The sequence below is a fragment of the Pseudomonas sp. p106 genome (genome assembly GCF_003936645.1).
Classification (GTDB): domain Bacteria; phylum Pseudomonadota; class Gammaproteobacteria; order Pseudomonadales; family Pseudomonadaceae; genus Aquipseudomonas; species Aquipseudomonas putida_E.
On sequence record NZ_RHQR01000005.1, the window covers coordinates 111,292 to 167,636 of the forward strand.

Sequence of the window (56,345 nt, forward strand, 5' to 3'; positions counted from 1 at the left end):
GCTTGCGCATCACCGATGCCGCAACCCTGGACTGCGTGATCGACGCCGTGGGTGCCTTGCGCCTGGCCATCGAAGCGCGCCTGTCGATGGACATCGCTGCCTCGCCGATGCAGGGCTCACGCCTGCGCGTGGCCTGCGGCAACCTGGTGACTGCCCGCCCTATCGGCGTGCTCGAAGGGGTGGACTACCACCACACCGGTGAAGTACGGCGCATCGACCGCAAAGGCATCAGCCGCCTGCTTGACGAGCGCTCGATTGTGCTGCTTTCGCCGCTGGGCTATTCGCCGACCGGTGAGATCTTCAACCTGGCTTGCGAAGACGTGGCCACCCGCGCCGCCATCGAATTGGGTGCCGACAAGCTGTTGCTGTTCGGCGCCGAACCCGGGCTGCTGGATGAGAGCGGCAAGCTGGTGCGTGAGTTGCGCCCGCAGCAGGTTGCACCGCACCTGGCGCGGCTGGGCAGTGATTACCAAGGCGAGTTGCTCGATGCTGCCGCCGAGGCCTGCAAGGGCGGCGTGGCGCGTAGCCACATCGTCAGCTATGCCGAGGACGGCGCACTGCTCACCGAGCTGTTCACCCGCGGCGGTGGCGGCACGCTGGTGTCGCAGGAGCAGTTCGAAGTGGTGCGCGAGGCGACCATCGAGGATGTGGGTGGTTTGCTGGAGCTGATCAGCCCGCTGGAAGAGCAGGGCATTCTGGTGCGACGCTCACGTGAAGTGCTGGAGCGTGAGATCGAGCAGTTCAGCGTGGTCGAGCGCGAGGGCATGATCATCGCGTGCGCGGCGCTGTATCCGATTGCCGATTCCCAGGCTGGTGAGCTGGCGTGCCTGGCAGTGAACCCGGAGTACCGCCATGGCGGGCGCGGTGATGAGCTGCTGGAGCGGATCGAGAGCCGGGCGCGGGCGTTGGGGTTGAATACCCTGTTCGTGCTTACCACCCGGACCGCGCACTGGTTCCGCGAGCGAGGCTTTGCCCCCAGTGGGGTAGAGCGGCTGCCGTCGGCGCGAGCATCGCTGTACAACTACCAGCGCAATTCGAAGATTTTCGAAAAGTCTCTGTAAGCCAGGGAATCGAGTGCCCTGCCAACCCATGAAAAACGCCGCCCCAGAGGGCGGCGTTTTCATTTACACGGTATGCAGGTACCAGTTGTACTCGAGGTCGGAGATCGAATGCTCGAACTCCTCCAGCTCGCTCTCCTTGCACGCGACGAAGATGTCGATGTACTTCGGATCGATGTACTTGTTCAGGATCTCGCTGTCGTCCAGCTCGCGCAGGGCATCGCGCAGGTTGTTCGGCAGGCTCTGCTCCAGCTGCTCGTACGAGTTGCCTTCGATCGGCTCACCCGGCTCGACCTTGTTGGTCAGGCCATGGTGCACACCAGCCAGTACGGCGGCCATCATCAGGTACGGGTTGGCGTCGGCGCCGGCCACGCGGTGTTCCAGGCGTACGGCGTCGGGCGAACCGGTCGGCACGCGCAGGGCCACGGTGCGGTTGTCCAGGCCCCAGCTCGGCGCGTTCGGCACGTAGAACTGGGCGCCAAAGCGGCGGTACGAGTTGACGTTCGGGCAAAGGAACGCCATCGACGCAGGCAGGGTCTCGAGCACACCGCCGACAGCATGACGTAGCGCGGCGTTCTGCTCGGGATCCTCGCTGGTGAAGATGTTGTTGCCATCCTTGTCCAGCACGGAAATGTGTACATGCAGGCCGTTGCCTGCCTGGCCCGGGTAGGGCTTGGCCATGAACGTGGTGTCCATTTCATGGTCGTAGGCGATGTTCTTGATCAGGCGCTTGAGCAGCACTGCATAATCACAGGCCTTGAGCGGGTCGGGGACGTGGTGCAGGTTGACTTCGAACTGTGCCGGGGCGCTTTCCTTGACGATGGCGTCGGCCGGAATGCCTTGTTCCTTGGCGCCTTCGAGGATGTCCTGCAGGCAATCGGCGTATTCGTCGAGGTCGTCGATCAGGTATACCTGGGTCGACTGCGGGCGCTTGCCCGAGATCGGCGAGCGTGGTGGCTGCGGGCGGCCGTTCACGTTCTCCTGGTCGATCAGGTAGAACTCCAGTTCGAACGCGGCGCAGATGGTCAGGCCCAGGTCGTCGAACTTGCTCACCACCTGACGCAACACTTCACGAGGGTCGGCGAAGAACGGCTCGCCTTCAAGCTCGTGCATGGTCATCAGCAACTGGGCGGTCGGGCGTTTCTGCCACGGCTCGTTGCAGAGCGTGTCCGGGATCGGATAGCAGATGCGGTCAGCATCGCCGATGTCCAGGCCAAGCCCGGTGCTTTCGACGGTGGACCCGTTGATATCGAGGGCGAAGAGGGAGGCCGGCAGGTTGATGCCTTTCTCGTAAACCTTGTGGAGGCTGGTGCGCTCTATGCGCTTACCGCGCACCACACCATTCATATCTGCAATCAGAAGGTCAACGTAGAGAACCTCAGGATGTTCCTTAAGGAACGCGTTCGCTTCGTTAAGCTGAACGGCACGCGGGGGTACCGACATGATGCAACACCTTTGTTGTTAAAAATATCAATCAAGGGGGGCTTGCAGGACCAGTCAATCGAAAAGCCTTACTGATGTCAAGCCAACCCCATGATGCCCTGAAATGGCACATCGACGGCAGATTTGCTGCATATCGGGGCGTGCCATTATCCGCTATTTCCCTGACAAAGGGCTATCTCCGACAAGCCGTGTTTTATTTTTTACGGAGGTGTTGTGTAAAAAAATGAACAAGGCTAAGCTCGGTCTCAACCCAAAACACAATAATACGAGGGTCACATGGTCCGCTTGTCGCGACCTGAAAGCGCTGCCTGTGCAGTGCGCTCGGGTATCCCTGCCGTTCCGGCACGCATCAATTGCGCTGTGGTCGCACTGGCCGCAATAATTGACGCTTTGCGCTTCTGGACTACCCCTCGTAGCGCCGTTTCGCTTCCTTTCTTGTATTCCTGCCCTTCGAACTCATTACGGACACGCTTGTTTCCAGTGTATCCACTGTGCTCCTGCGTGGGGGTTTTTGCTTTAGCAACCCACTCCATCCAGAATCAATGCGCGGACCACATTACCTCCTGAGGTATCTATGAGTAACAACCTCGACCAGCTCACCGATTGGTTGAAAGAGCACAAGATCACCGAAGTCGAATGCCTGATCAGTGACCTGACCGGCATCACCCGCGGCAAGATCTCGCCGACCAACAAGTTCATCGCCGAGAAAGGCATGCGCCTGCCCGAGAGCGTGTTGCTGCAGACCGTGACCGGCGATTACGTCGATGACGACATCTATTACGAACTGCTCGACCCGGCCGACATCGACATGATCTGCCGGCCCGATGAGAACGCTGTGTTCCTCGTGCCGTGGGCCATCGAGCCTACCGCCCAGGTCATTCACGACACCTACGACAAGAAGGGCAACCCGGTCGAGCTGTCGCCGCGCAACGTACTGAAGAAAGTCCTGCAGCTTTACGCCGACAAGGGTTGGCAACCGATCGTCGCGCCAGAGATGGAGTTCTACCTGACCAAGCGCAGCGAGGACCCGGACTTCCCGCTGCAGCCGCCGGTAGGTCGTTCAGGCCGCCCGGAAACCGGCCGCCAGTCGTTCTCCATCGAAGCGGCCAACGAATTCGACCCGCTGTTCGAGGACGTCTACGACTGGTGCGAGCTGCAGCAACTGGACCTCGACACCCTGATTCACGAAGACGGCACGGCGCAGATGGAGATCAACTTCCGTCACGGCAACGCCCTGCACCTGGCCGACCAGATCCTGGTGTTCAAGCGCACCATGCGCGAAGCGGCGCTCAAGCACAATGTAGCCGCCACCTTCATGGCCAAGCCCATGACCGGCGAGCCGGGCAGCGCCATGCACCTGCACCAGAGCGTGGTCGATTCGGTCACCGGCAAGAACATCTTCAGCAATGAAGACGGCAGCATGAGCGAGCTGTTCCTGCACCACATCGGTGGCCTGCAGAAGTTCATCCCCGAGGCGCTGCCGCTGTTTGCCCCGAACGTCAACTCGTTCCGCCGCTTCCTGCCAGACACTTCGGCCCCGGTAAACGTCGAGTGGGGCGAGGAAAACCGCACCGTCGGCCTGCGCGTACCGGATGCCGGCCCACAGAACCGTCGCGTCGAGAACCGCCTGCCAGGCGCCGATGCCAACCCTTACCTGGCCATCGCTGCGAGCTTGCTGTGCGGCTACATCGGTATGGTCGAAGGCATTGCCGCCAGCGCGCCGGTGCAGGGGCGCGGCTACGAGCGGCGCAACCTGCGCCTGCCGCTGACCATCGAGGACGCCTTGGAACGCATGGAAGTCAGCCGCGCGCTGACCCAGTACCTGGGCAAGAAATTCATCACCGGCTACGTTGCCACCAAGCGCGCCGAGCATGAGAACTTCAAGCGCGTCATCAGCTCTTGGGAGCGTGAGTTCCTGCTGTTTGCTGTGTGATCAACCCCTGAGGCCGCCCGCCGGCGGCCTGTGGACCCTGGAGAAGCACATGAGCGTCAAAAACCCGCAAACCCGTGACTGGCAAACCCTGAGCGGCGAGCACCACCTTGCACCCTTCAGTGACTACAAGCAGCTGAAGGAAAAGGGGCCGCGCATCATTACCAAGGCGCAGGGTGTGCATTTGTGGGACAGCGAGGGGCACAAGATCCTCGACGGCATGGCCGGCCTGTGGTGCGTCGCGGTGGGTTATGGCCGTGAAGAGCTGGTACAGGCTGCCGAAAAGCAGATGCGCGAACTGCCGTACTACAACCTGTTCTTCCAGACGGCCCACCCGCCTGCGCTGGAGCTGGCCAAGGCCATCACCGACGTAGCGCCCGAAGGCATGACCCATGTGTTCTTCACAGGCTCCGGCTCTGAAGGCAATGACACCGTGCTGCGCATGGTCCGCCACTACTGGGCGCTCAAGGGTAAGCCGCAGAAGCAGACCATCATCGGCCGTATCAACGGCTACCACGGCTCGACCGTCGCCGGTGCAAGCCTGGGCGGCATGAGCGGCATGCACGAACAGGGCGGGCTGCCGATCCCGGGCATCGTGCATATCCCGCAACCGTACTGGTTCGGTGAAGGCGGCGACATGAGCCCGGACGACTTCGGGGTGTGGGCGGCCGAGCAGCTGGAGAAAAAGATTCTGGAAGTGGGCGAGGACAACGTCGCAGCTTTCATCGCCGAGCCGATCCAGGGCGCCGGCGGCGTGATCATCCCGCCAGAAACCTACTGGCCGAAGGTCAAGGAGATCCTCGCCAAGTACGACATCCTGTTCGTCGCTGACGAAGTGATCTGCGGTTTTGGCCGTACCGGCGAGTGGTTCGGCTCAGACTACTACGACCTCAAGCCCGACCTGATGACCATCGCCAAGGGCCTTACTTCCGGTTACATCCCCATGGGCGGTGTGATCGTGCGTGACAAGGTGGCCAAGGTGCTCAGCGAAGGCGGAGACTTCAACCACGGCTTCACCTATTCCGGTCACCCGGTGGCGGCTGCGGTAGGCCTGGAAAACCTGCGCATCCTGCGCGACGAGAAGATCGTCGAGAAGGTCCGTACGCAAGTGGCACCCTACTTGCAGAAACGTCTGCGTGAGCTGCAGGACCACCCGCTGGTGGGCGAGGTACGCGGCCTGGGCCTGCTCGGCGCGATCGAGCTGGTCAAGGACAAGGCCTCCCGCAGCCGTTACGAAGGCAAGGGTGTGGGCATGGTCTGCCGCAATTTCTGCTTCGACAACGGCCTGATCATGCGCGCGGTGGGTGACACCATGATCATCGCTCCACCCTTGGTGATCAGCCATGCAGAGGTGGACGAGCTGGTGGAAAAGGCGCGCAAGTGCCTGGACCTGACCCTCGAAGCGATCCGTTGAGCGCCTGCTAGGCTAGCGATGTGACATTAAGTCGTTACAAGGGGATGGTTTCCTTGAAACAGCGCCTTGTAACTTGCCAGACTAGCGGCTGTTTCAGTCGCCCGGCGCTCTGCACGGTAGGTTCTGGCTGCTGAACAGATGGCTAAATAAAAAATTCTGGAGCATGACGCATGAAGAAAATGGGCAAGACGTTGCTGGCCGCCGCCCTGATGGGTGCCATGGCCACCGCTGTACAGGCTGAAGACAAGGTGCTGAACGTCTACAACTGGTCGGACTACATCGCTCCGGACACCATCGCGAAGTTCGAAAAACAGACAGGCATCAAGGTCAAGTACGACGTCTTCGACAGCAACGAAACCCTGGAAGCCAAGCTGCTGGCGGGCAAGTCCGGCTATGACGTGGTCGTGCCGTCCAACAACTTCCTGGCCAAGCAGATCAAGGCGGGGGTCTACGAAGAGCTCGACCGCTCCAAGCTGCCGAACTGGAAGAACCTCGACGAAGACCTGCTCAAGGCCGTCGGTGACGCCAGCGACAAAGGCAACAAGCACGCTTTCCCTTACATGTGGGGCTCGATCGGCATCGGCTACAACCCGGAGAAGGTCAAGGCCGCGCTGGGCGTCGACAAGATCGATTCGTGGGACGTCGTGTTCAAGCCTGAGAACATCGAGAAGCTCAAGAGCTGTGGCGTGAGCTTCCTCGACGCCCCGACCGAAATGCTGCCAGCCGCGCTGCACTATCTGGGCCTGCCTAGCGACAGCACCAAGAAAGAAGACCTGAAGAAGGCCGAGGACCTGTTCCTGAAGATTCGTCCTTCGATCACCTACTTCCACTCGTCCAAATACATCGGCGACATGGCCAACGGCAACATCTGCGTGGCCGTCGGGTACTCGGGTGACCTGGAGCAATCCAAAGCCCGCGCACACGAAGCCGGCGACAAGGTCAAGGTCGACTACATCATCCCGAAAGAAGGCGCTGGCACCTTCTACGACATGGTCGCCATCCCCAAGGATGCCGAGCACAAGGACGCCGCCTACAAGTTCATGGACTTCCTGATGCAGCCGGAAATCATGGCCGAGATCACCAACGCCGTACGTTTCCCGAACGGTAACGCTGCTGCGACCCCGTTGGTGGACAAGGACATCACCAGCGACCCGAGCATCTATCCACCTGCCGACGTGAAAAAGCACCTGTACGCGATCGCCGCGCCAGAAGCTGCTGCCCAGCGTCTGATCACCCGCAGCTGGACCAGGATCAAGTCGGGCAAGTAAGCCCGATGCAAGACCTCTGGGCCGGGGTTTTCCGGCCCAGAGCCGGTGAATGGCAATTGATGATTGCGGCATCGTGGCTGCGAGGGTAAGTTGCGCGCCGGTTTTGCGTGCGCGGCAGCGCTGCGCCGTTACCAAGGCACTGATTGTGAGGACCACCCACTTGTCTATTTCTGTATTACGCAAAGCCTTCATGGCTGGAGCGGGCCTGACGCTGGCATGCAGCGTCCAAGCGGCGCCTACGGTGCACTTCTACAACTGGTCCGACTACATTGGCCCGACCACGCTCGAAGACTTCGAGAAAGCCACGGGTATCAAACCTGTGCAGGACGTGTTCGACTCCAACGAAACCTTGGAAGGCAAGCTGCTGGCCGGCAACACCGGTTATGACGTGGTAGTGCCGTCCAACCATTTCCTCGGCAAGCAGATCAAGGCGGGCGCGTTCCAGAAGCTCGACAAGAACCTGCTGCCCAATTATTCCAACCTGGACCCGGCGTTGATGAAGCGCCTGGAAAAGAACGACCCAGGCAACCAGTACGCCGTGCCTTACCTGTGGGGCACCAATGGCATCGGCTACAACGTCGACAAGGTCAAGGCGGCACTGGGCGTGGACACCATCGATTCCTGGGCCGTGCTGTTCGAGCCCGAGAACATGAAGAAGCTCTCCCAATGCGGCGTGGCGTTCCTGGATTCGGCGGATGAAATGCTGCCGGCGGTGCTCAACTACATGGGGCTGGACCCCAACAGCACCAACCCCAAGGACTACGAGAAGGCCGAGCAGAAGCTGCTGGCGGTACGCCCGTACGTAACCTACTTCCACTCGTCCAAGTACATCACGGACCTGGCCAACGGCGACATCTGCGTCGCGGCAGGTTTTTCCGGCGATGTGTTCCAGGCCAAGGCCCGCGCTGAAGAAGCGAAGAAGGGCGTGAACCTGGCCTACGCGATTCCCAAGGAAGGCGGCAACCTCTGGTTCGACGTGCTGGCGGTCCCCAAGGACGCCAGGAACGTCAAAGAGGCTCACGCCTTCATCAACTATTTGCTGAAACCTGAGGTTATCGCCCAGGTCAGTGATTACGTCGGTTACGCCAACCCGAACCCCAAGGCTGGCGACCTGATGGACCAGGCCGTGAGGACTGACGCCGCGGTTTACCCACCGCAGGAAGTGCTGGACAAGATGTTCGTCAACAGTGAGTTGCCACCGAAGGTGCAACGTTTGATGACCCGCAGCTGGACCAAGGTCAAGTCGGGCAAGTAACAATCCAGGCCCGCCGCCAAAGCAGGGGCGGGCACACAAATCTTGTTGGGAGTTTCACTCATGGCAGTTGCCTCCGGTGCCTATAAGAAAGCCCTCGAGGGTGGCCAGCAACCCAAGCAGGTGTTGGTCAAGATCGACCGGGTCACAAAAAAATTCGACGAAACGGTAGCGGTGGACGATGTGTCGCTGGAGATCCGCAAGGGCGAAATTTTCGCCCTGCTCGGTGGCTCCGGTTCGGGCAAGTCGACCTTGCTGCGTATGCTGGCCGGTTTCGAGCGCCCGACTGAAGGGCGTATTTTCCTCGATGGCGTAGACATCACCGACATGCCGCCCTACGAGCGGCCGATCAACATGATGTTCCAGTCCTACGCGCTGTTCCCGCACATGACCGTGGCGCAGAACATCGCCTTCGGCTTGCAGCAGGACCGGATGCCCAAGGCCGAGATCGACGCCCGCGTGGCCGAGATGCTCAAGCTGGTGCACATGACCCAGTACGCCAAGCGCAAGCCGCACCAGCTCTCCGGTGGTCAGCGTCAGCGTGTGGCCTTGGCCCGTTCGCTGGCCAAGCGCCCCAAGCTGTTGCTGCTCGACGAGCCAATGGGCGCGCTGGACAAGAAGCTGCGCTCGCAGATGCAGCTGGAACTGGTCGAGATCATCGAGCGCGTGGGCGTGACCTGCGTGATGGTGACCCACGATCAGGAAGAGGCCATGACCATGGCCCAGCGCATTGCCATCATGCACCTGGGCTGGATTGCCCAGATCGGTTCGCCTGTGGATATCTATGAGACGCCCACCAGCCGCCTGGTGTGCGAGTTCATCGGTAACGTCAACCTGTTCGAGGCCGAAGTGATCGACGATGCCGAAGGCCATGCGCTGATCGCCTCGCCGGAACTCGAGCGCAAGATCTACGTTGGCCACGGTGTGTCCACTTCGGTTGAAGACAAGCACATCACCTACGCCCTGCGCCCGGAAAAAATGCTGGTGACTACCGAGCAGCCGGATTTCGAGCACAACTGGTCGCGCGGCAAGGTCCATGACATCGCCTACCTGGGCGGCCACTCGGTGTTCTACGTCGAGCTGCCCAGCGGCAAAGTGGTCCAGTCTTTCGTCGCCAACGCCGAGCGCCAGGGCACCCGCCCGACCTGGGGCGATGAAGTGTACGTCTGGTGGGAAGACGACAGCGGCGTGGTACTGCGGTCATGAAACTGCGCAAGCTCAAGCGAGCCTTCCAGCGCCTTATCCCCGAGGGGCGGCACCTGGTGATCGGTGTGCCGTTCATCTGGCTGTTCCTGTTCTTCATGCTGCCGTTCTTCATCGTGTTGAAGATCAGCTTTGCCGAAGCCGACGTGGCGATCCCGCCGTATACCGAGATCTACAGCTACGTCGAAGACAAGGTGCAGCTGGTAATCAACCTGGCCAACTATGGCCTGTTGACCGAGGATGAGCTGTACATCTCGGCCTATCTGGGCTCGCTGAAGATGGCCTTCATCAGCACCGTGCTGTGTTTGCTGATCGGCTACCCGATGGCCTATTCGATTGCCAACGCACGCAAGGAAACCCAGACCGTGCTGTTGCTGCTGATCATGATGCCGACCTGGACCGCGATCCTGATCCGCGTCTATGCCTGGATGGGCATCCTCAGCAACAACGGCCTGCTCAACGGGTTCCTGATGTGGACCGGGCTGATCGACCAGCCGTTGCAGATCCTCAACACCAACCTGGCGGTGTACATCGGCGTGGTCTATTCGTACCTGCCGTTCATGATCCTGCCGCTGTTCGCCAACCTGGTAAAGCACGACCAGAGCCTGCTCGAAGCCGCATCGGACCTGGGCTCGAGCACCTTCAACAGCTTCTGGAAGATCACCGTGCCGCTGTCGAAAAACGGCATTATCGCCGGCTGCATGCTGGTGTTCATCCCGGTGGTGGGCGAGTTCGTCATTCCGGAACTGCTGGGCGGCCCGGAAACCCTGATGATCGGTAAGGTGCTGTGGCAAGAGTTCTTCAACAACCGTGACTGGCCGGTGGCCTCTGCCCTGGCGGTGGTGATGCTGGCGATCCTGATCGTACCGATCCTGCTGTTCAACCGTAGCCAGGCCAAAGAAATGGAGGGCAGGGCATGAAGCGCTTCAGTTTCTCCAAGCTGATGCTGGTGCTCGGCTTGCTGTTCATCTACCTGCCGATGCTGATCCTGGTGATCTATTCGTTCAACGCCTCCAAGCTGGTAACGGTGTGGGGCGGCTGGTCGATCAAGTGGTACGTCGGCCTGCTCGACAACACCCAGCTCATGGGGTCGGTGATGCGCTCGCTGGAGATCGCCTGCTACACGGCGGTGGCGGCGGTGGCTTTGGGTACCCTGGCAGCCTTCGTGCTGACCCGGGTCACCCGCTTCAAGGGCCGCACGCTGTTCGGTGGCCTGGTCACTGCACCGCTGGTGATGCCTGAAGTGATCACCGGTCTGTCGCTGTTGCTGCTGTTCGTGGCCATGGCGCAGACGATCGGCTGGCCGCAGGAACGGGGCGTGGTCACCATCTGGATCGCCCACACCACGTTCTGCGCGGCTTATGTGGCGGTAGTGGTGTCGGCGCGCCTGCGCGAGCTGGACCTGTCGATCGAAGAAGCGGCCATGGACCTGGGTGCCAAGCCGTGGAAGGTGTTCTTCCTGATCACCATCCCGATGATTGCGCCGTCGCTGGCGGCGGGCGGCATGATGTCGTTCGCCCTGTCGCTGGATGACCTGGTACTGGCCAGCTTCGTGTCCGGGCCTGGTTCGACCACCTTGCCGATGGAAGTGTTCTCCGCTGTGCGCCTGGGCGTGAAGCCGGAGATCAACGCCGTGGCCAGCCTGATCCTGCTGTCGGTGTCATTGGTGACCTTCATGGTCTGGTACTTCAGCCGCCGCGCCGAAGAGCATCGCCGCAAGGCGATCCAGCAGGCGATCGAGGAGGGTGCTGCGGCCAGCGTGTCGCAGCCGCAGATCAAACGCACGACGGCAGCCGCAGCGTCGGCCTGAGCGCGGTAGTCGCGGGCAAGCCCGCTTCCACAGGTAGGTTGCACGCCGCGAGGGCTGCATCGATCCAGTGGAAGCGGGCTTGCTTGTTTCAGGGCCCGCATTGTCGCCATGACCGCCCAACTGACTTTGATCAGTGTTTTTTCTGAACCCTGATCTACGCTAACAGTCGCATCCCACGAATCATTTGCGCGCAAGCCAGGAGCCTGCATGAGGGTGACGCGTTCACTGTTGGTCGTAGGCTTGGGGCTGCTTGGCCTGCTCACAGGTTGCAGCAAGGAAGAGGCTCCCGAGGTTTTGCCACGGGTCGGTGTATTGCAAGTCCAACCCACTGACTTCGCCGCCAGGGTCACCCTGACCGGTGATGTGCAGGCGCGTGTGCAGACTGATCTCTCGTTTCGCGTGGGTGGCAAGATCATCTCGCGCAGCGTTGACGTGGGCGATCATGTGAAGGCCAATCAGGTGCTGGCCCGGCTGGACCCCAAAGACCTGCAGAACAATGTCGATTCGGCCAAGGCCGAGGTGTTCGCCGCTCAGGCGCGCGTCACCCAGACCAGCGCGGCCTTCGTCCGCCAGCAAAAGCTCTTGCCCAAGGGGTACACCAGCCAGAGCGAATACGACTCGGCCGAAGCATCGCTGCGCAGCAACCAGAGCGCGCTCAAGGCAGCCCAGGCGCAACTGGCCAATGCCCAAGAGCAACTGGGCTACACCGCATTGGTGTCGGAGGCTGATGGGGTGATCACCGAGCGCCAGGCCGAGGTCGGTCAAGTGGTCCAGGCGACCATGCCGATCTTCAGCCTGGCCACCGATGGCGACCGCGATGCAGTGTTCAACGTCTACGAATCGCTGCTGGTGGCACCGCCCAGCGATGCAGGGGTGATCGTCAGCCTGCTGGACGACCCCAAGGTCCAGGCGCATGGCTTCGTGCGCGAAATCACCCCCACGGTATCGGCGCAAAGCGGCACGGTGCAGGTCAAGGTAGGCCTGAAAGACGTGCCAGCAGGTATGCAACTGGGCGCCCCGGTGACCGCCACCACCAATGCTCAGGGCCGGCCCAGCGTTGAACTGCCTTGGTCGGCGCTGACCAAGGCCCTGCATGACCCCGCCGTGTGGGTGGTGGGCGAGGGTGACAAGGTGGAATTGCGCAAAGTCGAAGTCAGCCGTTACCTCACCGGCAAGATCGTGGTCGCCAGTGGCCTGAAGGGTGGCGAAACCGTGGTGGTCAAAGGCGGGCAACTGCTGCACCCCGGCATGCAGGTGCTGAAGGTCGACGCCAAGGCCCAAGGGGGCGAGCTATGAAGCGCCTGCTGCTGATGCTGTCGGCCGGCATACTGCTGGCCGGCTGCAGTAACGAGGAAGAGGCATCAGTGCCGATTCGGCCCGTGCTGTCGGTCAAGGTCGAACCCCAGGTGCAATCGCAGTTGGGCCGTTTCGCTGGCAGTATCCAGGCGCGTTTCGAAAGCACCTTGGGTTTCCGGATTTCCGGGCGCATTGCCCGGCGCTGGTTGGACGTGGGCGCCCAGGTGAAGGCGGGTGACACCCTGGCCACGCTCGACCCGACCGACCAGCAGAACCAGCTGCGCGCCGCCGAAGGCGACTTGGCCAAGGTGCAGGCGCAATGGATCAACGCCCAGGCCGATGCCCGTCGCCAACAGCAGTTGTACGACCGCGGCGTTGGCGCCCAGGCCCAGCTGGATATCGCCCAGACTAACCTGAAAACCACCAGCGCAGCGCTCGAGCAGGCGCGCTCTGCGCTCAGCCAGGCTCGTGACCAACTCGACTACAGCACCCTGCGCACCGATCACGCCGCGGTGATCACCGCGTGGCAGGCCGAAGCCGGGCAAACCGTTACCGCAGGGCAAGCCGTGGTGACCCTGGCCCGGCCGGATGTGAAGGAAGCGGTGATCGACCTGCCGATCGGCCTGGCCGAGCAGTTGAGCAAAGGCCTGACTTTTACCGTTGCCTCGCAACTCGACCCGACCATCAATACCACAGCCAGCCTGCGCGAGCTGGAGCCCCAGGCCGACGCCACCACCCGTACCCGGCGGGCCCGCCTGACCCTGGCCAGCACGCCGCCGGCGTTCCACCTTGGCACCGCCATCAGCGTGACCCTGAGCTCGGAGGTGAGGCCGCGTAGCGAGCTGCCCTTGAGTGCTTTGCTGGAGCGTGACGGCAAGACCCAGGTATGGGTGATCGACACGCAGCAGAAGACTGTTGCCACCCGTGACGTGGTGTTGATCGACCGCACCGCCGACAGCATCGTCCTGACGTCGGGCTTACAGCCCGGTGAGCGCGTCGTTACCGCAGGTGTGAACAGCCTCAAGCCTGGCCAGAAGGTCACCTTCGACGAGGATGCGCAATGAAAGGAAGCTTCAACCTCTCCGAATGGGCGCTCAAGCACCAGTCATTCGTGTGGTATCTGATGTTCGTTGGCCTGCTGATGGGGATATTTTCGTACTTCAACCTCGGGCGTGAGGAAGACCCGTCATTCACCATCAAAACCATGGTCATCCAGACCCGCTGGCCAGGTGCGACCCAGGACGAAACCCTCTACCAGGTCACCGACCGCATCGAGAAAAAGCTCGAAGAGCTGGATTCCCTCGACTACACCAAAAGCTACACCCGTCCGGGTGAGTCCACCGTTTACGTGTACCTGCGCGACACCACCAAAGCCAAGGACATCCCGGAAATCTGGTACCAGGTGCGCAAGAAGATCCAGGACATCCGCGGCCAGTTCCCGCAGGGTATTCAGGGGCCTGCCTTCAACGACGAGTTCGGTGACGTATTCGGCTCGGTCTACGCCTTTACCTCTGATGGGCTGACACTGCGCCAGCTGCGCGACTACGTTGAACAGGCCCGCGCTGAAGTGCGCGAAGTGCCCAACATCGGCAAGATCGAACTGATCGGTACCCAGGACGAAGTGCTGTACCTGAACTTCTCGACCCGCAAACTGGCGGCGCTGGGCATCGACCAGCGCCAGGTCATGCAGGCCCTGCAATCACAGAACGCGGTAACGCCTGCCGGGGTGATCGAGGCGGGGCCAGAGCGCATTTCGGTGCGTACCACCGGGCAGTTCGCTTCCGAGAAAGACCTGCAAACCGTCAACCTCAGGATCAACGACCGCTTCTTCCGCCTGGCCGATATCGCTGATATCGAGCGCGGCTACGTCGACCCGCCGACGCCAATGTTCCGCTTCAACGGCCAGACCGCAATCGGCCTGGCCATCGGCATGAAAGCCGGTGGCAACATGCAGGTATTCGGTGCGGCGCTGAAGAAAAAAATGGACAGCGTGATCACCGACTTGCCGGTCGGGGTAGGTGTGCACACCGTGTCAGACCAGGCGGTGGTGGTAAAGCAGGCAGTCGGCGGCTTCACTAGCGCGCTGTTCGAAGCGGTGGTGATCGTATTGGCGGTGAGCTTTATCAGCCTCGGTGTGCGTGCTGGGTTGGTGGTGGCGTGCTCGATCCCGTTGGTGCTGGCGATGGTGTTCGTGTTCATGGAGTACAGCGGTATCACCATGCAGCGGATCTCGCTGGGCGCGCTGATCATCGCCCTCGGCCTGCTGGTGGATGATGCGATGATCACCGTGGAGGTCATGGTCACGCGGCTGGAGATGGGCGAGACCAAGGAGCAGGCAGCTACGTTCGCCTATACCTCTACCGCATTCCCCATGCTCACCGGCACCTTGGTGACCGTTGCCGGCTTCGTGCCCATTGGGCTCAATGCCAGCTCGGCGGGTGAGTACACCTACACACTGTTCGCGGTAATCGCCGTGGCGTTGATCGTGTCGTGGGTGGTGGCCGTGTTCTTCGCGCCGGTACTGGGCGTGCATATCCTGAGCAGCAAGCTCAAGGCTCACAAGGAGCAGACCGGGCGAGTAGGACGAGCGTTCGAGGGTGGCCTGCTGTGGTGCATGCGCAACCGCTGGCTGACCATCATCGGCACGGTACTGTTGTTTGCTTTGGCGATCTTCTGCGAGCGTTTCGTGCAGAACCAGTTCTTCCCGTCCTCGGACCGCCCGGAAATCCTCGTCGACCTCAACTTGCCGCAAAACGCTTCGATCGAGCAGACGCGCAAGGTGGTGGACCGTTTCGAGGCGCGGATCAAGGACGACCCGGACCTGGTGCACTGGAGCACTTACATTGGCCAGGGCGCTATCCGTTTCTACCTGCCCCTCGACCAGCAGTTGCAGAACCCCTACTACGCACAGTTGGTCATTGTCAGCAAGGGTTTCGAAGAGCGCCAGGGCATGATGAAGCGCTTGCAGAAGATACTGCACGAAGAGTTCGTGGGCATTGGCAGCAACGTCCAGTCGCTGGAGATGGGCCCGCCAGTGGGCCGGCCAATCCAGTATCGGATCAGCGGCGCCGACATCGATCAGGTGCGCCGGCATGCCATCGACCTGGCTACCCTGCTGGACCAGAACGAGCACATCGGCGAGATGATCTACGACTGGAACGAGCCGGGTAAAGTGTTGCGCGTGGAAATCGCCCAGGACAAGGCGCGTCAGCTGGGGCTGTCGTCCGAAGATGTGGCCAATGTGATGAACAGCATCGTCAGCGGTGTGCAGATCACCCAGGTCAATGACAGCATTTACCTGGTCAATGTGGTTGCGCGGGCTGAGGACAGCGAGCGGGGTTCGCCTGATACCCTGCAGAACCTGCAGATACTCACCCCTGGCGGCACCTCGATTCCGCTGCTTTCGTTCGCCACCGTGCGCTACGAGCTGGAGCAGCCGCTGGTATGGCGCCGCGACCGCAAGCCGACCATCACCATCAAGGCCTCGGTCAACGGCGACATCCAACCCACCGATCTGGTGGCCCAGCTGAAGCCGGAGATTGACGAGTTCGCCAGCAAGCTGCCGGTGGGCTTCGAAGTGGCCACTGGCGGTACGGTGGAGGAGAGCGCCAAGGCGCAAGGGCCTATCCGCAAGGTGATCCCACTGATGCTGTTCCTGATGGCAACGTTCCTGATGATCCAACTGCACAGCGTGCAGAAGTTGTTCCTGGTGGTCAGCGTGGCGCCGCTTGGGCTGATCGGCGTGGTGCTGGCGCTGGTGCCCACGGGGACGCCAATGGGCTTTGTGGCGATCCTCGGCATCCTGGCGCTGGCAGGTATCATCATCCGTAACTCGGTGATCCTGGTAACGCAGATCGATGAGTTCGTGGCGCAAGGCTTTTCGCACTGGGACGCGGTGGTGGAAGCCACCAACCATCGGCGCCGGCCGATCCTGCTGACCGCTGCGGCGGCGAGCCTGGGCATGATCCCGATTGCCCGCGAGGTGTTCTGGGGGCCGATGGCCTACGCCATGATTGGTGGGATCATCGTTGCGACGCTGCTGACGCTGCTGTTCCTGCCGGCGCTGTATGTGGCCTGGTACAAGATCCGCGAGCCTCAGAAGCAATCCAGTTAGTCCTGCAGAAAGCTGGGGCCGCAGTGCGGCCCTTTAGCGAACTCAGCGAATAATAATTCTGGTTATATAAAAATTCTTAAACAGTATTTTTAAGAATATCAGCGCCTCTCTACTATTGCTCTCAAGCCAGGCGCATACCCCCTTCAAAAACCTCTGCCCGGCACCTCACTCACAGGAGAGCGAGCATGAGTGCATCTGTGCGCAGCATTGACGGTCAGGACGAAGCCACCATTGTGCGTGAGATCCAGAGCGCTCTGCGCGATCTGCGTTTCGGTGCGGTGGAGATTACCGTGCACAACGGTCAGGTCGTGCAGATCGAGCGTAAAGAGAAGTTCCGCCTGCAACAGCCCGGCAACAAACCCAGCTGATCACGCACCACACACAAAACTAGAAAAATGCCAATCGGGAGCTTCACCATGTCCATCCGCCGTTATGCGCTCGCCGCCTTGGCCAGTGCCGTTTTTGCCGGTTCCGCCATCGCCAAGGACTACGAACTGCTGAACGTGTCCTACGACCCGACCCGTGAGCTGTATCAGCAATACAATGCTGAATTCATCAAGCACTGGCAGCAGTCTCACCCGGACGACAAGGTGAAGATCCAGCAGTCCCATGGCGGCTCGGGCAAGCAGGGCCGCGCGGTAATCGACGGCTTGCGCGCCGACGTGGTGACCCTGGCCCTGGCGGGTGACATCGACGAGATCGCCAAGCTGGGCAAGACCCTGCCGCAGGACTGGCAGAAGCGCCTGCCGGACGCCAGCACCCCGTACACCTCGACCATCGTGTTCCTGGTGCGCAAGGGCAACCCGAAAGGCATCAAGGACTGGGGTGACCTGATCAAGAAGGACGTTGCGGTCATTACCCCCAACCCTAAAACCTCCGGTGGCGCGCGCTGGAACTTCCTCGCCGCCTGGGCCTACGGCCTGAAGCAAGGTGGTAGCGAAGCCAAAGCCAAGGAATACGTGCAGGAGCTGTTCAAGCACGTGCCGGTTCTGGATACCGGTGCCCGTGGCTCGACCATCACGTTCGTCAACAACGGCCAGGGTGATGTTCTGCTGGCCTGGGAAAACGAAGCTTTCCTGGCGCTGAAGGAGGACGGCGGTGGCGACAAATTCGAGATCGTCGTGCCTTCGCTGTCGATCCTGGCCGAACCGCCTGTGGCGGTGGTCGACAAGAACGCTCAGAAGAAGGGTAATGAACAGATCGCCGAGGAGTACCTCAAGCACCTGTACAGCGCGGCTGGCCAGAGAATCGCTGCCGAAAACTTTTACCGCCCACGTGACGCGAAGGTCGCTGCCGAGTTCGGCAAGCAATTCCCGAAACTGGATCTGGTGACTATCGACAAGGACTTCGGTGGCTGGAAGACAGCACAGCCCAAATTCTTCAATGATGGCGGGGTGTTCGACCAGATCTATCAGGCGCAGTAAACAGCCATGGAGAAGCGGGGCCGCCTTGCGGCCCTTTCGCGACACAAGGCCGCTCCTACAGGTAGAGCGTGGCCTGCGTCGCGTAAGGGCTGCGCAGCAGCCCCAGGATTCACAAGCCTGCACCCGCCTAGCACATCCGCCGGGCTTCGTGCGTTAAACCAGGGATCTTTATGTCACGTCGTATTTCCCCCGTCATACCCGGCTTCGGGCTGACCCTGGGCTACACCTTGGTGTATATCAGCCTGATCGTGCTGATACCGCTGGCCGCCATGTTCGTGCATGCCGCGCAGCTTACCTGGGAGCAGTTCTGGAACATCATCAGTGCGCCGCGTGTGATCGCCGCGCTCAAGCTGAGTTTCGGCACCGCCCTGTTCGCCGCCATCATAAACGGTGTCATCGGTACCCTGCTGGCTTGGGTGCTGGTGCGCTATACCTTCCCTGGGCGCAAGATCATCGATGCGATGATCGACCTGCCATTTGCTCTACCCACTGCCGTTGCGGGTATCGCCCTGACTGCGCTGTATGCCCCGGCAGGCTGGGTCGGTCAGTTCGCCACCGACCTGGGCTTCAAGATCGCCTACACCCCTCTGGGCATCACCCTGGCGCTGACCTTCGTCACCCTGCCGTTCGTGGTGCGTACCGTGCAACCGGTGCTGGCGGACATCCCGCGGGAAGTCGAAGAGGCTGCTGCCTGCCTGGGCGCGAAACCACTGCAGGTGTTCCGGCACGTGCTTGCACCGGCCCTGTTGCCTGCCTGGCTCACCGGATTTGCCCTGGCCTTTGCCCGTGGCGTGGGCGAGTACGGTTCGGTGATCTTCATTGCCGGCAATATGCCGATGAAGACCGAGATCCTGCCGCTGCTGATCATGGTCAAGCTCGACCAATACGACTACACCGGCGCGACTGCCATCGGCGTGCTGATGCTGGTGGTTTCCTTCATCCTGCTGCTGCTGATCAACCTGCTGCAGCGCCGCATCGAAACCCCTTGAAGGAGGCCGGCATGTCCAGTTCATCCCTGAGCACTAACGCCGCCGCCAATGCCGCACGTCGCGGCAGCGCCACGTCGCGGCGCATCCTGATCGGCCTTGGCTGGCTGGTGTTCGCACTGTTTCTGCTGCTGCCGCTGGTGATCGTGGTATCGCAGGCGCTGAAGAACGGTTTCGGTACCTTCTTCGAGGCGATCTTCGAGCCTGATGCCTTGTCGGCGCTGAAGCTGACGCTGCTCGCCGTCGTCATCTCGGTGCCGCTGAACCTGGTATTCGGCGTCAGCGCCGCCTGGTGCGTGAGCAAGTACACCTTCCGTGGCAAGAGCATCCTGGTCACCCTGATCGACCTGCCGTTCTCGGTATCGCCGGTGATCGCCGGCCTGGTCTACGTGCTGATGTTCGGCGCCCAAGGCTTTTTCGGGCCTTGGCTGCAGGACCACGATATCCAGATCGTCTTCGCTTTGCCGGGCATCGTGCTGGCGACCATCTTCGTCACCGTGCCCTTCGTTGCCCGTGAGCTGATCCCGCTGATGCAGGAGCAGGGTACCCAGGAAGAAGAGGCTGCGCGCCTGCTCGGTGCCAACGGCTGGCAGATGTTCTGGCACGTGACCCTGCCGAACATCAAGTGGGGCCTGATCTACGGTGTGGTGCTGTGTACTGCGCGGGCCATGGGCGAGTTCGGTGCGGTATCGGTGGTCTCGGGCCATATCCGTGGCGTCACCAATACTTTGCCGCTGCACGTGGAGATCCTCTACAACGAGTACAACCACGTCGCGGCCTTCAGTGTGGCCAGCCTGTTGCTGATCCTGGCGCTCTTCATCCTGCTGCTCAAGCAGTGGAGCGAGAACCGTATTAACCGCCTGCGCCATAGCGCAGCGGAGGAATAAGTCATGTCGATCGAAGTTCGTAACGTCAGCAAGCGCTTCAACAGCTTCCAGGCCCTGGACAACATCAACCTGGATATCCACAGCGGTGAGCTGGTGGCCCTGCTCGGCCCTTCTGGCTGCGGCAAGACCACCCTGCTGCGCATCATCGCCGGCCTGGAAACGCCGGATGACGGCAACATCGTGTTCCACGGCGAAGACGTCTCCGGCCACGATGTACGTGATCGCAACGTTGGTTTCGTGTTCCAGCACTACGCGCTGTTCCGCCACATGAGCGTGTTCGACAACGTTGCCTTCGGCCTGCGCATGAAGCCCAAGGGCGAGCGCCCGAGCGAGAGCAAGATTGCCGAGAAGGTTCATGAACTGCTGAACATGGTGCAGCTGGACTGGCTGGCGGACCGCTACCCTGAACAGCTTTCCGGTGGCCAGCGCCAGCGTATCGCCCTGGCCCGCGCTTTGGCGGTGGAGCCCAAGGTGCTGCTGCTCGATGAGCCGTTCGGTGCCCTCGATGCCAAGGTGCGCAAGGAGTTGCGCCGCTGGCTGGCGCGTTTGCACGAGGACATCAACCTGACTTCGGTGTTCGTCACCCACGACCAGGAGGAGGCCATGGAAGTGGCCGATCGCATCGTGGTGATGAACAAGGGGGTGATCGAGCAGATCGGCTCCCCGGGGGAAGTGTATGAGAAGCCTGCCAACGACTTCGTGTACCACTTCCTCGGCGACTCCAACCGGCTGGCGTTGAGCGAGGGTCATCATGTGCTGTTCCGCCCCCACGAGGTGTCGCTGTCACGCCATGAAACGGAAGGGCACCATGCCGCCGAGGTACGTGATATCCGCCCATTGGGCGCGACTACCCGGGTGACCTTGAAGGTGCAAGGGCAGAGCGAGCTGATCGAGGCCGAGGTGGTCAAGGATCACGACAGCCTGACCGGGCTGGCGCGAGGTGAGACGCTGTTCTTCAGGCCAAAGGTCTGGCAGAAGGTGGCGGATATCTGAGTTGCTTTAGCGGGTGAAAAACCCGGACAAGGTCCTGATGCCTGTCAGTTAAGCGATTCGGGGCCGCTTTGCGGCCCATCGCCGGCAAGCCAGCTCCCACTGGTACAGCGCAGACTCAAGAACTGCGCTGTACCAGTGGGAGCTGGCTTGCCGGCGATGGGCTGCGGAGCAGCCCCAATAGAGCTAAACCGCTGGCAGATTGATTCTTTTTTTGGTTATTAATAAATATCTTCTTATTCCTTTACGAATATAACCCCCTCCCTATACTTGCCTCCAAGTACGCAAATTCACAGGAGGCGTCCCCATGCCCAATGAGTCGATTCGCTACCTGATTGTGCCGGGTTGGCAAGGTTCGCCAAACAACCATTGGCAGAGTCACTGGCAGCGCACTTTGCCCAACAGCGCGCGGGTAGAGCAGCACGACTGGCTCACCCCGCAGCGCCAGGACTGGGTGCAGGCGTTGGAGCAGGCAATCGCTGCTGAACGCTCGCCGGTGATTCTCATTGCCCACAGCCTGGGCTGCATCACGGTCGCCCATTGGGCTGCCCAGGCCAACCCGGCCTTGCTGCGGCGCGTACGCGGCGCGCTGTTGGTTGCCCCGGCAGATGTCGAGCGGCCGACCTGCTCGCCCGCCCTGCGCAACTTTGCGCCGATGCCGCTGCAGGCCCTGCCGTTTCCCAGCCAGGTGGTCAGCTCCGACAACGACCCTGCCGTGAGCGTGCCGCGCGCGCTGTACCTGGCTCAGGCTTGGGGCGCAGAAGCGGGGTTGCTGACCAATGCAGGGCATATCAACGTCAAATCCGGGCATGAACGCTGGGAGCAGGGGTTTGCCTTCCTGTATCGCCTGCAAAGCCGTGTCGAACAGCGCGCGCTGCGTCGCGCCTGATCGCCACCACTGTTTATCGTTTGCCTGACGCCCGGCCCGCAGAGGTTTGGGCGGGAGTTAGTCATGACTTTTCAAAACCCGTTTGGCCAGCCGCTGCTGACCTTCCCTGAACTGGACAAGAGCCCACTTAGCATTCGTGCCAAGGCGCTGGTGTTCATCGACCCACGCTCGCAGCAGTTGCGCCAGGCGCTGGACCGCCTGGCACCACAAGCGCTGCCGGTGCTGATCCGCGGTGAGACTGGTACCGGCAAGGAGTTGCTGGCACGGCAAATCCATCGGGCCAGTGACCGTGGTGGGCTGTTCGTCTCGGTAAACTGCGCGGCCATCAGCCATACCTACGCCGATGCTGAGCTGTTCGGCTACAGCGCCGGCACCCATGGGGGGACCGCCAGCAGCCGGGCGGGCTGGTTCGGCTCGGCCAACGGCGGCACGCTGTACCTGGATGAAATCGCCGACTTGCCGTTGGCGATTCAGGGCAAGCTGCTGGCCGCGCTGGAAAACCGCGAAGTCATCCGCGTCGGCGCGCAGCAGCCACACACGGTGGACGTGCGCCTGGTGGCTGCGACCAGCATTGACCTGGCCCGGGTGGTCAAAGCTGGCAGGTTCAATGAACGCTTGTACCAGTACTTGCGTGAGGGCTCGCTGGAGCTGCCTCCGTTGCGTGAGCGCTGCGGCGATATCCTGCCGTTGGCTGAGTATTTCGTAGGTATCTACTGCGCACGCCTGCAGCGCCCTGTGCCGTTGATCAGCGAAGCGGCCCAGCAGGTGCTCGAAGCCCACACGTGGCCCGGCAATACCCGCGAACTGGAGAACATCATCCACTTCGCCCTGCTGGTGAATGACAGTGAAGAGATCCAGCCAGAGGACCTCGACCTGCCGAACACCGCACGCTAGACGTCGCTCATAAGCAAAATGGGTAATGGCAATTTGTTTTTGGAATAAGCAGCTAATTAAAAGATATTGTTGCGGAATAAAAAATCTCGGTATCTTGCGCCTCACGCCCGCTGATGAAACGGTTGGGCATCTGACTTTGCCATCAACGATGGCCCAGAAACAAAACAAGGACCACCATGAAGAAGACCCTGCTGACCACTGCCCTGGCCGCTGCCCTGTCGTTCTCCGGCCTGGCTGCCGCCGCCGAGAAACTGGTGGTCGCCGCTACCCCGGTACCGCACGCCGAAATTCTGGAGCTGATCAAGCCGACCTTGGCCAAGGAAGGCGTGGACCTGCAGATCAAGGTCTTCACTGACTACGTACAGCCCAACGTACAGGTAGACCAGAAGCGCCTGGACGCTAACTACTTCCAGACGCTGCCTTACCTGAAGAGCTTCAACGAAGGTAAAGGCACCCATTTGGAAACCGTGATCGGCGTGCACGTCGAACCGTTCGGTGGCTACTCGAAGAAGATCAAGAACCTGTCCGAACTGAAGGACGGCGCCACCGTTGCCATTCCTAACGAAGGCAGCAACAGTGGCCGCGCCCTGATCTTGCTGCAGAAGGCTGGCCTGATCACCCTGAAAGATCCAAAAAACGCCCTGGCCACTCCGAAAGACATTGCCGAGAACCCGAAGAACCTGAAGTTCAAGGAGCTTGAGTCGGCCATGCTGGCGCGTGTACTGGACCAGGTCGACCTGGACATGATCAACACCAACTACGCGCTGGAAGCTGGCCTGAACCCGGCCAAGGATGCGTTGGTGATCGAGGGTAGCGACTCGCCGTACGTGAACTTCCTGGTGGCCCGCCCGGACAACAAGAACAGCGAGGCTATGCAGAAGCTGGCCAAGGCCCTGACCAGCCCTGAGGTCAAGGAATTCATCGCCAAGAAGTACAGCGGTGCGGTGCTGCCGGCGTTCTGATTCGCCTGCTTAACCCTTGCATGAAAAACGCCGACGCATTCGCGTCGGCGTTTTTTTTGGGGGGGCACAACGCTCAGCGTTGGCTACCCAATGCCTGGCTCAATGCCAGCAGCCACAGCAGTTGTTCGTTGGAGTCAGTCGGGCAGAGGCTTTTCATCGTTATCGTCCTTGTAGTGTGATGGCCGTGCGGATCGCAGTCTGAAGCTGTTGGAGAAGCCGACCCGAAGAAAAGTTTCCATCACTCTGTGGGTACCAGACGCAAGGTAGTGTGGGCCGGTATCACCCCCATCTGGGCGCGCTGATACTGCCCCTCGATATAGCCTTCAGCCTGATCCGAATAGTGCCGATCGAACGGCACACCACTCTGCCCGACCGGGTTGCTGGTCAACGCCTGCCCAGCGTCGGCGAAGTCGATCAACCGCCGCGTCGAAGGTCCATACGTCACCGGCCACGGCGCAGGCCCGATTTTCGCCGACAGGTTGTTGGGCACCTCATGGGTACCCGGGGCGGCAAACGGGCCGACGTTGAACAGCAGGTTCAACGGCTTTTTAACACCCAGTGGATGGTTGTGCGTCAGGGTATGCGCCTTGCCCCATTGCCAGCTGGCCGGGTCTTTGCCAAAGGTTGCGCGCAGGTGCCCGAGGGTTTGCTGCCAGGCGATGCGCACGATGGCGGTGCGGTCGGTACGTTGGTTGGCGCCGCGCGTGTTCCACCACGGTGATTGCGCGTCCGCCACCAAGCGGGGCAGGGCAGAGTCGATGGTGCGGGTACTGATGAGCACCGGGAACCAGGTATCGCCCAGCTCGTCATGCAGCGCGGCATGTGCCAACTGGTAGAGAAACTGGTTGAACAGTGTGGCGCTGGTCGAGTCCAGCGGGTGATCTCCGCGCCAGGCGGCCAGTTGCTCGACCAGCTCCTTTTCCTCATCGCCCTGGGCGATGTCGCGCAGGGTCGCAAGCAGGGGCGCCAGGGAGCGTGGGCCATAGTCGTTGGCGGTGTCCAGTTGCAGCGCCTGGCTGTTCTCGGTATCCCATTTCATTTGCGGGTTTGCCAGGTGGCGGTCCAGCTGGCGGCCCCGGTCCGGCAAGTTGTAGTAGCCCGGTATCGGTACCGCCGCTGGCGGCTGGTAGTTCGCTGAAACGATGTAACCGCTGGCCGGGTTTTCCTGCTGTGGGTTGACGCTGAAAGGGTAGAAACCCAGCTTGTCGGCCTGGTGGCTCGCGCCATCGAGGATGAACGACGGGTTGACGCCATCCGGGCGGATCGGCAGTTGCGCCGCAGCCCACCAACCAATATCGCCACCTGCACTGGCCCAGACGAAGTTGAGCCCTGGCGCCTGAACCTTGGCCGCCGCCTCGCGCATCTTGGCAAGGGAGTCGGCACGGTTGAGCTGATAGAAGCCTTCGAGGATCGGATTCTCGGTTTCCAGGAAGGCCCACCACATCGCGATTGGCGTCGTGCCGGCGGTCGCGCCCAGCACGTCGTTGACGATCGGCCCGTGGGGTGAGCGGCGCAGGCTGATGCTGACGGGCTGCTCGCCTTTGACGGCGATTTTCTGCTCAGTCTTTTCCAGTGTTCGCCACTGGCCCTCGACCATCACCTGATCGCTGTTGGCCGGGTTGGTCTTTTCCGCAATCAGGTCGACATCGTCGTTCTGGAACATGGTCAGGCTCCAGCCGAAGTCGCGATTGTGACCGAGCAGCGCGAACGGGTTCAGCGCCTGGAAGTAGCCGTACAGATTGAACCCTGGCGCCGACAGCTCGGCCTCGTACCAGACGGCCGGCACCGCGAAGCTGATGTGCGGGTCGCCGGCCAGCAGCGGCTTGCCGCTGCGGGTACGGCCGCCGGCCACTGCCCAGGCATTGCTGCCTTCGAATTGGGGAATGCCGGCATCGCCAAGGGCTTGGTGGCTGAGGCGGGCGAGGGTTTCAAGGCCCTGCCAGTCCTGCGCCGCCAGCGGGGTCCCCAGCGCGCCTTCAGGTTGCCAGTCGAGGTCGAAAATCTTCAGGTACTGCGGCCCGAGCTGGTCGCGGATGTAGGTCAAGGCAGGCTCGGTGCGGAACGCGGCGGCAAAACTGTAGGCCAGGTAGCCGGCAATGCTCAGGGTATCTTCAGCGGTGAACGGCCTTGGCGTTATGCCTATAAGGTCAAACTCCATGGGTTTGGGGTGGCTCGCCTGCCAGGCGTTGATGCCATCGAGGTAGGCTTGCAAGGCCTTCCACGCGGGGGATTGATGGTCCAGGCGCTGAACCATCAGCGCCGCCTGATCACGGATGCGCAGGCTGCGGAACAGGGTATCGGTGGGCAGCAGCTTGTCGCCCAGCACCTCGGCCAGTTCACCGCGGGCCAGGCGGCGCATGATTTCCATCTGGAACAATCGGTCCTGGGCATGCACGTAGCCGAGGGCGCGGTACAAGTCTGCTTCGTTCTGCGCCTGCAGGTGCGGCACGCCGCGGGTGTCATAGCGCACACTGACCGGGGCCTGCAGGCCGGCTACCGCTACCTCGCCGTCACGCTGCGGCAGTTTGCCGTGCACGTACCAGTAACCGGCACCGGCGGCCACGGCCACTACCACGGCCAAAAGGGTCAGGCTGCGCTTCATTGAAGCTCCTTGTGCATTCGAGCGGGAATTGTGGTCCGATCTTCGGCGGATTCGCGCAAAGAGCATAGCCCTCGACAGGAGTTTCCATGTCCCTCAGCGAAAAACAGAAAATGCTCAGCGGCCAGCCCTACCACGCCGGCTGCCCCGAACTACAGGCTGAGCAAATCGCCAGCAAGCACTGGATGCAGCGCTACAACACCAGCTTCGAGTTGCTTAACGAAGCCCGCAACGGCCTGCTTGCCGAGCACTTCGGCCATGTGGGCGAAGGCACGGTCATCCGCCCGCCGTTCTATTGCGACTACGGCTACAACATCAGTGTCGGCCGCAATACCTTCATGAATTTCAACTGCGTGATCCTGGACGTGCTGCCGGTACGTATCGGCGATGATTGCCAGGTTGGCCCGGCGGTGCAGATCTACACCGCCGATCACCCGCTCGACCCTGAACTGCGGCGTACCGGGCTGGAGAGCGGACGGCCGGTGACCATCGGCAACAATGTGTGGATCGGTGGCGCGGCAATCATCCTGCCCGGGGTGACCATTGGCGATAACGCAGTGGTTGGTGCGGGCAGTGTGGTGACCCGCGATGTGCCGGCAGGCGCGGTGGTGGTCGGTAACCCGGCGCGCGTGCGTCAGCCGGCCCAAGGGCAATAGCAGCCGACGGCCAGTGTGTTCGATGCGGTGACGTGGCGGCCATCGAGCAGGGCCTTGAGGATCGGCTCGATGAAGCTGTTGCTGGCGTTGCACACCGCGCCTTCGCTGTAGGGGCCGAAGTACGCGAGGTTGCCTTGGCGGTCCCAGATCGCTACGGCCGGAGAGGCGGGCAGGTTTTCGCTGCCCGGCAGGTGGGTGATGGGTTGCAGGCGGGTGAGGCTTGCCGGCAGCTGGCCATGGCTGCCCGGCTTTTGCACGACGTGGAAGGCCACGCCCTTGTCTGCGAAATGGCTGACCAGGTCACCCAGGTGCTGCTGGTTGCCGACATTGCACGGGCAGGTCGGGTCCCAGAAGTGCACTACGCGAACCAGGCCGGGGCCGGCGAGCTCTGCGGGCAGGCGCAGCTGGCTGCCGTCGAACAGCGTGGTCTGGCTTTCGAACGGGCGCAGGTAGCGGGCCTGGAAACTGTCGTATGCCCACCAGAGCACGGCGGCGCATGACAGTAATGCAATGGCTGAAAATATCGGCTTGATCGTTCGAGTTTTCATGGCACATCCGCAGCCTTTGGAGGAGCGGTCTTGTTGATTGAAAAAGTGGCCAAGCTTGCCACGGCGCAGCCAAGAGCTGAATATCCCGGATCAATACTCGCTTCGCTGTGGATGTACCCGATGCCTGCCGCTTTTCACCCCGACCGCCTGCGCGTCAGCCTCGCGCCCCTGGGCAAACGCCAACCCTTGTCCGTTCAGGCGCAGGATTATCAGCGTTTCTACGGCCTGAACCTGCCGGCGCAGAGCTGGCTGGGCGGTTTTCAGGCAGCGGGTTTCGAGCTGGTGGGGCAGGTCTGGCTACCTTCGCAGCCCGTGGCGACAGTGTTTGTGCTGCATGGCTATTACGACCACATGGGCCTCTACCGCCACGTGATCGAATGGGCACTGAAACAGGGTTATGCAGTGATCAGCTGCGACCTGCCTGGCCATGGCCTGTCCAGTGGCGAGCGCGCCAGCATCACTGATTTCGCACTCTATCAGCAGGTGCTCGATGCCCTGTTCGAGCAGGCGCGCGGCCTTGCTTTGCCGCACCCGTGGCACCTGTTCGGGCAAAGCACTGGCGGTGCCATCGCCGTCGATCATCTGTTGCATCAGGGGGTACAGAGCCCCGTTGATGGCCAAGTGATCCTGCTTGCGCCGCTCGTGCGCCCGCGCGCCTGGCTGTGGTCGAAACTCAGTTATCGGGTGTTGCGTCACTTCGTCAATGGCATTGAGCGGCGTTTCAGCGAAAACAGCAACGACCCGACGTTCTTGCCGTTCCTGGAGGCCGACCCGCTGCAGCCTCGGCGCCTGCCGACAGCCTGGGTCGGCGCGCTGATGGCCTGGGTCAAGCGGATCGAGGCCGCGCCGTGCAGCCCGCGGCGGCCGTTGATCGTCCAGGGGCAGGCCGATGGCACAGTGGACTGGCCCTACAACCTCGAAGTGCTCAAGGCCAAGTTTGCTGAGCCACAGATCCTGCTGCTGCCCGAAGCCCGTCACCACTTGGCCAATGAACTGCCGGGAATCCGCCAGCGCTATTTCGACTTCATCGACCAGCGCTTGGGCTGACTACTTGAGGTTCGCGCCGTTCTGGCCGACTGCCAGGCCGGCGCGCACCGCTGCCACTGCGGCCTGGTAGTACGCTTTGCCTTCAGGTGACTCGGCGAAGGTGGCGAACTCTTCCAGCTCGGCGTCGGACAGGTCGCGGTAGACGTACAGCAACGTGTTGTTGAGGTCTTCGCCAATCTGGTTCATCAGCCGCTGGCGCTGGCCATCGAGCAGGCCTTGGGCCTGGCCACCGCCGAACAGGCCGGGGATCATCGAGCTGAGGCTGTCGGCCGCCACGCCGGCGATAGCCAAGCTAACCTCGGCACCGGCTTCGCGGGCCGGGAGGGCCTGAGCCAGGTGCCCGATGATCAGCAGACGGTTATCGCTGGCCTGAATTTTCGGCAAGCCCTTGGCGTGCTTGGCCAGCTGGTCCTTGCGCGTGGCCAGCAGTTCGGCGGCGACGATCTTGCGCCCCAGCGGTGACTGGAAAAAGGCCAGCGCTGGCGCAGGGTCGGGCAGGGCGCTGCGCAATTGCGCCTGGGCACGGCGGTCCATGGCCTCGGCCTGGAAGCGCTGGTTACTGTTACTGACCAGCGCCTGGTAAACCGCAGGCGGCAGGCTGTTGCGGTAGCGCTGCTGGGCGGCGCTCACGGCATCATTGAAATGGGCGCGCTGGTCGGGCCAGCCGGCGACCTTGTACAGCTGATCGAGGCTGTCTGCCCAGACAGGCATGGTGCAGATCATCAGCAGAATCAGGGAAAACAGACGGCGCATTCAGGACTCCTGTCGGCAGGTGGCTATTGTCCTTGGCTCGGCGCCGGTTTGTCGAGATAGGGGCGTAATTCTCGGCCAAGTGGCGCTGTGCGAGTGCATGGCTAATGGATATGATGCGCGCCATGCATATCTCCCCTGAACACCCGATGCTTGCGGCCGTCGTTGACGATCTGGCCTCCCATGGCTGGTCGCAGCAGGCCCTTTTCCTGCCGGCTGAGCTGGTGCGTGCGCTTGCGGCCGAGTGTCGGCGCCGTGATGCCGAAGGCCAGCTCAACCCTGCCGGGGTGGGGCGCGGTGTGGCCCAGGAAGTGCGCGAGGCGATCCGTGGGGACCAGATACAGTGGATCGACCCGGGGCAGGCCGAGGCTTGCGACAAATACCTGGAAGCCATGGACCAGCTGCGCCTGGCCATCAACCAGGGCCTGTTCCTGGGCCTTGAAGACTTCGAGTGTCACTTCGCCCTGTACCCGGCAGGTGCGTTCTACCGTCGCCACCTGGACCGTTTTCGCGACGACGACCGGCGCATGGTCTCGGCTGTGCTCTACCTCAACGAAGACTGGCAGCCGCAGGATGGTGGCCAGTTGCGCATGTTCCTGGCTGACGCTGTCGAGCATGACGTGCAGCCCGTGGCCGGCTGCCTGGTGGTGTTTCTGTCGGGTGAAGTACCTCACGAAGTCTTGCCAGCGGGGCGTGAGCGGCTTTCGTTGACGGGTTGGTTCCGGCGCCGTGGCAATGACCCGTTCTGACCCGCCCAAGGTACTGGTCAGCGCCTGCCTGCTGGGGCAGCCGGTGCGTTATGACGGGCGGGCCAGCGGCCATCCTGATCTGTTGCAGCGCTGGCAGGCTGAAGGGCGTGTGGTGCCGTTGTGCCCGGAGGTGGCCGGTGGCCTGCCCACACCGCGCCCGCCCGCGGAGATCCCGGGCGGGCAGGGTGGCGATGTGCTCGATGGGGCAGCGCAGGTGCTGACGGTGAAGGGCGAGGACGTAAGCGCGGCATTTCTTGCCGGTGCGCACCAGGCGCTGGCACTGGTGCGTCGGCATGGCATTCGGGTCGCGGTGCTCAAGGCGGGCAGCCCTTCGTGTGGCAACCGCTTGACCTACGATGGCACGTTCGCAGGGGTGAAGGTGCCGGGGCAAGGGGTTACCACTGCACTGCTGCAGCGGGAGGGGGTGCTGGTGTTCAGTGAGCTGGAGCTGGAAGAGGCCCAGCGAGCGCTGGCTGGGCTGTCAGCGTAGTCTGGTGCTGGCCTTTCGCGGGGTTACCCGCGTAAAGGCTGGTGCAGGCAATAAATGACTCACTGCCCGGTAGCCGTCTCCGGCACACCCTTGAACCACTTCTGCTCAAGCTCCGCTGTACGGCCGCTGTCCTTGAGGCGCTGCAGCGCGTTGTTCACCGCGCTCTCGAACGCCGGATTGTCTTTCTGGAACGGGATGACCAGTTTCCTCTCGCCAAAAGGCTGGCTCAGATCAAACGGCGTATCGGCCTTGGGAGCATTGTCCGATGGGGTCAGGGTGATGTCGTATTTGCCACTTTCAACACCCGGCAGTATCTCGGCCACAGGCGTTTCAATGAACTCGACACGCAGGTCCAGTTGTTTGGCCAGCTCTTGGCCGAATTCGATTTCAAAGCCCGTCAGATGCTCGTTTTCCTTGAAGGCATACGGCGAGTTGTCGGCCTGTACGGCAATGCGCAGTTCGCCCCGGTCGGCGATTTCGTCTATCAGCTCGGCTTGAGCCAATGGCGTGATCAGTACTGCCAGCAGTACACCCATGGTCGAACGCATCTAATGCCCCTTTTCTTTGGCAAATGAATAACTGTCGCCACGACTTTCTTCCTCGTCGTGGTCGAGCGCAGCCTATGACCTTGAAGCCTTGGCGATGTTTAACCCTAACTGAATTTTTTCTCTTTGTGGGCTATGGTGAGCTTCCGCTGCCGTTCGTTTGCAGGTGGCGGTCAATGAGTGAATCACAGGAGAAGTGAATGAACAGCCTATTTTCGCGTGCTGCCGTAGCCGGTCTGCTGATGGGGGCCTCGGTACTGGCCAGCGCTGCGGATGCGCTGAAGAGCCAGGAGCCGCCCAAGGATGCCAAGGTCTTCATCGTTTCCCCCGCCGATGGCGCAACGGTCGACAAGACCTTTACCGTCAAGTTTGGCATCGAAGGCATGGGGCTCAAGCCTGCGGGTGACCAGACCCCGCACACGGGCCACCACCACCTGCTGGTGGATGTGGACAAGGAGCCTGCAGCCGATCAGCCACTGCCGACCAGCCTGATGCCGGAAGGCGGCGCGGCGTTGCCAGCCGGCCCGCAGGTGCTGCACTTCGGCAAGGCCCAGACCGAAACCACTCTTACCCTGACGCCGGGCAAGCATACCCTGCAGCTGGTACTGGGTGACCAGTATCACGTGCCGTTCAAGCCAAGCGTTGAGTCGAAGAAGATCACGGTTGAAGTGAAGTAAGCCGAGCCATCACGCAGCCCTTAAGCTGGCAAGTCGATCCCCACTCGCATCGTTGTGTGAGCTGGCTTGTTGGCGAAACAAAAAAGGGAGGCCACCAAGGCCTCCCTTTTTTCATACCGCAATCAAGCTCAGAACAGTACGCGCGAGCGGATGGTGCCCTTGACGTGCTGCAGCTTCTCTTGCGCAAGGTCCGAGTACTCGGCGTCAACGTCGATTACCACGTAACCCACTTTCTCGTTGGTCTGCAGGAACTGACCGGAGATGTTGATACCGTTCTCGGCGAAGACTTTGTTGATCTCGCTGAGCACGCCCGGAATGTTTTCGTGGATGTGCAGCAGGCGGTGCTTGCCCGGGTGTGCCGGCAGGGCGACTTCAGGGAAGTTGACCGACGATACCGAGGTGCCGTTGTCGCTGTACTTGACCAGTTTCTCGGCCACTTCCAGGCCGATGTTGGCCTGGGCCTCGGCGGTGGAGCCGCCGATGTGCGGGGTCAGGATCACGTTGTCCAGGCCGCGCAGCGGGCTTTCGAACTCTTCGTCGTTGGAGCGTGGCTCGACCGGGAACACGTCGATGGCGGCGCCGATCAGGTGCTTGTCCTTGATGGCTGCGGCCAGGTGGTCCAGTTCTACCACGGTGCCACGGGCGGCGTTGATCAGGATCGAGCCCTTCTTCATCGCGCGGATTTCTTTCTCACCGATCATCCACTGGGTGGATGGCAGCTCAGGCACGTGCAGCGAGACGATGTCGGCCAGGCCCAGCAGTTCGTGCAGGCTGGTGACTTGTACGGCGTTGCCCAGCGGCAGCTTGGTCAGCGGGTCGTAGAAGTAGACCTGCATGCCCAGGCTCTCGGCCAGTACCGACAGCTGGGTACCGATCGAGCCATAGCCGACGATGCCCAGCTTCTTGCCGCGGATTTCGAACGAGTTGGCCGCGCTCTTGATCCAGCCGCCACGGTGGCAGGAGGCGTTTTTCTCGGGGATGCCGCGCAACAGCAGGATGGCTTCGGCCAGTACCAGTTCCGCCACCGAACGGGTGTTGGAGTATGGCGCGTTGAACACGGCAATGCCGCGCTCGCGTGCAGCGTCCAGGTCGACCTGGTTGGTGCCGATGCAGAAGCAACCGACGGCGACCAGTTTCTTGGCACAGTCGAAGATCTCTTCGGTCAGCTGGGTACGCGAACGGATGCCGATGAAGTGGGCATCAGCGATCTTTTCCTTGAGTTCTGCTTCCGGCAGCGAGCCAGTGAGGTACTCGATGTTGGTGTACCCGGCGGCCTTGAGGGTATCCACCGCGTTCTGGTGCACACCTTCAAGAAGAAGGAACCTGATCTTGCTCTTGTCGAGAGAAGTCTTGCTCATCTGCGTAAACCTGTATCCCGGAGAAAAAATGGCGAGAAGTGATGCTAGGCGCAGCGCGGGCCTTAGCACGAACAGCGGGGGCGCTATGCTAGCATACGCGACACAATCTGAGCTTATCCCGACAGGTGAAGAGTACTCAGGGTGACTATGAATAAGTCGAGAGTTCCGGCGATGACGCACCCCGCGGTAATTGATGAACTGATGACCTTGGTAGACCCTGGCAAGGTCCTGACCGATGCCGCTTCCCTGGAAGCGTACGGCAAGGATTGGACCAAGCATTTTCCGCCCGCGCCCACTGCCATCGTGTTCCCCAAAAGCGTGGAACAGGTTCAGGCCATCGTTGGCTGGGCCAATCGCCATCAGGTGGCGCTGGTGCCTTCCGGCGGTCGGACCGGGCTCTCCGCCGGTGCGGTGGCAGCCAATGGTGAAGTGGTAGTCGCCTTCGACTACATGAACCAGATTCTCGATTTCAATGCCTTCGACCGCACGGCGGTCTGCCAGCCAGGGGTCATCACTCGCCAGCTGCAGGCATTCGCCGAAGAACAGGGGCTTTATTACCCGGTGGATTTCGCCTCGAGTGGCTCCAGCCAGATCGGCGGCAACATCGGCACAAACGCCGGCGGCATCAAGGTCATTCGCTACGGCATGACCCGTAACTGGGTTGCCGGCCTGAAAGTTGTCACTGGCAAGGGCGAGCTGCTCGAGCTGAACAAGAACCTCATCAAGAACGCCACGGGCTATGACCTGCGCCAGTTGTTCATCGGCGCCGAAGGTACCCTGGGCTTCGTGGTCGAGGCCACCATGCGCCTGGACCGCGCCCCACGCAACCTCACCGCCATGGTGCTGGGCACGCCGGACTTCGATTCGATCATGCCGGTGTTGCATGCCTTCCAGGGCAAGCTTGACCTCACGGCATTCGAGTTCTTTTCCGACAAGGGTCTGGCCAAGATCATGGCACGTGGCGATGTGCCTGCGCCGTTCGCCACCGACTGCCCGTTCTATGCCCTGCTGGAGTTCGAGGCCAGTACCGAGGAGGTGGCCAACGATGCGCTGGCCACCTTCGAGCACTGCCTCGAGCAAGGCTGGGTACTGGACGGGGTGATGAGCCAGAGCGAAGCTCAGTTGAGAAACCTCTGGAAGCTGCGCGAGTACCTGTCCGAAACCATCTCCCACTGGACGCCGTACAAGAACGATATCTCTGTCACGGTTTCCAAGGTGCCGGCGTTCCTGCGCGACATCGATGCCATCGTCAGCGAGCACTATCCCGACTATGAGGTGGTCTGGTACGGGCACATCGGCGACGGCAACCTGCACCTGAACATCCTCAAGCCCGAGTCCATGAGCAAAGACGATTTCTTCGCTTCATGCACCAAGGTCAACAAGTGGGTGTTCGAGATCGTCCAGCGCTATAACGGCTCGATCTCCGCCGAGCACGGTGTGGGCATGACCAAGCGCGATTACCTTGGCTATAGCCGCTCACCACAGGAAATCGCCTGCATGAAGGCGATAAAGGCCGTCTTCGACCCTAACGGCATCATGAATCCGGGTAAGATCTTCGCTCCTGAATAAAAGCAGTAATCAAAGGAGTCGGCCATGAGTTACCAGCACCAGTACGTAGACGGCACCCGTATCCACTTCCCGCTGGGCAAGGTGGTGTGCGTTGGCCGCAACTATGCCGAGCACGCCAAGGAACTGGGCAATCCCATTCCGACCGAGCCGTTGCTGTTCATCAAGCCGGGCAGTTGCGTGGTGCCGCTGGAGGGTGGTTTCAAGATTCCTACCGACCGTGGTTCGGTGCATTACGAAGCCGAAATCGCGGTGTTGCTGGGCAAGCCGCTGTCGGCACATCCATCTGAAGAGGAAGTGCTGGATGCCATCTCCGGCTTTGCCCCGGCGCTGGACCTGACCCTGCGTGACGTGCAGGCCAAGCTCAAGGAAAAGGGCATGCCGTGGGAGACCTGCAAGAGCTTCGACGGTGCCTGCGTACTGCCGCCTTTCGTCGCTGCCGGCACGTTCGAAGACCTGGCCGACATCCCGGTGCGCCTGACCATCAATGGTGACGTTCGCCAGGACGGTAACAGCGCGATGATGCTCAACCCGATCGTGCCGATCATCCAGCACATGGCCTCGCACTTTTCGCTGCTGCCGGGGGATGTGATCCTGACCGGTACCCCGGCTGGCGTCGGCCCCTTCGAAGTGGGTGATGAGCTGGTGCTGGAGTTGCCGGGCGTGAGCCGCTTCGAAAGCCGGGTACTCTGAGCAGAGACTGTGTCGCCCGCGAAGCGGGCGACGCGATTTACCGTTTTTTTCACAACCTATCTGGATAATGCGCGAATCTCCGCCTATTTACCCAGGAATACTCTGTATGGCCCTGTCTTCCAGCGCTCCCGTATCCACCAAGCGTCGCTTCTACCTGCGCTGGCCGTTCGGCCTGGCTGTGGCTGCGGTGATCGGCTATGGCGTGGCCGTGGCGATGCACTGGGATGACCGTGGCCGACTGTGGGTCCAGGAAGGCTTCGAGAGCAGCGCCGAGCGCAGCGAAAGCGTCTGGTTGCCGGACTATAAGGTCGATATCGATGCCAAGCCTATGCCGGGCATGGAAGATGATGAAGCCTCGGACGTAGCGTTCAATCCGCATACCCGCACGTTGTTTGTGGTCATGGGCAAGAACCCGTTCCTGGTCGAGCTGAGCCTGGATGGTGATGTGCTGAGGCAGATCCCCTTGCAGGGGTGGAACAACCCCGAAGGGGTTGCCGTGCTGGAAGATGGCCGCTTGGCCATTACCGATGAACGTCTGCACGACCTGACCGTGGTCAAGGTGGACGCACAAACCAAGTCGCTGAACCATGCAGATTTTCAGAGCCACGACCTGGGCGAGTCGGTGAAAAGCAACAAGGGCTTCGAGGCCGTGGCATGGGACCCGATGCGCCAGCGTCTGGTGATCGGCGAGGAGCGGCCGCCAAAGCTGTATACCTGGAGCACCGATGGGCGCAGCCCGCTCAAAGGTGACAAGCAGCCGCTGGCCAGCAACGAACTCGACCTGCGCAACCTCTCAGGCTTGGGTGTCGACCCGCGTACGGGCCATCTGTTGGTGCTGTCGGCGGACTCCAACATGCTGCTGGAGCTCGACGAGCAAGGTCAGCAGGTGAGTTTCATGACCTTGCTGGGCGGTTTCAACGGCCTCAAGGACACCATTCCGCGTGCTGAAGGGGTGGCGATGGACGACCAGGGCAACCTGTACATGGTCAGTGAGCCGGCGCTGTTCTATCGATTCAAGAAAAACTGACGGCCATTTCAGATTTTTCGCATGCTGGCATTAAGCTTTACTTCAGTTGTTCGTGGTTAGATTCGTCATCCTCAAACCGAGTCTGCCCTATGCGTCGCTATGTTCGTATGCCCCTGGTCCTGGCTGTCATTGGCCTGCTCGCCGTGCTCTTGCTGGGCGTGGCGGAGCAGCAGTTCCGTTTGCTCGAGCGTGGCTGGTTCAACTTCAAGACCTGGTGGCAGCCCGCTGAGCAAAGCATGGGCCTGGATCGCTATCGGGTAGTGACCGAGGCGCAGCCTATAGACGGGCTGGACGATGATGTTTCGGCACTGACTTACGACCCCGACCGCAAGACCCTGTTCACGGTGACCAACAAGCGCTCCGAACTGATCGAGTTGTCCCTCGACGGTCGTATCCTGCGGCGGGTGCCGTTGACCGGTTTCGGCGATCCCGAGGCGGTCGAATACGTAGGGCCCAACAGTTACGTGATCACCGATGAGCGCCAGCAACGGCTGATTCGCGTGCGCCTTGAGGACGACACGATGTTCCTGGATGCCCACGATGCCGAGCAGTTGAGCCTTGGTATCGGCCTGAACGGCAACAAGGGGTTCGAGGGGCTGGCCTACGACTCGGCGGGCAAACGCCTGTTCGTGGCCAAGGAGCGAGACCCGATGGTGATCTACGAAATTCACGGGTTTCCCCATGAAAACCCGGAGCAGCCCTATGCAGTGCATGTGGTGCAGGACCGCAAGCGCGATGCGCGGCTGTTCGTGAGGGATCTGTCGAGCCTGCAGTTCGACGAGCGCAGCGGGCATCTGCTGGCACTGTCGGATGAATCACGCCTGGTGCTGGAGTTGGATGTGAAAGGTAAACCGTTGAGCACGCTGTCGCTGCGCAAGGGGTACCAGGGGCTCAAGCAGACGGTGCCGCAGGCGGAGGGGATTGCCATGGATGAAGCGGGGACCATTTATCTGGTCAGTGAGCCGAACCTGTTCTATGTGTTCAAACAGCCCACGGATTGACTGGGCTTTTGAGCGTAATTGCCGGCAGGCCGCCTCCCACGCGGTCACCACTGCTGTGGATTGCCTGGGGGAGCCAGCTTGCCGGCAATGGCATCACTCGGCTTTCAGGCTCTTCACGCCTTCCGGGGTGCCCAGCAACAGCAAGTCTGCCGGCCGTGCGGCAAACAGGCCATTGGTCACCACGCCGACGATCGCATTGATCTGCGCCTCCAGCTCTACGGGGTTGGTGATCTGCAGGTTGTACACATCCAGGATCACGTTGCCGTTATCGGTGACCACACCCTCACGGTACACCGGGTCGCCACCCAGCTTGACCAGTTGGCGCGCCACGTGGCTGCGGGCCATCGGGATCACCTCGACCGGCAGCGGGAAGGCGCCCAGCACCGGCACCAGCTTGCTGGCATCGGCGATGCAGATGAAGGTCTTGGCCACGGCCGCGACGATTTTTTCGCGCGTCAGTGCCGCGCCACCGCCTTTGATCAGGTTCAGGTGTGCATCGCTCTCGTCGGCGCCGTCGACATAGAACTCCAGCTCGCTGACGCTGTTCAGCTCATAGACCGGGATGCCATGGCCCTTCAGACGCTGTGCCGTGGCCTCGGAGCTGGCGACCGCGCCGTCGAACGCCGTCTTGTGCTGGGCCAGGGCGTCAATGAAAAAGTTGGCAGTCGAACCGGTGCCGACGCCGACGACGCTCTTTTCATCCAGCTTGGGCAGAATGAAGTCGACAGCGGCCTGGGCGACGGCCTGTTTGAGTTGGTCCTGGGTCATGCGGGCTCCGGAAAGGGGCAGGGCGGTAATGAAAGGAGGCTAGTATAACGGCTCGGGCGGCTTTGCTGTGGTCGCCCGACGTAGCGCTGGGGTAGACTCGCAGCCCTTGTCCCGCGGCCAGTGATGCTTTCCCGATGCTCGAACAGTACGTCAAGAAGATCCTCACCTCGCGCGTCTACGACGTCGCTGTCGAAACCCCGCTGCACAGCGCCGGGCAACTGAGCAAGCGCCTGGGCAACCAGATTCTGCTCAAGCGTGAAGACCTGCAGCCGGTGTTCTCCTTCAAGATCCGTGGGGCGTACAACAAGCTGGCGCAACTGAGCCCGGAAGAACTGGCCCGCGGCGTGGTCACCGCCTCGGCCGGCAACCATGCACAGGGGCTGGCCCTGGCAGCCCGCGAGCTGGGCATCAAGGCCACCATCGTGATGCCCAAGACCACCCCGGAGATCAAGATCGAAGGCGTACGCTCGCGTGGCGGCAAGGTGGTATTGCATGGCGATTCGTTCCCCGAGGCGCTGGCCTACTCGCTGAAACTGGTCGATGAGAAGGGCTTCGTCTATATCCACCCTTATGACGACCCGCACACCATTGCCGGGCAAGGCACCGTGGCCATGGAAATCCTGCGCCAGCACCCAGGCCGGCTGGATGCGATCTTCGTGCCGGTGGGCGGCGGTGGGCTGATCGCCGGCATCGCCGCCTACGTGAAATACCTGCGCCCGGAAATCAAGGTGATTGGCGTCGAACCGGATGACTCCAATTGCCTGCAGGCAGCCATGGCCGCTGGCGAGCGCGTGGTGCTGCCGCAGGTTGGGCTGTTCGCCGATGGCGTGGCCGTGGCCCAGATCGGTCAGCATACCTTCGACATCTGCCGCTTGCATGTGGATGAAGTGATCACCGTCAACACTGACGAGATCTGTGCAGCAATCAAGGATATCTACGACGATACCCGCTCGATCACCGAACCTGCAGGTGCCTTGGGTGTCGCTGGCATCAAGAAATATGTGGAGCTCAACGGCGTCAGCGGGCAAACGCTGGTGGCTATCGACTCGGGCGCCAACGTCAACTTCGACCGCCTGCGTCACGTCGCCGAGCGTGCCGAGCTGGGCGAGAAGCGCGAAGCGATCATCGCCGTGACCATCCCCGAGCGGCCGGGCAGCTTCAAGGCGTTCTGCGAGGCCATCGGCAAGCGCCAGATCACCGAATTCAACTACCGCAAGCACACATCCGACGAAGCCCATATCTTCGTTGGCGTGCAGACCCATCCGGAGAACGACCCACGCGCTGCGTTGGTGCAGCAACTGACCGAGCAGGGTTTCCCTGTTACCGACCTGACTGACAACGAGCTGGCCAAGATGCACATCCGCCACATGGTGGGTGGCCATTCGGCCGGTGCACGCGACGAGATCGTGCTGCGCTTCGAGTTCCCTGAGCGGCCGGGGGCGCTGTTCAACTTCCTCAACAAGCTGGGCGGGCGCTGGAACATCTCGATGTTCCACTACCGCAACCACGGCGCCGCCGACGGGCGTGTGGTGGCGGGGTTGCAGGTGCCGGAGGACGAACGCCACCTGGTGCCGGCGGCGCTGGCCAAGATTGGGTATCCGTACTGGGATGAGACCGACAATCCCGCTTACCGGCTCTTCCTGGGTTGAGCGACTAAGCTTGGCTAACCCTCCAAGGATGTGAAGACATGGAACACCTGACCACCCTCAAGGCCCTGCACCTCATTGCCACCGCCCTGTTATTGCTGGGCGCACTGGGCTTGGCGATCTGGACCGTGCGCGCCCGACGTCAAGGCGACGCCCAGGCTTATGGCAAGCTGCTGCGTCGGCCTTTGGTGTTCGTCTGGCTGGTGATGGGCGTGAGCCTGCTGAGCATGCCGTTCACCGGTTGGTGGCTGGTTCACCTGGTGGGTTGGCCGCTGGGGCAGACCTGGGTGCTGGCGTCCAGCGTCATCTATACCCTCGGTGCGTTCGCCGCGTGGTGGCTGCTGGTGCGTCTGAACCGGCTGCGCAAGGCTGAGGCGGTGGGTATGCGGTTTACCCTGGCCCTGGCGGTCTTCAGCGGTGTCTGCTTCCTGTCCATCGCCGGGTTGATGGGCGCCAAGCCGGTCTGAAGCTGGCCGGGCCGCTCTGCAGCCCCAAAAAGGCTCAGTCCCTAAGCGAAATCACCGGCCACCCGCGCCGCTCAGCCTCAGCCTGCAGGTTAGGGTCCGGGTCCACCGCGACAGCATGTGACACCCGCTGCAACAGCGGCAAGTCATTCATCGAATCGCTATAGAAGTAGCTGTCTTGCAGGTCGAACCCGTTCTCCAGCATCCAGCGTTCCAGCCTCGTCACCTTGCCTTCACGGAAGCACGGTATATCGGTACTGCGCCCGGTATAGCGGCCATCGCGTGTTTCGCATTCGGTCGCCAATAGCGTGCGAACGCCCAGACGGCGGGCAATCGGCGCGGTTACGAAACGGTTGGTGGCGGTGATGATCACCAGTTGGTCGCCTGCCTCACGGTGTTGCTGCAGCAGGGCCAGGGCCTTGGGCAGGATGATCGGCTCGATGCAGTCGCGCATGAATTCGCGGTGCCATTGGTCGAGCTGGGCGGGTTCGGTGGCTGCGAGGATTTCCATGGAAAAGGCCAGGTAGGCCTGCAGGTCGAGGGTGCCGTTCAGGTAATCCTGGTAGAAGGCATCGTTGCGTTGTTTGTACGCGATCGGGTCAAGAATCCCCCGTTCGCACAGGTAATCACCCCACGCGTGGTCACTGTCGCCACCGAGGAGGGTATTGTCCAGGTCGAATAAAGCCAGGCGCATTGCGGTTACTCGCGTCAGCCATAGGGAAGGCCCGCAGAATACGGAGTTTTCACCTCGCTGCACATAAGCGTGGCGGGCGCGTTGCTGCGCTCGCAGGCTTTGTGGAACAATGCGGTGACATGCGTTTGCGAGGTTGCTGCCGTGATCGACCCGGATGGTTTTCGCCCAAATGTCGGGATCATTCTCACGAATGATGCCGGGCAGGTGCTATGGGCTCGGCGGATCAACCAGGATGCCTGGCAATTCCCTCAGGGTGGTATCAACCCTGACGAGACGCCGGAAGATGCCCTGTACCGCGAGCTGAACGAAGAAGTTGGCCTTGAACGCGATGATGTGGAAATTCTTGCCTGCACCCGCGGCTGGTTGCGTTATCGTTTACCCCAGCGTCTGGTACGTACCCACAGCCAACCGCTGTGTATCGGCCAGAAGCAGAAATGGTTTTTGCTGCGCCTGGTGAGCAATGAGCAACGGGTGCGGATGGACCTGACCGGCAAGCCTGAATTCGATGGCTGGCGCTGGGTCAGCTATTGGTACCCGCTGGGCCAGGTGGTGACCTTCAAGCGTGAAGTGTATCGCCGCGCCCTGAAAGAGCTAGCACCGCGTCTTTTGACGCGCGACTGACGACGGAGTTCGACCCCGAGCCATGCTCAATACGCTGCGCAAGATCGTCCAGGAAGTGAACTCCGCCAAAGATCTCAAGACGGCGTTGGGGATCATTGTCTTGCGCGTCAAGGAGGCCATGGGCAGCCAGGTCTGCTCGGTCTACCTGCTCGACCCGGAAACCAACCGCTTCGTGCTGATGGCCAGCGAAGGCCTCAACAAGCGATCCATCGGCAAGGTCAGCATGGCCCCCAACGAAGGCCTGGTTGGTCTGGTCGGTACCCGGGAAGAGCCGCTGAACCTGGAAAACGCCGCTGATCACCCACGTTACCGCTACTTCGCTGAAACAGGCGAGGAGCGTTTCGCGTCCTTCCTGGGTGCACCGATCATCCACCACCGTCGTGTGGTCGGCGTGCTGGTCATTCAGCAAAAAGAACGCCGCCAGTTCGACGAGGGTGAAGAAGCCTTCCTGGTCACCATGAGCGCTCAACTCGCCGGGGTTATCGCTCACGCCGAGGCCACCGGCTCGATTCGTGGCCTGGGCCGCCAGGGCAAGGGCATCCAGGAAGCGCGCTTCGTCGGCGTACCAGGCTCGCCGGGCGCTGCCGTCGGCCGAGCCGTGGTCATGTTGCCGCCTGCCGACCTTGAGGTGGTGCCGGACAAGACGGTCGAAGACATCGACGCTGAACTCAAACTGTTCCACAACGCCCTCGAGGGCGTGCGCGCCGACATGCGCAAGCTTTCGGCCAAGCTGGCCACCCAGTTGCGCCCGGAAGAACGCGCGCTGTTCGACGTGTACCTGATGATGCTTGAGGACGCAGCCCTCGGCGGTGAGGTGACTGACGTCATCAAGACTGGCCAGTGGGCCCAGGGCGCCCTGCGCCAGGTGGTCGGCGAGCACGTCAGCCGGTTCGAGCTGATGGACGACGACTACCTGCGCGAGCGCGCCTCGGACGTGAAAGACCTCGGTCGCCGTCTGCTGGCCTACCTCCAGCAAGCCCGTTCGCAATCGCTGGTGTATGCCGACAACACCATCCTGGTCAGCGAGGAGCTGACCCCGGCGATGTTGGGTGAGGTGCCGGAAGGCAAGCTGGTGGGCCTGGTCTCGGTGCTGGGCTCGGGCAACTCCCACGTCGCCATCCTGGCCCGTGCCATGGGTATCCCGACGGTGATGGGCCTGGTCGACCTGCCGTATTCCAAGGTCGATGGTATCGAGCTGATCGTCGATGGCTACAAGGGCGAGGTGTTCACCAACCCCAGCGACGTGCTGCGCAAGCAATACAGCGAGGTGGTCGAAGAAGAGCGTCAGCTGGCCCAGGGCCTGGATGCGTTGCGCGAACTGCCTTGCATCACCCTGGACGGTCATCGCATGCCGCTGTGGGTCAACACCGGCCTGCTTGCCGACGTGGCCCGTGCCCAGCAGCGGGGCGCCGAAGGGGTGGGCCTGTACCGCACAGAAGTGCCGTTCATGATCAACCAGCGCTTCCCCAGCGAAAAAGAGCAGTTGGCCATCTATCGCGAGCAGTTGGCGGCGTTTCACCCGCTGCCGGTGACCATGCGTACCCTCGACATCGGCGGGGACAAGGCGCTGTCCTACTTCCCGATCAAGGAAGAAAACCCGTTCCTGGGGTGGCGTGGCATCCGCGTGACCCTCGACCACCCGGAAATCTTCCTGGTCCAGACCCGCGCCATGCTCAAAGCCAGCGAAGGCCTGAACAACCTGCGCATTCTGCTGCCGATGATCTCCGGCATTCACGAACTGGAAGAGGCGCTGCACCTGATTCACCGCGCCTGGGGCGAGGTGCGTGACGAAGGCACGGACGTGCCGATGCCACCGGTTGGCGTGATGGTCGAGATCCCGGCCGCGGTTTACCAGACCAAGGAGCTGGCGCGTCAGGTGGATTTCCTTTCGGTAGGCTCCAACGACCTGACCCAGTACCTGCTGGCAGTAGACCGCAACAACCCGCGGGTTGCCGACCTTTACGACTACCTGCACCCGGCAGTGCTGCAAGCCTTGAACACCGTGGTGCGTGATGCCCATGGCGAGGGCAAGCCAGTCAGTATCTGCGGCGAGATGGCCGGTGATCCGGCAGCAGCGGTCCTGTTGATGGCCATGGGCTTCGACAGCTTGTCGATGAACGCCACCAACCTGCCGAAGGTGAAGTGGATGCTGCGCCAGATAAACATGAGCAAGGCCAAGGAGCTGCTGGCCGATGCCCTGAGCCATGACAACCCGCAGGTTATCCACAGCTCGTTGCAATTGGCGCTGAAGAACCTGGGGCTGGCGCGGATGATCGGGCCAGAGGCCAACAAGACCCTGTGAATTCTGGGGCCGCTTTGCGGCCCTTTCGCGACGCAAGGCCGCTCCTACAGGCGACGCGACCCTTGTAGGAGCGGCCTTGTGTCGCGAAAGGGCTGCAAAGCAGCCCCATGGCCCTCAAACCCAAAGCTCAACCTCCCCCAAGTGCCCCCCAAAAGGCCCGAAACTGCGCTCGATAAGCCGTCTTACACCCTGATCATCCACGATCAGCACCGTACTGGCCCGCGTCCCATAATTCTGGCTGGCAATGAACACACTCGACAGCAGCTTCTCGGTCGCCACGCCCACGCCAGTTTCCGGCAGCTCTGCCTCAGGCGCCGTCTCACCATCGGCCAGCAACGCCATCAAACGCTGCGGGTCCGCTGAACCCAGTAACCGTTCCAGCCCGTCGCGCGCCTTGACCAGCTTGGGCCACGGCGTATCCAGCCCGGCATTGGAAAGCCCATACACCCCAGCCGCCAGCAAGCGCGGCGCCGCGTCTCGAGCGTGCAGATACCCCAGGCGCACACCATCGCCCACCAGCAGGTTGAACCCCGAATACTGCTTGCTGCGGCTGGCGACCTGGTCCAGATAGGCCTCGACCCCAAGTTCACCCTGCAGGTATGCCGCCACCAGCTCGCCGCGTGAGCGGGGGCCCAACGGCTGCCCTGGGTCGCGAATGTTGGTCAGCGCGGCGAACCGCCCCTGCGGCCCCACGCCCAGCCAGGTACCACCGGCCTCCAGGTCACGCCCTGCATGCACGCCGGGCGCATCTTCCCAGGCTGCCAGCGCCTGCGTGGGCCGGGCATAGAACTCGTCGCGGTTGGCCGCCACGATCAGCGGCAGGGCATGCCCTGGCCGCCAGGCGAATACGATCAGGCACATAGGTTGGGCCTCTGGGTTTTTTGCCACTCTACCCACTGCGGCGGCGCCGATCCATCCTGTCACAGAGTTCACTAGAGCCCCGAGCCCGGCTTCCGTTACCATGCCGGATTGTTTTTTCGGGGACGACGAATGGAGTTCGCACTCTATCTGCTTCTGGGCGCCTGTGCCGGCGTGCTGGCCGGGCTGTTCGGCGTGGGCGGCGGCATCATCATCGTGCCGGTGCTGGTGTTCAGCTTCACCCTGCAGGGCTTCGACGCTTCGGTGCTCACTCACCTGGCAGTCGGTACCTCGCTGGCAACCATCGTCTTCACATCGATCAATGCCGTGCGCGAGCACCATCGTCGGGGCGCGGTGCAGTGGCCGATCTTCGCCTGGATGACCGTGGGTATCCTGCTGGGCGCCGGGGTGGGCGCGAAGACGGCTTCGCTTATCCAGGGCCCGCTGTTGCAGAAGATCATCGGCGTATTCGCGCTGATCATTGCCGCGCAGATGGCACTGGACCTCAAGCCCAAGGCCAGCCGCGGCATTCCCGGCAAGCCCGCACTGATCGGTGCCGGTGGCGTGATCGGTTGGGCCTCGGCGATCTTCGGCATCGGCGGTGGTTCGTTGACCGTGCCATTCCTGACCTGGCGCAGCCTGCCGATGCAGCAGGCGGTGGCCACGTCTTCGGCCTGCGGCCTGCCGATTGCCGTGGCCAGCGCCCTGAGTTTCATGTGGCTGGGTTGGCACGATGAGCATCTGCCAGCCCATAGCGTGGGCTTCGTGTACCTGCCAGCGCTGGTCGGCATTGCCGTGACCAGCATGTTTTTCGCCCGCTTCGGCGCGCGGCTGGCGCACAAGTTGTCGCCCCGCCTGCTCAAGCGCTTGTTCGCCGCGCTGCTGTTTTGCGTAGGCCTGAGCTTTTTGATTTGAAACCAGAGGAATATCCATGCTGCCTTACCCGCAGATAGACCCCGTGGCCGTTGCGCTCGGGCCGCTGAAAATCCATTGGTACGGCCTGATGTACCTGATCGGCATTGGTGGCGCGTGGCTGCTCGCCTCGCGCCGGCTCAACCGTTTCGACCCCACCTGGTCGCGTGAAAAGCTCTCTGACTTGGTGTTCTGGTTGTCGATGGGGGTGATCGTCGGCGGGCGCTTGGGTTATGTGCTGTTCTACGACCTGCACGCCTACCTGGCCAACCCGACGTTGATCTTCGAGGTATGGAAGGGTGGCATGTCGTTCCACGGCGGCTTCATCGGCGTGATGCTGGCGGCCTTGTGGTTCGGCAAGCGCAACAACAAGTCATTCTTCGAACTGATGGACTTCGTCGCACCGCTGGTGCCGATTGGCCTGGGGGCAGGGCGTATCGGCAACTTCATCAACGCCGAACTGTGGGGCAAGCCGACCGACGTGCCGTGGGCGATGATCTTCCCGCCGTTCAGCGACCCGGCCCAGCTGCCGCGCCACCCATCGCAGCTGTACCAGTTCGCCCTGGAAGGCGTGGCGTTGTTCGCGATCCTCTGGCTGTTCTCGCGCAAGCCGCGCCCGACCATGGCGGTTTCCGGGATGTTCGCCCTGTTCTACGGCATCTTCCGCTTCATCGTCGAATTCGTCCGCGTGCCGGATGCCCAGCTGGGCTACATTGCCTGGGGCTGGCTGACCATGGGTCAGATACTCTGCATCCCGATGATTCTGGCCGGCCTCGGATTGATCTGGTGGGCTTATAATCGCAAACCCACGGCGAAACCCGCCATCTGATTCCCAACGGCAGGGGCGATCCCCCTGCCGTTCTTGCTACAGGTAAGCCATGAAACAGTATCTGGACCTGGTCCGTGACGTCATCGAAAACGGCACTCTGCAGGAAAACCGCACGGGCATCCGCACCATCAGCCTGCCGGGCGCCATGCTGCGCTTCGATCTGCAAAAGGGCTTTCCGGCCATCACCACGCGCAAGCTGGCATTCAAGTCTGCCATCGGCGAGATGGTCGGCTTCCTGCGTGGCGTGAAGAACGCAGGTGAATTCCGCGAACTGGGCTGCAAGGTGTGGGATCAGAACGCCAACGAGAACGCCCAGTGGCTGGCCAACCCGTTCCGCCAGGGCCATGACGACCTCGGCGAAATTTACGGTGTGCAGTGGCGCCAGTGGCCGGGCTACAAGCGCATCCCGCTGAGCAACCCGGCAGCGATCGAAATGGCCGAAAAAGCGGGCTTTCGCAGGATTGCCCAGGACGAGGAAGATGGCCAGGCGTTCGTCGTGCTGTACAAGGCCATCGACCAAGTGCGTCAGTGCCTGGACACCATAGCCAACGACCCAGGCAGCCGGCGCATCCTGTTCCATGGCTGGAACTGCGCGCAGCTGGACGAAATGGCGCTGCCGCCGTGCCACCTGCTGTACCAGTTCCACCCCAATGTCCAGACCAGGGAAATCTCCCTGACGCTCTACATCCGCTCCAATGACTTGGGCCTGGGCACACCGTTCAACCTCACCGAAGGTGCGGCGCTGCTGTCGCTGTTCGGCCGCCTGACGGGCTACACGCCGCGCTGGTTCACGTACTTCATTGGCGATGCCCATGTGTACGAAAACCATCTGGACATGCTTAACGAGCAACTCAAGCGCGAGCCGCTGGAAGCACCGAAGCTGGTGATCAGCGACCGCGTGCCTGCGTTCGCCGAGACGGGCAAGTACGAGCCGGAGTGGCTGGAGAAGATCGAACCGAGCGATTTCAGCCTGGAAGGCTATGGGCACCATGCACCGATGACGGCGCCGATGGCGGTCTGATTCGCGCAAATGCCCAGGGCTGCGCAGCAGCCCCAGCGGCTTCAATGCCCGTGGCTACGCCCCACGTGCGAAGGCTCGGTATCCGGCACGGATACTGCTCCGTTCACCTCCAAACGCTGCAAGATCGCGCATTCCTCTCCCTGCGCACTGCACCGTCTGCGTAACTCCACCAGTTGCTCCTGCAATGCCACCAGGCCATCGATCCGCGCCTGCACGTGTTCGATATGTTCGTCTATCAACGCATTGACGCTGCCACATGAGCCCGCCGGGCTATCGCGCAGGCGCAAAAGGCTGCGTATTTCGTCCAGGGTCATGTCCAGGGTGCGGCAGTTGCGGATAAAGGTCAGCCGCTCGACATGGGCCTGGGTGTACAGCCGGTAATTACCGTCGGTACGCGCTGGCTCTGGCAGTAGCTGCTCACGCTCGTAATAACGAATGGTCTCCACCGCACAGTCGGTGGCTTTGGCCAGTTCTCCGATTTTCATGGCGATTCTCCATCAGGTGGCTTGACCCTATAGTGGCTACAGGGTGTTCACTTGGCAACAGGTGCTCACTAAGGATGACCCCATGAACCAGCCTGTCAGCCACGAACACGTGCATGACCATGACCACGTCAACGCCGGTAAAAGCCATTGCCACGACGCACATGCGCACAGTTGCTGCGGTTCCAGTGCGGCGCCTGCGTTTGTGCAATTGAGCGAAAAGGCCAGTGACCAGGCCCGGCTCAGCCGTTTTCGCATACAAGCCATGGACTGCCCGACAGAACAGACCCTGATCCAGGACAAGCTCGGCAAGCTGGCCGGCATCGAGCAGCTGGAGTTCAACCTGATCAACCGCGTGCTGGGCGTGCGCCATACCTTGGATGGTACTGCTGAGATCGAGCGGGCCATCGAAAGCCTGGGCATGAAGGCAGAACCGCTGGCTGTAGAGGATGAGGGTGGCGTGATCGCACCCGCGCGAGCCAAGACTCGCTGGTGGCCATTGGCATTGTCCGGTATCGCGGCGGTCGCCGCCGAAATCATCCATTTCAGCGCGCTGGCGCCCGAGTGGGTGGTAGCCGCGCTGGCGCTGGCAGCGATCCTTGGCTGTGGCCTGGGCACCTACAAGAAGGGCTGGATTGCCCTTAAAAACCGCAACCTGAACATCAACGCGCTGATGAGCATTGCCGTGACCGGTGCCGTGCTGATCGGCCAGTGGCCTGAGGCGGCCATGGTCATGGTGCTGTTCACCATCGCCGAACTGATCGAGGCACGTTCACTTGACCGTGCGCGCCATGCCATCAGTGGTCTGATGCAGCTTACGCCGGACATGGCCACGGTGCAGCAGGCCGATGGCCAATGGCGTGAGGCCGAGGTGCGCCACGTGTCGATCGGTGCGCTCGTGCGGGTACGCCCCGGTGAGCGTATCGGCCTGGACGGTGAAGTGGTCAGTGGGCAATCCAGCGTCGATCAGGCACCGATCACCGGCGAGAGCCTGCCTGTGGACAAGGCCCCTGGCGACAAGCTGTTCGCCGGCACCATCAACCAGGCCGGCGCTCTGGAGTACCGGGTAACTGCAGTGGCAGGGCATTCCACATTGGCCCGTATCATCAAGGCCGTGGAGCAGGCGCAGGGCGCTCGAGCGCCTACCCAGCGTTTCGTCGATACCTTCTCGCGCATCTACACGCCTGTGGTGTTCGCCCTGGCTTTGGCCGTAGCGCTCATCCCGCCGCTGTTCATGGCCGGCGCCTGGTTCGACTGGGTCTACCGCGCCTTGGTGCTGTTGGTGGTGGCCTGCCCATGTGCCCTGGTGATTTCCACCCCGGTGACCATTGTCAGTGGCCTGGCGGCTGCGGCGCGCAAGGGCATCCTGATCAAGGGGGGGGTGTACCTGGAAGGGGGCCGCAAGCTGGACTTCCTGGCCCTGGACAAGACTGGAACTCTCACCCACGGCAAGCCGGTGCAGACCGATACCAAGGTGCTAGACCCATTGTTCGAAGGCCGCGCCCAGGCACTGGCGGCAAGCCTGGCCGAGCGCTCAGACCACCCGGTATCGGCTGCCATCGCCCAGTTGGCCAGGGCGCAGGGGCTGGCCCTGAGTGAGGTCAGCGCGTTCGCTGCCTTGGCGGGGCGCGGTGTGCGTGGTGACATCGATGGCGAAACCTATCACCTGGGCAACCATCGTCTGGTCGAAGAGCTGGGCTTGTGCTCACCGCAGCTCGAAGCACAGTTGGACCAACTCGAGCGCCAAGGCAAGACCGTGGTGCTGTTGCTCGACCGCTCTGGCCCGCTGGCGCTGTTTGCCGTTGCCGACACGGTCAAGGACAGCAGCCGTGAGGCCATCGCCGAGCTGCACGCGCTGGGCATCAAGACTGTCATGCTTACCGGCGACAATCCCCATACCGCCCAGGCCATCGCTGCCCAGGTCGGTATCGACCGCGCCGAAGGCAACCTGCTCCCTGCCGACAAGCTGAGCACGATCGAGCAGCTCTACGCCCAGGGGCACCGGGTTGGCATGGTCGGTGATGGCATCAACGATGCGCCGGCGCTGGCCCGTGCCGAGATCGGTTTCGCCATGGCGGCTGCCGGTACCGACACCGCCATCGAGACCGCCGATGTGGCGCTGATGGATGACGACTTGCGCAAAATCCCGGCCTTCGTCAGGCTGTCGCGGCAAAGTGCGGCGATCCTTAAGCAGAACATCGTGCTGGCGTTGGGCATCAAGGCCATCTTCCTGGCAATCACCTTTGCCGGCATGGCCACGCTGTGGATGGCGGTGTTCGCCGACATGGGCGTAAGCCTGCTGGTGGTGTTCAACGGCCTGCGCCTTTTGCGCAAGTAGCAGCTGCAAGCTACAAGCTGATCGAGGTGGAATCCAGACTTATGAAACTACACAGCGCTGCCTCTGCTTACGGCTGCTTTTGCGGCTGCGGAGCCCAGCAATGCTGAGTGCCGAGCTCAAAGCCTTCTACATGGTGGCCCGCCTGGGCAGCATCACACTGGCGGCGAAGAAGCTTGGCCTCAGCCAGCCGACGGTGACCACCCAGATCCGCAACCTCGAAAGCCAGTACGCGGTGGAGCTGTTCTACCGCGGCGGCCGGCGCCTGGTGCTGAGCGAGGAGGGCGTGCGCCTGCTGCCAATGGTCAAGGCACTGCTGCAACAGGAAGCCGACATCGAGTTCGAGCTGCGCAACAGCGGCCATGCCCAAGGCAACCTGCGCATCGCTGCCACCGCGCCGTATTACATCCTCGATCTGGTGAAGATCTTCCGTGAGCGCTTGCCACAGGTGGGCGTGGCCGTGGAGATCGGTAATTCGCAGCAGGTGCTGGAGATGCTGGAGGACTACCGCGTCGATCTCGCCGCCTCGTCACAGTTGGTGGAGGATGCTCGCCTGGTGAGGCGCGTGCTGGGCACTGACCCGCTGGTGGTGGCGGTGCACCGCAATCACCCGCTGGCGCAGCGTCAGGTGGTGTCTATCGAGGTGGTAGCAGGGCAATGCCTGCTGATGCGCGAGAAAGGTTCGACCACGCGCAAACTCACCGAAGAAATGATGCACGGCGCTGGGGTGAAGGCCGAAGCGGTGCTGGAAATCGGCAGCCGCGAGTCGATCCGTGAGGCGGTGCTGCGCAATATCGGCATCAGCGTGATTGCCCGGCACGAGGTGCCGCACAACTCGGAGCTGCGGGTGCTGACACTGGAAGATGCGCCGGTGATGCATGAGTACCTGTACTGCCTTAAGGAAAGACGCCAGGCCCGGTTGCCGGCAGCCTTTCTCGGGGTGGCGCAGGAAGTGGTGGGGTCGCAGTTCTGAACCTGCAACGTCACTACAAAATCTGCCTATACCACTATCGCCCGCTTTTGCCTCGCCGCCACAGAACCTTCGCACAGCCTTTCTAGCATGGCCACATCTGCTCGATGAGGCTTTGCCATGAACCACGCCACCCCGGGCGCACAAATGAAAGTGCGCGGTATCCACAAGCGTTTCGGCGCCTTCACGGCGTTGAACGAAGTCTCCCTGGACATCGCCGCCGGCGAGCTGGTTTGCCTGCTCGGCCCTTCCGGCTGCGGCAAGACCACCCTGCTGCGCTGCATCGCAGGGCTGGAACGCCAAGACCGTGGCGAGTTGTACATCGGTGAGCGTGACATCAGCGAATTGCCCCCCCAGGCGCGTGACTACGGCATCCTCTTTCAATCTTACGCGCTGTTCCCCAACCTCACCGTCGAAGCCAACATTGCCTACGGCCTGAACCGCAGTGGCCGTGAAGAAAGCCGCCAGCGCGTAGCCGAGATGCTGGACCTGGTAGGCCTGGCCGGCAGTGAAAAGAAATACCCCGGGCAATTGTCCGGGGGGCAACAGCAGCGGGTTGCGTTGGCCCGTGCCCTGGCCCCGTCGCCTTCGCTGCTGTTGCTCGACGAGCCTATGTCGGCGCTGGATGCGCGTGTGCGTGAGCACCTGTGCACCGAACTTCGACAGCTGCAGCGTCAACTGGGTATCACCACGCTGATGGTCACCCACAACCAGGACGAAGCCATGCTGATGGCCGACCGCATTGCGGTGATGAACAACGGCCAGGTCGAGCAGTACGCCACCCCTCAGGAAATCTACGATCAGCCGTCCACGCCGTTCGTTGCCGAGTTCGTTGGCCAGGGCAACTGGCTGCCGTTTCAGCGTACTGGCGACAGCCATGCCCAGGTGGGCGCCATGAGCATGCGCCTGGCAGCGGGTGCGCCGCGGGCCAGCAGCGGCCGGTTGTTCTGCCGCCCGGAGGCCATCACTGTCAACCCGGTGGTGCATGAAGAAAACCTGTTCCCGGCCAAGGTCCGCGAAATCACATTCCTCGGCAACCGCTGCCGCATGAGCTTTGAATTCAAGGCCCTGCCGGGCCATCCGCTGCTCGCCGAACTGGCGCCAGAAGCCATGCCACACTTGGGCTCGCAGGACATCTGGGTGGCCCTGCCGCCGCAGAGCCTGCAGGTGTTTGCCTGAGATGGCCGCGCCCATGCCTTTGCCGCTGGCCCAGCCCAAGCACACAGCGCGCAATGATGTTGCATTCGGTGATCGGCTGTTCGTCGTCGGTGGCAAGTGCCTGCTGCTGGCCTTGCTGTTGCTGGCGGTGCTGATGCCGTTGCTGGCGATCTTCTGGCGCGGCTTCAGCGGCGATGCCGGCCAGGGTGGCGGTCTGCTGGCGGCCCGTGAACTGTTTGCCAGCGACAACTTCCACTGGCTGCTTGGCAACAGCTTGTCGGTTGCCTTCACGGTTGCCGCGATCGTGGTCCCCCTGGCATACCTGTTCGCTTATGCCTTGCAGCGCACGCTGATCCCGGCCAAGGGGCTGTGGCGGGGTATCTCGCTGCTGCCACTGCTGGCACCGTCGATGTTGCCGGCGATTGCCCTGGTCTACCTGTTCGGTAACCAAGGCCTGCTGCGCGGGTTGCTCAGTGACAACATCTATGGCTTCTGGGGCATTGTCCTGGGGGAGGCCATCTACACCTTCCCGCATGCGCTGATGATCCTGCTGTCGGCCTTGTCGCTGGCCGATGCACGGTTGTTCGATGCCGCCTCCAGCATGGGGGCCGGGGCGTCGCGGGCGTTTCGCAGCATTACCTGGCCGGCAACGCGCCAGGCGGTGTTCGCGGCGTTCTGCCTGGTGTTCACCCTGACCATCACCGATTTCGGTGTACCGGTGGTTGTCGGTGGCGACTACCAGGTGCTGGCGCTCGAGGCCTACAAGGCGGTCGTCGGCCAGCAGCAGTTCGGCCGGGGTGCATTGATCGGCATGGTGCTGCTGGTGCCGGCATTGCTGAGCTTTGCGGTCGATGCCTGGCTGCGTCGCCGCCAGGGCGAGGCCATGAGTGGTCGTGCCCAGGTATTCGAACCCAAGCCGTCGCCCGGGCGTGATGCCTGCTATCTGGTGATCGTCCTGCTGGTATGCACGGTGCTGGTGGGCGTGATCGGCATGGCGGTGTACTCGTCACTGGTGACCTTCTGGCCCTACAACCTGACCTTGTCGTTCAAGCACTACATGTTCGAAGACACCGCCGGCGGTGGCTGGCTGGCCTATCGCAACAGCGTGACCATGGCCATCGGCACCGCGCTGATCGGCAGCATGGTGATCTTTGCCGGTGCCTACCTGATGGAGAAAACCCAGGGCCAGCGTTTGCTCAACCAGGCCCTGCGCCTGCTCAGCTTCATCCCCATGGCGGTACCGGGGTTGGTGCTGGGCCTGGGCTATGTCTTCTTCTTCAACCTCAATGGCAACCCACTGCACGTTTTCTATGGCGGCATGGGGCTGTTGGTGGTGTGCACCATCGCCCACTACCTGACCACTGCGCAGATGACCGCAACCACGGCGTTGCGCCAGCTCGATGGGGAGTTCGAGGCCGCCGCGCTGTCGCTCAAGGCGCCGTTGTACAAGCACTTCGTGCGGGTGACCGTGCCGATCTGCCTGCCCGCACTGCTGGACATCATCCGTTATCTGTTCGTCTCGGCCATGACCACGGTATCGGCGGCAATCTTCCTGTACAGCCCCGACACCATCCTCGCCGCCGTCGCCGTGCTGAACATGGACGATGCCGGCAATGTCGGCGGCGCTGCCGCCATGTCGACCTTGATCCTGCTGACCAGTGCGGCTGCATCGCTGCTGCTGGCCGGCGCTTCCCGCGGCCTGCTGCGCCGCTCCCAGGCCTGGCGCCAGCGCGCTCCCGGCCATTGACCGACTGCCCACACTGACAGGAAACGCATCATGTTCAAGCCCCTCGCACTTGCCGCTGCCGTGACCGCTGTATTCAGCCTGCAGGCTTCGGCCGCCACTACGCAGCTGACCGTCTACACCGCCCTGGAAGCCGAGCAGCTCAAGACCTACAAGCAGGCCTTCGAAAAGGCCAACCCGGACATCGAAATCAAGTGGGTGCGTGACTCCACCGGCATCATCACTGCCAAGCTGCTGGCCGAGAAAGAGCGCCCGCAGGCCGATGCGGTTTGGGGGCTGGCGGCTTCCAGCCTGGCCATCCTCGACCAGAACGGCATGCTCGAAGCCTATGCACCGAAAGACCTGGGCAAGATCTCCGCCAACTACCGTGACGCCGCCAACCCTCCGGCGTGGGTCGGCATGGACGTTTGGGCCGCGACGATCTGCTTCAATACCATCGAGGCCCAGAAGCAGGGCCTGAGCAAACCGGTGAGCTGGCAGGACCTGACCAAGCCGGAGTACAAGGGCAAGATCGTGATGCCGAACCCGGCGTCGTCCGGTACCGGTTTCCTGGATGTGAGCGCGTGGCTGCAGACCTTTGGCGAGCCTCAGGGCTGGGCCTATATGGACGCGCTGCACCAGAACATCGGCCAGTACGTCCATTCCGGCTCCAAGCCTTGCAAGCTGGCTGCGGCAGGGGAGTTCCCGATCGGTATCTCCTTCGAGTACCCGGCGGTGCAGCTCAAGCGCCAGGGCGCGCCACTGGATATCGTCCTGCCCAAGGAAGGCCTGGGCTGGGAGATCGAGGCGACTGCAGTGATCAAAGGTTCACCGAAGGCTGATGCCGCCAAGCGGCTGGCGGATTTCTCGGCAAGCCCTGCGGCCATGGAACTGTACAAAGAGAACTTCGCTGTACTCGCTGCCCCGGGTATTGCCAAACCGCAAACCGAGCTCCCCGCGGACTACGAGCAGCGCCTGATCAAGAACGACTTCGCCTGGGCTTCGAAGAACCGCGACCAGATCCTGGCCGAGTGGCGCAAGCGTTATGACGGCAAGTCGGAGAAGGTGGCGCAGCAGTAAGCTCTGCGGGGCCTGTGCCCTCAGGTTGGCAGTGCCAAACCTGAGGGCGCGGGTTTACCCGCGATCAGGCTGGAACAGGCAGCTCAAATCTGCAATACCAGTGCTTCCAGCTGTTCCTGCCGCTCAGTCTGGTTCACTCGCGCTCCCGGATTGAGCGTCGACCACTGCGGATGCGCCCGCGCTTTGCTCAGCGCCTCGGGAAGCTTGCCTTCACGCCAGGTTTTCTCGTCCGGCTCATTCAGGCGAATACTGTTCTGTGCTGCATGCCCGCGGCTATCCAGTGCTGCCATCAACTGTTGCTGACGCAACGCCAATAGCCGCAACACCGTATCGTCCACCGTCAGCTCGCGCTGGCCCTTCAGTTTGCCCATCAACCGTGCGCCATAGTTGCGTGCAGTCTGCAGGGCTCCGCCGGCAATGGCTCCGGCCAAGGCGGCAGCACCGAGCGTAAGGCCACCGACCAGCAAGTCGACCCCCGCGCCGGCCGCAGCCCCTGCCGCCACGCCGCTGCCCAGGCGTACGCCCAATAGCTTCAAGGTTTCGGGGTTGAACAGGTCATCGCCCCAGCGCCCGTTCAACAGCGGCAGGTCACCGGCATTGGCATCTTCGCGACGGAAACCGTAGAGCTTCAGAAGCGCTTCGACGCAGCGCTGTTCTCGCTGGCGCACCTCCTGGCGCAAGGCCTCGATGGCCTTGGCTTCAGCCGCTGGTTCAGCTTCGACGCTGCGCCGACATGCTGCGCAGTCGAGCAGCAGCTCAGCGATCAGCCGTTTACCGCTGTGCTGGCGGGCCAGCCGCTGTGCCTGCTGGTCGTCGATCAGCCGCTGCAGGGCGGGGCGGGCGTCTTCCAGCAGCAATGCCAAGCTCTCGTAAAGGCGGCGCTCGCCGTCTTCAGGGGGCGCAACGCTGTCGAACCTTACCAGCGCATGCAGCCCGAGGCGGGCCAGGGCCTCGCG

General features: G+C 62.1%; 51 protein-coding genes (2 of these 51 only partly in view). 40 read left to right on the plus strand and 11 right to left on the minus strand.

What is annotated here, in order from left to right; all coding sequences use genetic code 11:
* A protein-coding gene (gene argA / locus EGJ09_RS08415) for an amino-acid N-acetyltransferase (RefSeq protein ID WP_012312225.1) crosses the window boundary here: on the plus strand, positions 1 to 1,061 show its 3' portion. It extends 238 nt beyond the left edge of the window; only the last 1,061 of its 1,299 coding nucleotides appear in the window; the start codon falls outside the window, past its left edge; its stop codon occupies positions 1,059 to 1,061.
* 63 nt (positions 1,062 to 1,124) lie between these two features.
* Here the strand turns inward: argA and EGJ09_RS08420 are convergent, their stop codons facing one another.
* Positions 1,125 to 2,501, minus strand: a complete 1,377-nt coding sequence (locus EGJ09_RS08420; protein WP_012312226.1) for a glutamine synthetase family protein — start codon at positions 2,499 to 2,501, stop codon at positions 1,125 to 1,127.
* A gap of 574 nt (positions 2,502 to 3,075) precedes the next feature.
* Here EGJ09_RS08420 and EGJ09_RS08430 point away from each other — a divergent pair.
* From EGJ09_RS08430 to EGJ09_RS08515, 18 genes are all read left to right on the plus strand, one after another.
* Positions 3,076 to 4,434 (plus strand): glutamine synthetase family protein, encoded by a 1,359-nt coding sequence (locus tag EGJ09_RS08430; protein ID WP_012312227.1) that lies wholly within the window; start codon positions 3,076 to 3,078, stop codon positions 4,432 to 4,434.
* Between the two features lie 49 nt (positions 4,435 to 4,483).
* Entirely contained in the window at positions 4,484 to 5,845 is a 1,362-nt protein-coding gene (locus EGJ09_RS08435) for an aspartate aminotransferase family protein (RefSeq protein WP_125923604.1), read from the plus strand.
* 170 nt (positions 5,846 to 6,015) lie between these two features.
* Positions 6,016 to 7,113 carry a polyamine ABC transporter substrate-binding protein gene (locus EGJ09_RS08440; RefSeq protein ID WP_046786978.1) on the plus strand — a complete coding sequence of 366 codons (1,098 nt, stop codon included), beginning with the start codon at positions 6,016 to 6,018 and terminating at the stop codon, positions 7,111 to 7,113.
* Positions 7,114 to 7,273: 160 nt separating this feature from the next.
* Positions 7,274 to 8,368: a polyamine ABC transporter substrate-binding protein gene (locus EGJ09_RS08445; protein WP_119689111.1), complete on the plus strand. Its 1,095-nt coding sequence runs from the start codon at positions 7,274 to 7,276 to the stop codon at positions 8,366 to 8,368.
* Positions 8,369 to 8,428: 60 nt separating this feature from the next.
* The gene (gene potA / locus EGJ09_RS08450) at positions 8,429 to 9,571 is read left to right on the plus strand and encodes a polyamine ABC transporter ATP-binding protein (protein WP_012312231.1); all 1,143 of its coding nucleotides are present in this window, start codon (positions 8,429 to 8,431) and stop codon (positions 9,569 to 9,571) included.
* Between the two features lie 35 nt (positions 9,572 to 9,606).
* On the plus strand, positions 9,607 to 10,488 hold the full coding sequence (locus EGJ09_RS08455) for an ABC transporter permease subunit (RefSeq protein ID WP_172655290.1): 882 nt from the start codon (positions 9,607 to 9,609) through the stop codon (positions 10,486 to 10,488).
* Positions 10,485 to 11,378 carry an ABC transporter permease subunit gene (locus EGJ09_RS08460; RefSeq protein WP_125923605.1) on the plus strand — a complete coding sequence of 298 codons (894 nt, stop codon included), beginning with the start codon at positions 10,485 to 10,487 and terminating at the stop codon, positions 11,376 to 11,378. The genes EGJ09_RS08455 and EGJ09_RS08460 overlap by 4 nt, the downstream gene beginning before the upstream one ends.
* 207 nt (positions 11,379 to 11,585) lie before the next feature.
* Positions 11,586 to 12,674, plus strand: coding sequence for an efflux RND transporter periplasmic adaptor subunit (locus tag EGJ09_RS08465; protein WP_046786980.1), 1,089 nt, complete (start codon positions 11,586 to 11,588; stop codon positions 12,672 to 12,674).
* Positions 12,671 to 13,738 (plus strand): efflux RND transporter periplasmic adaptor subunit, encoded by a 1,068-nt coding sequence (locus EGJ09_RS08470; protein WP_046786981.1) that lies wholly within the window; start codon positions 12,671 to 12,673, stop codon positions 13,736 to 13,738. The genes EGJ09_RS08465 and EGJ09_RS08470 overlap by 4 nt, the downstream gene beginning before the upstream one ends.
* Positions 13,735 to 16,788, plus strand: coding sequence for an efflux RND transporter permease subunit (locus EGJ09_RS08475; protein ID WP_046786982.1), 3,054 nt, complete (start codon positions 13,735 to 13,737; stop codon positions 16,786 to 16,788). Before EGJ09_RS08470 ends, EGJ09_RS08475 begins: the two co-directional genes overlap by 4 nt.
* A gap of 185 nt (positions 16,789 to 16,973) precedes the next feature.
* The gene (gene oscA, locus EGJ09_RS08480) at positions 16,974 to 17,156 is read left to right on the plus strand and encodes a sulfur starvation response protein OscA (RefSeq protein ID WP_125923606.1); all 183 of its coding nucleotides are present in this window, start codon (positions 16,974 to 16,976) and stop codon (positions 17,154 to 17,156) included.
* A gap of 48 nt (positions 17,157 to 17,204) precedes the next feature.
* Complete coding sequence (locus tag EGJ09_RS08485) at positions 17,205 to 18,212, plus strand: sulfate ABC transporter substrate-binding protein (protein ID WP_125923607.1); 1,008 nt, start codon at positions 17,205 to 17,207, stop codon at positions 18,210 to 18,212.
* A 170-nt stretch (positions 18,213 to 18,382) separates the two neighbouring features.
* Positions 18,383 to 19,201 carry a sulfate ABC transporter permease subunit CysT gene (gene cysT / locus EGJ09_RS08490; RefSeq protein WP_125923608.1) on the plus strand — a complete coding sequence of 273 codons (819 nt, stop codon included), beginning with the start codon at positions 18,383 to 18,385 and terminating at the stop codon, positions 19,199 to 19,201.
* 11 nt (positions 19,202 to 19,212) lie between these two features.
* Positions 19,213 to 20,085 carry a sulfate ABC transporter permease subunit CysW gene (cysW, locus tag EGJ09_RS08495; protein ID WP_046786986.1) on the plus strand — a complete coding sequence of 291 codons (873 nt, stop codon included), beginning with the start codon at positions 19,213 to 19,215 and terminating at the stop codon, positions 20,083 to 20,085.
* Between the two features lie 3 nt (positions 20,086 to 20,088).
* Positions 20,089 to 21,078 (plus strand): sulfate/molybdate ABC transporter ATP-binding protein, encoded by a 990-nt coding sequence (locus tag EGJ09_RS08500; RefSeq protein WP_125923609.1) that lies wholly within the window; start codon positions 20,089 to 20,091, stop codon positions 21,076 to 21,078.
* A 304-nt stretch (positions 21,079 to 21,382) separates the two neighbouring features.
* A complete protein-coding gene (locus EGJ09_RS08505; RefSeq protein WP_125923610.1) occupies positions 21,383 to 21,964 on the plus strand; it encodes an alpha/beta hydrolase in 582 nt (193 codons plus the stop codon).
* Positions 21,965 to 22,027: 63 nt separating this feature from the next.
* Positions 22,028 to 22,858 carry a sigma 54-interacting transcriptional regulator gene (locus EGJ09_RS08510; protein WP_125923611.1) on the plus strand — a complete coding sequence of 277 codons (831 nt, stop codon included), beginning with the start codon at positions 22,028 to 22,030 and terminating at the stop codon, positions 22,856 to 22,858.
* A gap of 176 nt (positions 22,859 to 23,034) precedes the next feature.
* A complete protein-coding gene (locus EGJ09_RS08515) occupies positions 23,035 to 23,820 on the plus strand; it encodes a MetQ/NlpA family ABC transporter substrate-binding protein (RefSeq protein WP_046786990.1) in 786 nt (261 codons plus the stop codon).
* Positions 23,821 to 24,058: 238 nt separating this feature from the next.
* Here EGJ09_RS08515 and EGJ09_RS08520 read toward each other — a convergent pair whose 3' ends face one another.
* Positions 24,059 to 26,422, minus strand: a complete 2,364-nt coding sequence (locus tag EGJ09_RS08520) for a penicillin acylase family protein (protein ID WP_125923612.1) — start codon at positions 26,420 to 26,422, stop codon at positions 24,059 to 24,061.
* Between the two features lie 86 nt (positions 26,423 to 26,508).
* Here EGJ09_RS08520 and EGJ09_RS08525 point away from each other — a divergent pair, with 86 nt between their 5' ends.
* Positions 26,509 to 27,075 (plus strand): sugar O-acetyltransferase, encoded by a 567-nt coding sequence (locus EGJ09_RS08525; protein ID WP_115273336.1) that lies wholly within the window; start codon positions 26,509 to 26,511, stop codon positions 27,073 to 27,075.
* Here the strand turns inward: EGJ09_RS08525 and EGJ09_RS08530 are convergent.
* Positions 27,054 to 27,623, minus strand: a complete 570-nt coding sequence (locus tag EGJ09_RS08530; protein ID WP_125923613.1) for a DUF6436 domain-containing protein — start codon at positions 27,621 to 27,623, stop codon at positions 27,054 to 27,056. The two genes, EGJ09_RS08525 and EGJ09_RS08530, sit on opposite strands and share 22 nt — an antisense overlap.
* A gap of 120 nt (positions 27,624 to 27,743) precedes the next feature.
* On the opposite strand from EGJ09_RS08530, the gene EGJ09_RS08535 reads away from it, so the two are divergent.
* Entirely contained in the window at positions 27,744 to 28,670 is a 927-nt protein-coding gene (locus EGJ09_RS08535; protein ID WP_119688103.1) for an alpha/beta hydrolase, read from the plus strand.
* On the opposite strand, the gene EGJ09_RS08540 is transcribed toward EGJ09_RS08535, so the two are convergent.
* Positions 28,671 to 29,423: a DUF2059 domain-containing protein gene (locus EGJ09_RS08540; RefSeq protein WP_125923614.1), complete on the minus strand. Its 753-nt coding sequence runs from the start codon at positions 29,421 to 29,423 to the stop codon at positions 28,671 to 28,673. It abuts the gene before it with no gap.
* 113 nt (positions 29,424 to 29,536) lie between these two features.
* Here EGJ09_RS08540 and EGJ09_RS08545 point away from each other — a divergent pair, with 113 nt between their 5' ends.
* Together EGJ09_RS08545 and EGJ09_RS08550 are read left to right on the plus strand one after the other, a co-directional pair.
* The gene (locus EGJ09_RS08545) at positions 29,537 to 30,169 is read left to right on the plus strand and encodes a 2OG-Fe(II) oxygenase (RefSeq protein WP_125923665.1); all 633 of its coding nucleotides are present in this window, start codon (positions 29,537 to 29,539) and stop codon (positions 30,167 to 30,169) included.
* Complete coding sequence (locus EGJ09_RS08550) at positions 30,156 to 30,659, plus strand: DUF523 domain-containing protein (protein ID WP_046786996.1); 504 nt, start codon at positions 30,156 to 30,158, stop codon at positions 30,657 to 30,659. Before EGJ09_RS08545 ends, EGJ09_RS08550 begins: the two co-directional genes overlap by 14 nt.
* Positions 30,660 to 30,718: 59 nt before the next feature.
* Here the strand turns inward: EGJ09_RS08550 and EGJ09_RS08555 are convergent, their stop codons facing one another.
* On the minus strand, positions 30,719 to 31,207 hold the full coding sequence (locus EGJ09_RS08555; protein WP_046786997.1) for an ABC transporter substrate-binding protein: 489 nt from the start codon (positions 31,205 to 31,207) through the stop codon (positions 30,719 to 30,721).
* Between the two features lie 197 nt (positions 31,208 to 31,404).
* Between EGJ09_RS08555 and EGJ09_RS08560 the strand changes: the two genes are divergently transcribed.
* Positions 31,405 to 31,881 carry a DUF4399 domain-containing protein gene (locus tag EGJ09_RS08560; protein ID WP_046786998.1) on the plus strand — a complete coding sequence of 159 codons (477 nt, stop codon included), beginning with the start codon at positions 31,405 to 31,407 and terminating at the stop codon, positions 31,879 to 31,881.
* Positions 31,882 to 32,009: 128 nt separating this feature from the next.
* Here the strand turns inward: EGJ09_RS08560 and serA are convergent, their stop codons facing one another.
* Positions 32,010 to 33,239: a phosphoglycerate dehydrogenase gene (serA, locus tag EGJ09_RS08565; protein ID WP_039602651.1), complete on the minus strand. Its 1,230-nt coding sequence runs from the start codon at positions 33,237 to 33,239 to the stop codon at positions 32,010 to 32,012.
* 171 nt (positions 33,240 to 33,410) lie between these two features.
* Here serA and EGJ09_RS08570 point away from each other — a divergent pair, with 171 nt between their 5' ends.
* The 4 genes from EGJ09_RS08570 (at position 33,411) to EGJ09_RS08585 (ending at position 37,526) form a co-directional block, all read left to right on the plus strand.
* Entirely contained in the window at positions 33,411 to 34,808 is a 1,398-nt protein-coding gene (locus EGJ09_RS08570; protein ID WP_125923615.1) for an FAD-binding oxidoreductase, read from the plus strand.
* A 24-nt stretch (positions 34,809 to 34,832) separates the two neighbouring features.
* Positions 34,833 to 35,498: a fumarylacetoacetate hydrolase family protein gene (locus tag EGJ09_RS08575; RefSeq protein WP_012312259.1), complete on the plus strand. Its 666-nt coding sequence runs from the start codon at positions 34,833 to 34,835 to the stop codon at positions 35,496 to 35,498.
* Between the two features lie 106 nt (positions 35,499 to 35,604).
* Positions 35,605 to 36,525, plus strand: coding sequence for an SdiA-regulated domain-containing protein (locus EGJ09_RS08580; RefSeq protein WP_046787000.1), 921 nt, complete (start codon positions 35,605 to 35,607; stop codon positions 36,523 to 36,525).
* A gap of 89 nt (positions 36,526 to 36,614) precedes the next feature.
* Entirely contained in the window at positions 36,615 to 37,526 is a 912-nt protein-coding gene (locus tag EGJ09_RS08585; protein ID WP_046787001.1) for an SdiA-regulated domain-containing protein, read from the plus strand.
* 93 nt (positions 37,527 to 37,619) lie between these two features.
* Here the strand turns inward: EGJ09_RS08585 and rpiA are convergent, their stop codons facing one another.
* A complete protein-coding gene (gene rpiA / locus EGJ09_RS08590) occupies positions 37,620 to 38,294 on the minus strand; it encodes a ribose-5-phosphate isomerase RpiA (protein ID WP_012312262.1) in 675 nt (224 codons plus the stop codon).
* Between the two features lie 134 nt (positions 38,295 to 38,428).
* Between rpiA and ilvA the strand changes: the two genes are divergently transcribed.
* A complete protein-coding gene (gene ilvA, locus EGJ09_RS08595; protein ID WP_046787002.1) occupies positions 38,429 to 39,943 on the plus strand; it encodes a threonine ammonia-lyase, biosynthetic in 1,515 nt (504 codons plus the stop codon).
* Between the two features lie 38 nt (positions 39,944 to 39,981).
* Entirely contained in the window at positions 39,982 to 40,407 is a 426-nt protein-coding gene (locus tag EGJ09_RS08600; RefSeq protein ID WP_046787003.1) for a DUF2269 family protein, read from the plus strand.
* 34 nt (positions 40,408 to 40,441) lie between these two features.
* Here EGJ09_RS08600 and EGJ09_RS08605 read toward each other — a convergent pair whose 3' ends face one another.
* On the minus strand, positions 40,442 to 41,098 hold the full coding sequence (locus EGJ09_RS08605) for an HAD family phosphatase (RefSeq protein ID WP_115273343.1): 657 nt from the start codon (positions 41,096 to 41,098) through the stop codon (positions 40,442 to 40,444).
* A 141-nt stretch (positions 41,099 to 41,239) separates the two neighbouring features.
* Here EGJ09_RS08605 and EGJ09_RS08610 point away from each other — a divergent pair, with 141 nt between their 5' ends.
* The gene (locus EGJ09_RS08610; protein WP_003249017.1) at positions 41,240 to 41,719 is read left to right on the plus strand and encodes an RNA pyrophosphohydrolase; all 480 of its coding nucleotides are present in this window, start codon (positions 41,240 to 41,242) and stop codon (positions 41,717 to 41,719) included.
* Between the two features lie 22 nt (positions 41,720 to 41,741).
* Complete coding sequence (ptsP, locus tag EGJ09_RS08615) at positions 41,742 to 44,021, plus strand: phosphoenolpyruvate--protein phosphotransferase (RefSeq protein WP_125923616.1); 2,280 nt, start codon at positions 41,742 to 41,744, stop codon at positions 44,019 to 44,021.
* Between the two features lie 114 nt (positions 44,022 to 44,135).
* Here the strand turns inward: ptsP and EGJ09_RS08620 are convergent, their stop codons facing one another.
* Positions 44,136 to 44,882 carry an NRDE family protein gene (locus tag EGJ09_RS08620; RefSeq protein ID WP_125923617.1) on the minus strand — a complete coding sequence of 249 codons (747 nt, stop codon included), beginning with the start codon at positions 44,880 to 44,882 and terminating at the stop codon, positions 44,136 to 44,138.
* A 129-nt stretch (positions 44,883 to 45,011) separates the two neighbouring features.
* Here EGJ09_RS08620 and EGJ09_RS08625 point away from each other — a divergent pair, with 129 nt between their 5' ends.
* Genes EGJ09_RS08625 through EGJ09_RS08635 form a run of 3 tightly spaced genes read left to right on the plus strand, consistent with a single transcriptional unit; the run spans position 45,012 to position 47,641 of the window.
* Positions 45,012 to 45,794 (plus strand): sulfite exporter TauE/SafE family protein, encoded by a 783-nt coding sequence (locus EGJ09_RS08625; protein WP_046787007.1) that lies wholly within the window; start codon positions 45,012 to 45,014, stop codon positions 45,792 to 45,794.
* A gap of 16 nt (positions 45,795 to 45,810) precedes the next feature.
* Positions 45,811 to 46,620, plus strand: a complete 810-nt coding sequence (gene lgt / locus EGJ09_RS08630) for a prolipoprotein diacylglyceryl transferase (protein WP_046787008.1) — start codon at positions 45,811 to 45,813, stop codon at positions 46,618 to 46,620.
* 49 nt (positions 46,621 to 46,669) lie between these two features.
* Complete coding sequence (locus EGJ09_RS08635; protein ID WP_125923618.1) at positions 46,670 to 47,641, plus strand: thymidylate synthase; 972 nt, start codon at positions 46,670 to 46,672, stop codon at positions 47,639 to 47,641.
* 41 nt (positions 47,642 to 47,682) lie between these two features.
* On the opposite strand, the gene cadR is transcribed toward EGJ09_RS08635, so the two are convergent.
* On the minus strand, positions 47,683 to 48,126 hold the full coding sequence (gene cadR, locus EGJ09_RS08640; protein WP_115273345.1) for a cadmium resistance transcriptional regulator CadR: 444 nt from the start codon (positions 48,124 to 48,126) through the stop codon (positions 47,683 to 47,685).
* Positions 48,127 to 48,208: 82 nt separating this feature from the next.
* Between cadR and EGJ09_RS08645 the strand changes: the two genes are divergently transcribed.
* From EGJ09_RS08645 to EGJ09_RS08665, 5 genes are all read left to right on the plus strand, one after another.
* Positions 48,209 to 50,461 carry a heavy metal translocating P-type ATPase gene (locus EGJ09_RS08645; protein ID WP_125923619.1) on the plus strand — a complete coding sequence of 751 codons (2,253 nt, stop codon included), beginning with the start codon at positions 48,209 to 48,211 and terminating at the stop codon, positions 50,459 to 50,461.
* A 100-nt stretch (positions 50,462 to 50,561) separates the two neighbouring features.
* A complete protein-coding gene (locus EGJ09_RS08650) occupies positions 50,562 to 51,431 on the plus strand; it encodes a LysR substrate-binding domain-containing protein (RefSeq protein ID WP_046787012.1) in 870 nt (289 codons plus the stop codon).
* Between the two features lie 117 nt (positions 51,432 to 51,548).
* The gene (locus EGJ09_RS08655) at positions 51,549 to 52,607 is read left to right on the plus strand and encodes a putative 2-aminoethylphosphonate ABC transporter ATP-binding protein (protein WP_125923620.1); all 1,059 of its coding nucleotides are present in this window, start codon (positions 51,549 to 51,551) and stop codon (positions 52,605 to 52,607) included.
* Position 52,608: 1 nt separating this feature from the next.
* Complete coding sequence (locus tag EGJ09_RS08660) at positions 52,609 to 54,333, plus strand: putative 2-aminoethylphosphonate ABC transporter permease subunit (protein ID WP_125923621.1); 1,725 nt, start codon at positions 52,609 to 52,611, stop codon at positions 54,331 to 54,333.
* Positions 54,334 to 54,363: 30 nt separating this feature from the next.
* Positions 54,364 to 55,389, plus strand: a complete 1,026-nt coding sequence (locus tag EGJ09_RS08665) for a putative 2-aminoethylphosphonate ABC transporter substrate-binding protein (RefSeq protein WP_046787015.1) — start codon at positions 54,364 to 54,366, stop codon at positions 55,387 to 55,389.
* An 83-nt stretch (positions 55,390 to 55,472) separates the two neighbouring features.
* Here EGJ09_RS08665 and EGJ09_RS08670 read toward each other — a convergent pair whose 3' ends face one another.
* Positions 55,473 to 56,345, minus strand: the 3' portion of a protein-coding gene (locus EGJ09_RS08670; RefSeq protein ID WP_125923622.1) for a GTPase/DUF3482 domain-containing protein. The gene runs 492 nt beyond the window's last position; the window shows 873 of its 1,365 coding nt (coding positions 493-1,365); its start codon lies beyond the right edge, outside the window — the gene reads right to left on this strand; the stop codon is at positions 55,473 to 55,475.

Coding starts and splice junctions, on each gene's coding strand:
- EGJ09_RS08420 (WP_012312226.1), bottom strand. CDS start 2,501: ATGTCGGTACCCCCGCGTGCCGTTCAGCTTAACGAAGCGAACGCGTTC.
- EGJ09_RS08430 (WP_012312227.1), top strand. CDS start 3,076: ATGAGTAACAACCTCGACCAGCTCACCGATTGGTTGAAAGAGCACAAG.
- EGJ09_RS08435 (WP_125923604.1), top strand. CDS start 4,484: ATGAGCGTCAAAAACCCGCAAACCCGTGACTGGCAAACCCTGAGCGGC.
- EGJ09_RS08440 (WP_046786978.1), top strand. CDS start 6,016: ATGAAGAAAATGGGCAAGACGTTGCTGGCCGCCGCCCTGATGGGTGCC.
- potA (WP_012312231.1), top strand. CDS start 8,429: ATGGCAGTTGCCTCCGGTGCCTATAAGAAAGCCCTCGAGGGTGGCCAG.
- EGJ09_RS08460 (WP_125923605.1), top strand. CDS start 10,485: ATGAAGCGCTTCAGTTTCTCCAAGCTGATGCTGGTGCTCGGCTTGCTG.
- EGJ09_RS08465 (WP_046786980.1), top strand. CDS start 11,586: ATGAGGGTGACGCGTTCACTGTTGGTCGTAGGCTTGGGGCTGCTTGGC.
- EGJ09_RS08470 (WP_046786981.1), top strand. CDS start 12,671: ATGAAGCGCCTGCTGCTGATGCTGTCGGCCGGCATACTGCTGGCCGGC.
- EGJ09_RS08475 (WP_046786982.1), top strand. CDS start 13,735: ATGAAAGGAAGCTTCAACCTCTCCGAATGGGCGCTCAAGCACCAGTCA.
- oscA (WP_125923606.1), top strand. CDS start 16,974: ATGAGTGCATCTGTGCGCAGCATTGACGGTCAGGACGAAGCCACCATT.
- EGJ09_RS08485 (WP_125923607.1), top strand. CDS start 17,205: ATGTCCATCCGCCGTTATGCGCTCGCCGCCTTGGCCAGTGCCGTTTTT.
- cysT (WP_125923608.1), top strand. CDS start 18,383: ATGTCACGTCGTATTTCCCCCGTCATACCCGGCTTCGGGCTGACCCTG.
- cysW (WP_046786986.1), top strand. CDS start 19,213: ATGTCCAGTTCATCCCTGAGCACTAACGCCGCCGCCAATGCCGCACGT.
- EGJ09_RS08500 (WP_125923609.1), top strand. CDS start 20,089: ATGTCGATCGAAGTTCGTAACGTCAGCAAGCGCTTCAACAGCTTCCAG.
- EGJ09_RS08505 (WP_125923610.1), top strand. CDS start 21,383: ATGCCCAATGAGTCGATTCGCTACCTGATTGTGCCGGGTTGGCAAGGT.
- EGJ09_RS08510 (WP_125923611.1), top strand. CDS start 22,028: ATGACTTTTCAAAACCCGTTTGGCCAGCCGCTGCTGACCTTCCCTGAA.
- EGJ09_RS08515 (WP_046786990.1), top strand. CDS start 23,035: ATGAAGAAGACCCTGCTGACCACTGCCCTGGCCGCTGCCCTGTCGTTC.
- EGJ09_RS08520 (WP_125923612.1), bottom strand. CDS start 26,422: ATGAAGCGCAGCCTGACCCTTTTGGCCGTGGTAGTGGCCGTGGCCGCC.
- EGJ09_RS08525 (WP_115273336.1), top strand. CDS start 26,509: ATGTCCCTCAGCGAAAAACAGAAAATGCTCAGCGGCCAGCCCTACCAC.
- EGJ09_RS08530 (WP_125923613.1), bottom strand. CDS start 27,623: ATGAAAACTCGAACGATCAAGCCGATATTTTCAGCCATTGCATTACTG.
- EGJ09_RS08535 (WP_119688103.1), top strand. CDS start 27,744: ATGCCTGCCGCTTTTCACCCCGACCGCCTGCGCGTCAGCCTCGCGCCC.
- EGJ09_RS08540 (WP_125923614.1), bottom strand. CDS start 29,423: ATGCGCCGTCTGTTTTCCCTGATTCTGCTGATGATCTGCACCATGCCT.
- EGJ09_RS08545 (WP_125923665.1), top strand. CDS start 29,537: ATGCGCGCCATGCATATCTCCCCTGAACACCCGATGCTTGCGGCCGTC.
- EGJ09_RS08550 (WP_046786996.1), top strand. CDS start 30,156: ATGACCCGTTCTGACCCGCCCAAGGTACTGGTCAGCGCCTGCCTGCTG.
- EGJ09_RS08555 (WP_046786997.1), bottom strand. CDS start 31,207: ATGCGTTCGACCATGGGTGTACTGCTGGCAGTACTGATCACGCCATTG.
- EGJ09_RS08560 (WP_046786998.1), top strand. CDS start 31,405: ATGAACAGCCTATTTTCGCGTGCTGCCGTAGCCGGTCTGCTGATGGGG.
- serA (WP_039602651.1), bottom strand. CDS start 33,239: ATGAGCAAGACTTCTCTCGACAAGAGCAAGATCAGGTTCCTTCTTCTT.
- EGJ09_RS08570 (WP_125923615.1), top strand. CDS start 33,411: ATGACGCACCCCGCGGTAATTGATGAACTGATGACCTTGGTAGACCCT.
- EGJ09_RS08575 (WP_012312259.1), top strand. CDS start 34,833: ATGAGTTACCAGCACCAGTACGTAGACGGCACCCGTATCCACTTCCCG.
- EGJ09_RS08580 (WP_046787000.1), top strand. CDS start 35,605: ATGGCCCTGTCTTCCAGCGCTCCCGTATCCACCAAGCGTCGCTTCTAC.
- EGJ09_RS08585 (WP_046787001.1), top strand. CDS start 36,615: ATGCGTCGCTATGTTCGTATGCCCCTGGTCCTGGCTGTCATTGGCCTG.
- rpiA (WP_012312262.1), bottom strand. CDS start 38,294: ATGACCCAGGACCAACTCAAACAGGCCGTCGCCCAGGCCGCTGTCGAC.
- ilvA (WP_046787002.1), top strand. CDS start 38,429: ATGCTCGAACAGTACGTCAAGAAGATCCTCACCTCGCGCGTCTACGAC.
- EGJ09_RS08600 (WP_046787003.1), top strand. CDS start 39,982: ATGGAACACCTGACCACCCTCAAGGCCCTGCACCTCATTGCCACCGCC.
- EGJ09_RS08605 (WP_115273343.1), bottom strand. CDS start 41,098: ATGCGCCTGGCTTTATTCGACCTGGACAATACCCTCCTCGGTGGCGAC.
- ptsP (WP_125923616.1), top strand. CDS start 41,742: ATGCTCAATACGCTGCGCAAGATCGTCCAGGAAGTGAACTCCGCCAAA.
- EGJ09_RS08620 (WP_125923617.1), bottom strand. CDS start 44,882: ATGTGCCTGATCGTATTCGCCTGGCGGCCAGGGCATGCCCTGCCGCTG.
- EGJ09_RS08625 (WP_046787007.1), top strand. CDS start 45,012: ATGGAGTTCGCACTCTATCTGCTTCTGGGCGCCTGTGCCGGCGTGCTG.
- lgt (WP_046787008.1), top strand. CDS start 45,811: ATGCTGCCTTACCCGCAGATAGACCCCGTGGCCGTTGCGCTCGGGCCG.
- EGJ09_RS08635 (WP_125923618.1), top strand. CDS start 46,670: ATGAAACAGTATCTGGACCTGGTCCGTGACGTCATCGAAAACGGCACT.
- cadR (WP_115273345.1), bottom strand. CDS start 48,126: ATGAAAATCGGAGAACTGGCCAAAGCCACCGACTGTGCGGTGGAGACC.
- EGJ09_RS08645 (WP_125923619.1), top strand. CDS start 48,209: ATGAACCAGCCTGTCAGCCACGAACACGTGCATGACCATGACCACGTC.
- EGJ09_RS08650 (WP_046787012.1), top strand. CDS start 50,562: ATGCTGAGTGCCGAGCTCAAAGCCTTCTACATGGTGGCCCGCCTGGGC.
- EGJ09_RS08655 (WP_125923620.1), top strand. CDS start 51,549: ATGAACCACGCCACCCCGGGCGCACAAATGAAAGTGCGCGGTATCCAC.
- EGJ09_RS08660 (WP_125923621.1), top strand. CDS start 52,609: ATGGCCGCGCCCATGCCTTTGCCGCTGGCCCAGCCCAAGCACACAGCG.
- EGJ09_RS08665 (WP_046787015.1), top strand. CDS start 54,364: ATGTTCAAGCCCCTCGCACTTGCCGCTGCCGTGACCGCTGTATTCAGC.